We start from the raw sequence: 56,959 nt of genomic DNA, 5'->3' as shown, positions 1-56,959 counted from the left end.
CGTCACTCCATCCGAATCATCAACAATATCAAACTTCACGATCTTTACTTGATTCTTAAAACGGCTGCCCACTTGGGGGGAAAGAGCGTTATCTAGTCCAAGATTCGCCTGCAAGGCATGCTGAAAAGTATCATAAGCAAGCGTGGGATCGATAATTAGACGACCTCGTGTGAGTTCAATTTCATCTAGTTCCTGCGCGGCATCGTGAACAGCGATATTGTTTGCGTCTTTTAGCATGCTGCGCAGCATGTCCCACTCCTGGTTCTGAATCTGAAAGAACCAGGAGTAGATAAAGATCAGTAGGACAAATGCCAGCTTAATAATATAATCCATAAATTAGGATCATCCCTTAATCAATCGAGATATTCACTCATAATTGACCCATGCCCATAATATCGGGTCGGCTGCGAAACCGTGGAAAAGTTATACGGAAACAAATTTATCCGCGGCGCAGTTACGTACACATCAATTCGTTGTTTGCGTTCCTGAATGGTATCCGTACTGCTCGTAATTTCTATGGAACCCTCCGAGAACCCGATTGCTTTCAGATTAGAAATCACTTCGTTCCGCATAGACGCTGTGACCATCCCCTCCGTTGCAGCCTTTTGTATAATGTAGGACGTATTAGCTTTGACCTGTAAATCTAGCAGATAATCAATATAGGTGAAGATGGGCTGCAGGATAATAAACAGGACAAGCCACATGAATAATGCCCGGAGGACGGTCTCCTTCAATAGAAACGCCTCCTTCTAATATTGCTCTACTTGCTTAGTATGTGTGATGATATCGTCCTGACTGCTGCCAATGATATGCGTAGCTACTGTGATAAACATCCCTGCGATTACAAAACCAATGGCCAGAAACATTGCAATGGAGATAGAGTCTTTTTTCATAGTCGAGTTAAACCGAAGTGTGGGTCAAGACCTGAGCAACTGCAGTTTGGCTGGAATCCATCGGCTGAATTAAAGTTACACCCGGGATATCTGGTTTGTTATCATCCGTAGCATCAATTACCTCTCGCACCACAGGAATCAAAACGGCAATTACGATGGCCACACATAAAAATCCGATAGCAATAAACAAACCTGTAGAAATAGCGTCCTTTTTCATTGTTAAAATCTCCCTTTTATTTTATATTTTTTAAATAATATTGAATATACAATTTTTCACTGGAACATGCCGACCCCATTAAAATTCCCTTTGATCAGTAAAATGTACTGCATCGCCATCGCGACGATCATCAAAAAAGTAGCAATCGATGGGATAACATTAATGATCGTAGATAGATCACCGATAAAAGACCACTTTTTCAAGTACTGATCGCTAGAGATTTTGGAGATAATCTTACCTTGTTCACGCAAATAATTTGCCGCTTCTGTGTCGTCGTCCATACCCTCAGTAGCCAGCAAAATGGACCGGATGTCATTAATAAAACTATGGTTATCCGGAAACTTGGCACAAAACCATTCAATCGCCCCCTCTACACCCTCATCTACTGCTCGTTCTGACAACTCGTACAAGTCCTGACGTATATATTGAAAATGTCCAGCCGTACTCCCGCAAAAAGTGCCAAATTGCGCATATCCGCGCTTCCGTAGACGATTATTCTCGTATAGACGGATGAAAGAGATCAGCTCACCGTCTTTTTTAATAACCGTTTTTTGATGAAGCCATGCAAGCACCCAGCCAAACGGAAGATAGCGCATCGGACTGCTGATTACGAGAATAAGTAGAGCAATTAGAGGGTCATAGATAGAAAAAGAATTAGAACGAATGAAATCACTGACAACTTGAGTTATTAAATAAATCAGCGCTGCCGAGTAACGGAAAAGCGTAATTTTACGGGCAGAAATCGATAAACCAGAATCATTCAATAATTGCTGAAGTCTATCCCCCTGCACCCGTTCCCCAAGCTCATTCCACCGTAGTCCTAATCGGACAAGATATCTTTCCTGTTTACTACTACTGCTTACAAAGACAAGTAATGCGACATATACAATCCCGATTACAGTAATTAATAGTAACAATCTGTCCATAGCTCATCACCTTAGTGGTAGTCCAGTTTAGGTCTGGCGAGAATAGTGCTGATCACAAAAGAAATAAAAAGACCGGAGACGATCACCATCAAAAAAGAAAGCCCTACCGTAGTCTCAAACTGCAATTGGAAATAGACATCAGGCTTCAGCATGTACATAAAGGTTCCGATCGTAGATACCAGCACCAAAAGATTCCCATATAAGCCAAGGCTGATCGCATCTCTACTTCCCGCTTTTACAGTCAAAATCGTTTCCCTCTGTTGCTCCATAGAACGGTTTAACAGCATCAGCGAGCTTTTTAAATAACGACTTCCTTCCTTCTCGGCATAGAGCAGATCCGATATAAATTCAAGGGCGAAGGTAGTGCCAATCGCATTGGAAAATCTCCCGGCTTCCTCAACAAGCTCCTTCTCGTTACTGTAATTAGAAAATGCAGCTCCTAGCAGCTTCAAAGGACCCTTTAGCACATTCTTATCCGTAAGAAAATCCGCTGTCCGATCTAGAATGGAATCTACCGACAAATGAGTGAATTTGGTGGAGATCTTGACCACATCGAGTAAATCATAGCTTCCATGCACCTTCCTCTGCGCGTAGATGTATCTCATACGAAAATAAGGAATCGTCGCAGAAATCACAGCCATAAAAAGTGGAAATCTCCAAGCCCCCTGGATCGAATGTCCTTCATTAAAGGTGATCCCCTGCAGAAAAGGATTGTTAAAACTCAAACGCCCAGGAAGCTCACTTATCGTCAGTAGTCCTGATAGAAAAACTGCGATAAATACTATTGCTGTACGCATGACAAAACGCATAACGCTAATTCCCGGCTCATATTTTCGATGTACGAAATATAAAAGATTATCAAGATGACGATAGAGCCACAACCTTTTTTTAACCGAGCTAACTCTTTTGCCAAAAATACTCATTTTATGTTTGATACGAAAATCGACTTTTTGACCTACCTGCCGTAAATGCCGTTCGATAAGCGGTTTAATGAGCAGCCACATTCCCCAAACAATCAACAAATGAAGGACAAAACGAAGAATATACAATAATAAATCCACGGTTTCACCTCCTCACTCGTTAAGAACGATCTTAGATTTCAAGCTTTCCTTGATAGGCTGATCCATTGGTTTTACTGCTGCAAGTCGTCCCAGCTCTTTCTGGAGCAACTGTGTCGCCTGCGCATCCTTCTTAGTCATCTTCAGCATCAGGCTCTTCGTCAGCTTGTCATTATAGGACCAACACATTTTCTGAGGTTCCCAGCGCATCAGATCATTCGCAAATACGGAGTTCTTTTCATCTTCGTAAAAGACTTCTGATATTCGCGCCAGCCGCTTTTTCCCGTTCGGAACACTTTCCAAAATAAAGACCAGCTCGCATGATTTCAGTGCAGAGATCAAATGCCCCTTAAGACTCCCACCAATTCTTGTCGACACGGCAAATGCGCCTTGATAAGGGATATCCTCCGAATCTACGGTGTGAAAAGTTCCGGTGATGCCGTCATACCCTTTCTCCCCACTCCACAAATAAAATTCCCATTCGTTATACCGCATCTCCGTCATATACAAAATGTTTGGATCATGCCGCAGAGACTCTACCCCTACCTCCATCAATTCCTCGTTCGCAGCCTGTATCGGAATAATTCGGTGCCCCTTAATCTGGTAAGGTAAAATCGACTCCGGATGCTTCTCGATCATCACCACGCCCATACAGGATGAGGATCCGAGCAGTTGCTCGCCGACTATCGTATTTGCAAAGGTTGTTTTTCCCGAGCCTACAGCACCCGCAATAATGGTGTTACGAAAGGTGGATGATAACGCCCGAATCAACTCGACCGCCTCCGCAGGAATACATTCCGTACCCGCCTGATCTTCCAAACTCAGAAATTCTACAACCTGTCGTCGCAGCGATATTGTAGTGAAGCCATCCCATACTCTCGGGGATACCCAAATGGCAAGCCGAATAAATCGACCAGGCCAGAGCGGGTCATCCATTTTAAACTCCACTGAAGGGTTGTCCTTATTCAGCTTTTTGTTGGGATCACTTTTTAATAAGGAGCGCTTTAACTGTTCGACCCGATCTAGTGAAGGCATCTCATATGGATAAGATACAAACTCACCTTTATGGTTATAAAAGATTTGCTTTCCGATCATCTGTAGCCCGGTTGACTCATTGTATGCACGATCAGTAAACCAACGATACGCCGGACCAAAGCCCTTCCACTCGTGATAGAGCGCTTCTGCCGCCGTTCGGTATGCTTCTGGAACCTTGCCCGTAAAGGGTGTCTTCCGTAAGTACTTCTCAATCTCATTCATAAAAAAGCTAACCGCCTGCGGATCGCCAATTAGCGCCTTCGCATTTAACTCGAAGTAAGCATCATCCTCACGCTCCAGCCCTTCGTTCATATCGTTTTTCATTTTTTGCAAAAATGCATAAAAGTCTTCCTTACCCGGTTTGCTCATGCGTAGGATACTTTGTTTTAGAGAGAACAACGGACGATTCGCTTGATTTCCATTCATAGGAATATACCTTTCTTTTTAGCTTCTGGCGCTAGGCTCATGGACACGAGCAGAGAATGTACCTTATCATCCACATGCTGCAGCTCTTTTTTGCCTAGAGGTAAGCTTTCCTGCAAGGGCTGGTAATACGGTAGCTCCAGCAAGATTTCAGTCCCAAAGCGAAGCGCTAGATTTTTAGGCGAAGATATTTCTTCCACATTACTGCGGTTAATAATCAGTTGAAAATCATGTGGACGTAGATCCATATGCCCAGCAAGCTCTAGTAGAGGTTCGAGTCTATATTCATGCTTTGGATGAGTGACGATCATACGCAGTGCCGATTTGTGCATTCCGACATACCACGCAGCGCTTTCTGGAATAGAGCCAAAGTCAGCAATAACCACATCTGCATTTGCCCCAGCTCTAGCCAAAAAATATTCAAACTCATCCTCCTGATAATCTTGTGCGCTCAAGTAATCGTAATTGCCTGGGAGATACGAGTAGCCGTCTTGCTTAATCAATTGTTCAAAATCCTCATCATGAATCATCTTCCCTGTGAGCCTTGATCGAAGCCTATCAAGACTAATGGTAGCTTTGCGGTCATATCCGGGATCATATAAATCAAGTCCAAGGACAATTACACGAAGACCTGCCGCGGCAATCCGCCTTGCGAACAGTTTGGCTACACTAGTGCAGCCAATCCCTGGACCTGAACCAAAAAAACCAACCAGATTACTTCGTTCCTCCCCATCCTCGTCTAGAATAAAACGAATCTTCTCTATCACCACTGACGAGGTAGAACGAGGAGGGATAAAATAGATTCCTAAGCTTTCACACAGCATATGTACAGCTTGGTAACCACTGATTCCCTTTTGCAAATATACATACAGGATCGTTGAGTTCGGATAATCCCGGCGCAGTTCTCTAAGTGACTGAGCTTGAATCTGGTCACTGGTAACCATTAACATATGGCCCTCTGCATGAGATGGATCAGGAAGTACACTTTGTGTGATTACAATAAATCCTGCATTTTTGATATCATTAATGGTTAACTGATCTATGCCTAGACTAAATATTTTCAAGGCTCTTCCCTCCTACTCGACCCTTACGATCCACAGCTTCTTCCCCTGCTCCAAGAATTGTCCAAGCCGCTCACCATCACTTTTCTTCAGCTTCAATTCTGGTGTCGCCACCTTGCCAGTCGAAGTGAAACGATTATTGTTGTTGCCCTTTTCTGAATCCAGCACATCATTATTGTCTTCTGTTCGCACATAATTCACGGTGACTCCAGATATAAACACCTCCTTTGCAGGTTCGCTAATTGGGCTCTGCACGATCAGTTCTTCCTCTTCCTTCTTGTTATTTGGGCTAAGCGATTCACTCCGCCTCTCTCGGTCTCCATCTACAAGATAAATATCTACCTTATCCCGGCTGCGCAGTGAACCATTGATGGCATAGATAGCCTCCTTCGGTATAGGAAAAATCCCTTCATCCTTTAGGGGCTCTAAATCACTAACATCCACTAATGATGCCGTCAAAATACTTCCGTTGGTCAGATTGACATTCGTAATTTTGTGCTCCACTTGTGCGATTTCTGTAATTACACCCGAAGGTATATCCTTGGTCTGAACAGAATCCAGATATAAATCACTTGCTTTCAGCTCATAGTTTTTGGGTAAAAGCTCCCCGCCCTCCACCTTAATTTTGACCACGGTTCGGGATAGTACATAGGGCTTGAAATAGAGATCATAGCCTAGCAGTCCGCCAACTCCAGTAATCAAAATGAGACTTGCGAAGAAATAATTGCGTTTCAACAGTTGCCTGCGCTGTAAAGACAAACCTTCCACCTCCTCAAAAACACAGTTTTGAAAAACGACAAAAAGCACCTTGGCGTAAATAGCCAAGCTGCTGGTAAAATGCTTTTTTTACCTTTGGAGATTTAGAGAGCTATTAGATTATAAGGTTCCGGTGAAAGCGTTAAGGCTTATACCGTAGGCTTTCACCGGAAAATAACTCTTTATTTAAATACCACAGTCTTATTCTGATGGACGAGGATCCGGTCTTCGATATGCCATTTCACCGCACGAGCCAGAACAACCCGCTCAATAGTGCGTCCAATCCGCTTCAGCTCGATGACATCATCACTGTGACTGACCCGCTGTACATCCTGTTCAATAATCGGGCCACCATCAAGCTCTTCTGTAACATAGTGAGCAGTTGCTCCGATAATCTTCACCCCGCGTTGGTACGCTTGGGCGTAAGGATTACCGCCAATAAAGGCTGGCAGGAAGGAGTGGTGAATGTTAATAATCTGGTGGCGATAGTGCTCAATAAACGACGGTGAAATAATCTGCATATACCGAGCCAGAATTATAACATCAATGTCGTCTCCGATGACCTCAAGCTGACGTTTTTCCGCCTCAGCCTTAGTATCTGCTGTAACTGGAATATGGTGAAAAGGAATGCCGAAGGACTCGACATACGATTTCATATCCAAATGGTTGCTAACGACGAGAGCGATATCAGCTTCTAGATCGCCTGCTTGCCACTGCCAGAGCAGCTCCACAAGACAATGGTCTTCTTTAGAGACAAATATGGCTAATCTTTTTTTATGACGGACATTAAAGATTTTCCAGTTCATCTTGAAACGTTCAGCCACCCCACCAAACAAAGAACGTATCTCTTCCAGACGATCTCCTAATTCGGGAAGATCAAACTCAACTCTCATGAAGAACATTCCGCCGTCTGGATCCATCGTATACTGATCTGATTGCACAATATTCGCGCCATGCTGATACAGAAAATGTGATACAGCCGCCACGATTCCCGGTCCGTCAGGACAGGAAATGAGCATACGCGCCCGGTTGGAATATGACTCAACACCTGACGAATTGTTTCTTTTTACGTGTAATTCCATGATCCTCATCCCATCCTCTCATCTACATGTGCAATCTGAAGTCTAACTTATGCGTGAACGAGCACTTACTAGCCTGCTAACCATGCAATCAAGCGATGATTAATTGCTTCCTCGCTCAATTGCGGGAACAGCTCAGCAGCGATGACTTCATCATATAGACGCTCCAGCGGTTCACGTGGATCAGCTTTTTTAGCCTTGGCATCGTTCTTCAGCATCTCCCAGACATTTAGCACATATTGGCGGGAATCGATCTCCTTCTTAGCAAAAAATGCGCGCAGTGTTTCAACATCCTCTATAAACTCCGGTCCAAATCGTTCAGCTACGTTACCACGGAGCAAAGCGATCTCCACCTCATACATCGGACGCTGTTTCTTAGCATCTTTACCAACCCATGGCGTCTCCAGAATGAAAGGTAGCCCTGCCAATTTCTCATGATGGACGATTTTGTTAATCGTCTCAAAGCCGATCCAACCCGAACCAATTGGAGTATGACGGTCTTTACCTGCTCCACATGGATTTTTGCTGTCATTGATATGAATAACCCCAAGACGATTCAAGCCGATAATCTCATCAAACTTGTTTAGAACACCATCCAAGTCATTAACGATATCATAGCCAGCATCATGAATGTGACAAGTATCAAGACATACGGACAAACGCTCGTTATGTTCAACCTTATCAATAATAGAAGCAATCTCTTCGAAGCTGCGCCCGATCTCTGTTCCCTTACCAGCCATAGTTTCTAGAGCGATATGAACATCCGTTTCATTGGTTCCCCCAAGAACCTCATTAAGGCCATCTGCAATCCGCTGGATACCGTACTCAGCATCCTTATCAGTGAATGCGCCTGGATGTAATACGATATGCTTGACCTCAAGCGCATGCGTACGGCGGATTTCCTCTTGTAAGAAATCAACAGCCAACTGATACGTATTCTCTTTATAGGAAGCGAGATTAATAATGTAAGGTGCGTGAACGACAATCTCCTCCACACCGTTTTCTTTCATTGCTTGCTTCCCTTCAACGGGATACATGGCATCAATCGGCTTGCGGCGCGTGTTCTGTGGCGCTCCTGTATATATCATAAATGAGCTGGAACCATACTCATTTGCTTCATTTGCTGCGGTCAAAAGACCCTTGTCCGAGCAAGACACATGTGAACCTATTTTCAGCATACTTCTTCCCTCTTTCCTTCACGAATTATCCCCTATTCTACCGTGATCAGAAAAATAAATCTAGACAAGGTCAATATGCTGGGTTCTGCTTCGCAAAACTTTGGAAATAAGCTATACTTTAATATGAGAGTAAATTATGTGAGAATACTCATTGCCAAAAGGTGGTGTATGCATGTCTATCCAATCAGGACTTGGTTTATTATCCGCAACACCGAGCAATTGGTTCATGAACTCTATCGCTTTCTGGACATTTATGCTGCTGGGTTCCATGTGTATCGGCGGTTTTTTTATGTTCCGAAAATTCCTAAAGGTATTGCCGAAAGCCGATGGAAAATCAAAGCTAGACTGGCAAAATTACTGGGTGGAACGCAGCCGTTCACTCTGGAGTGATGAATCAAAAGCTTTTTTAGACCAGCTTGTCCAACCTGTGCCTAGTCCTTTTCGCGATATCGCCAAACATTCTATTGCTGCCGAGATCGGTAAGATCGCTGTGGAAAGCAATGCGAAAGAGGTTACTCGTGATCACTGTATTAAAGGTTACATAGTCGCCACACCGCGGCGTGACAATCGTTTCCTCGTCAATTTTCTCGAAAAGAATAAAATCGATTACTCTGCTTACCAGCATTTGTTTAAGTGATTGTTAATCAAATGTCGCGTTCAGAACGGAGGCCAACCTTATGAAATATGTGATATGTGGCGGCACCGGTTTTATTGGCAGCGAACTAGCAAAATACTGGCTACTAGCAGGCAATGAAGTCGCAATCGTCGGTCGCAATCTACCTAAGGCTGCACCTTATCATCCTAAGCTGAGTTACCACACATGGGACAGCCTAAACGCTGATTCAACTCCCGTAGAAAATACGGACGCCTTGATCAATCTTGCTGGAGCTTCACTTAGCCAGCGTTGGAGTCCAAGCGGGAAAAAAGCAATTATGCAATCACGGCTTGCAACCGTTTCCTCTGCCGCTAAGCTACTCGACCTTTTGAAACACAAACCTTCTGTAGTTATTCAAGCATCCGCTGTGGCTATTTACGGAACTTCTTTACAAGATATCTTTAGTGAATCTTCGCCATCCCATGTCATGGATTTCCCTTCTGACGTGGTTAAGAAATGGGAAGAAGCTTCAGATGAAGCATACAAGAATATCCGTGTGATCAAGTTGCGTACTGGGGTTGTGCTCGGCAACCAAAGCGGAGCATTCCCCAAGATGAAGCTTCCCTATTTACTCGGCTTTGGTGGTAACATTGGCACTGGAAAGCAGTGGGTCTCCTGGATTCACCTGATGGATATCGTCCGTCTGATCGATTTTTGTATTCAGAATCCCGCAATCTCCGGACCTGTTAATGCGACTGCTCCACATCCGGTTACGAACGAAGAGTTCGGTAGAACGATCGGCAAAGTATACAAACGGCCGCATTGGTTCCCACTACCAGCCATCCTGTTAAAAACAGCAGTAGGTGAATTGTCCGAGATCTTACTCAAAGGACAACGCGTCCTTCCTTCAGCGGCATTAGAGCAGGGCTTTAGCTTTACCTTTCCCACACTTCAAACCGCCTTAGAAGATTTGAAAAGGAAAAAATAGCAAAATCAATATTCTTTGCTTGTACTCTTCATCCCATGTGGAATGTGTAACTTCCTTTTACAATCTTAAATACGGTTCCCTCTGACAGCGGGTACTCTTTATAAGGGATCATGACTTCTCCCTGAAAAATCGTTCCATTTCTGGAGTCGAGATCCTTTAGTACGTATCCGCCTGAACTCCTAGATATCTCTGCATGTACTCTTGAAGCTCCTTCTGATCTTTCCACATACTGAGCTACTTCTGCCGAGCGGCCGATGATGAAGCTAGTTCGGTTTAACGCAATGGTTTCCGTCTCTGCCTCTTCCTCATCGCTTCTTTTGAGATAAGGAACATTTCGAGCTAACATGTCTTTTCGTTTACCTTGCTCAGGTGTTTCCTCCCGTGATAATAAAGCAGTTGGCGCTATAGGCTCTGGTGGTGTTACAAAGCTATGTTCCTCTGTGATTGATTCAGATCGTAATGATGGAATGCTAGATAAAGGATCGGATGGATGCGGATCTACCTTTGGAATCGTTGCTGCGGGACGCGCAGTGGTCACAGGATTCCTACCGAAATTCCACTCCAATTCTCTTCGACTCGGACTCCAGTTTGTATCTTCAGAATCCTCACTCGTATGTTCCTTTTCTTCGTTACTTCCAAACCTTATCATTTCACTCCATACCATCCAGCTTAAGACAGCCAATGTGATCGTTGCGATCCCACAAACGGCTAGCCATAACGGCTTGGGACTATTCAGATATAGGAATTTCCATAGTAGGGCATCTCCTAATAGGAAGCCTAGAATTAGATAGGTTCTTGAGCTTGAGGGTTGTGAATTCGTCAACTTATTATCGTCTGAAAAACTATGCAACCTCTCCTCTTCTTTCATCCTAAGACTAGGACTGGGATAGCCGCTTAACCAAGGCGCTGAGTTCGGTTGCGTATTCAGAACCTTTTCCTCGTTCCGCTCACTTATTTTTTTCTGGGGAGCAGCTACCTCATTCACAGACAGTTCCCTTGCTCTCTCTTGCGTTCGTCTTTCTGGTTCTATCAGACGCACTTCTGTCATCTTAGGTGAGATGGATGCCATTTCTTCGTTACTACTGAATTGTCCTCTACTAGAGTCGCCCTCTGTCAACAGCTCTGAGAGAAGACCCTTTAAGCCCGCTGGTGTAAATTCCTCTTCCCCACAGTATTGCAATACTCTTTGAACACCACTGCCAGTAAGCTCTGTGATAGACGCCATTAGCACCATGATCAGCGACTTGAGGGACTCTCCCAGCCTAGAAGTAGACTCATTCCCCTGAACAGGGATATAGGTGAGGTATACCTTACCACTCTGCAACGAGCCTTCAATAAAAATATAATCTTCATGCAAAGCATATTGATCCGCCCGAAGCATATATAACCTGCCATCTTCCATCCCTTGTGCAATTTGTAGAAGTAAGCCAAAAAATGAGGTCATGCTCAACTTCTCACTTTTGAGCAAATGACTGAGCATTTTTTTGCGCAGAACAGCATATTCCATGGTAACCTTTAAATCGATTTCCCTAAGTAACAACCTTAAATGATGAGGAATTTCGGTGTTCATCAGCATACGAGCTTGAACCATATTAAGCTTACCCACCGGCATCCCTTCTGGTTCGCCAAGCATCATATATATACCGTCCTGCTGCATAAAGTCACGGGTTAATCCGTACAACAAGCATCATCACCTCCTATTTCAAAAATAAAGATAAGCGCATATGGTACCAGGGATTACAGCCAGCATGAAAGGAAATCTCAACAGCTCACTATCTTTATTTCTTACTAGGAATGAACTCTTTAATAATATAAATCCAGAAATTGTGTTAATGATCTTACGCGTACGCCTACTTGTCTCCCGTCTCTTTATAACAATTAGCCAGCCTATTAAAGCTCCGAACAGAACGGAGTACATCACGACCTGCAATGTAAACAGTATTCCTGTCCACGCCCCGATCCCGGCAAAAAGCTTAACATCCCCCGCGCCAACCGCCCCTATCAAATGCATGATCAGAAGTACTGAAAATCCTGCAACAGCACCTACACCAGCCTTCAGCAGTCCATCCCAGCCGTTCATCAGCGCTTGAGCAAGCAGACCGGCAAGCAAGCCTGACGCAGTGATCCAGTTTGGTATTCTCATCGACTTTAGATCCGTAATAAATGCAGCTACCAGAAACGGCAGACATCCCCAGAATGCCCACTCCGCCATGGATTACACTCCTTTCCCTTTCACTCATTTCACTACTGTGAACATAACCTCAATAGATCTACCGTCATCAAGCTGAATTACAAATGGCCACGAGCCCGGTGTGGTATTTACACCAATTTTCCACTCCCACTCGATATATCCGTCCGCATCCGCTTGTTTCCAGCCTAAATATTTAGCAGTGCTTCCCCCGCTTTTATAAAAAACGGATAAGCTAGCGGAAGCATTCGGCGGAATCTTGGCACGAACTTTACCTTGCTTATTGGCTACAGCTGGATTTGGTTTTCCCAAAATTGTAATGAAATCCTCTGGTTTACCAGTGCCGTCATTGCCCTTATTTGTACCCTCTCCTGTATCCCCGATCCAAAGACGTTCAACAGCACTTGCTTCAAGTACAATGTGTTGGTTTAGAAAAGGAACCTTCATCGGCAGCTCATAGCTAACAACCAATCCAAAGTAAGGTCGGGTACCCTTCTTTAACTCAGGCACGATAATGTTGGATACATGAATTCGATCATAATCCAGTAAGTCCGATGACAGATACGGCTTCAATAAGGGTTTAATCGCTAGATCCAGTACACTCTCAGAGGTCTCAGCCTGTAGCTTCTGCAGAGGTCCCTCGCCCTTATCTAAAGCCGACATGACCCACTCATTCAGCGGTTTAGGTAATGACATTGCATAACTACTGCCCCAATCTGTAAGTGACAAGCGAGGAATCGTCCAATTCGATTCAGCTTGATTGCCAGCGGATAGATCCGTGGCACCTTTCACTGGATCAGCACCAGTTTCACTTGTTGCCCCCCATTTCTGTACCGCCAAAGCTGCCGGGTACATATGCGTTGAAATAGATTTCACAGTATCGGATGCTGTGCTTTGCAAGGCTGTCGAATACAAGGTCATCTGTACGATAGAAATTAGGAACAGAACAAACAGTAGGAAGATCGGAAGAACCATTGCCGCTTCTACTACCATGCTGCCTTCTTCCTTCGTCTTCCCCCTAATCCAGTACCCATCCCCCATATCCTTACCAACCTCCTGCTAGTATGAAAAATCAGCCTGTACTGCTCTCATATATGTACTGCCTTGCACTTCTCCAGAATACCCAGCGCTATAATCCAATAGCTTCACAACACCCGGCAGAAACCATAGCCGCATTCCGAGCTTAATATTCGATGAGACATACGTACTTCTTTCATCTGGATTTATTCCTGTGTTCAGTCGAATGAGAGCCAGCATCCGAGATAACTGAACATTCCCGCCTCCATGCATCATCATGAACAGACGCAAATGATCGCGATATGTCAGCTGGGCTGGTAAGTATTTGGACAGTGGTATGGAATCTTTCTCACAGAGTAACAACATGTCCTGAATAGCTTGCTGGATGCCATACAACAATGCTGCGGCCAGAACGGCCAATGGATTTCCTAAGCTTGCCTTCTCAATAAAACCTTCCATCGTTCGAATAGACAGCCGCATGGCAAATATTTCAGCATATGCTGCGGCTACATTTCCTGCGGGATTATGAAATCCATAAAGAATGTATTCCAGCTCCTGCGCTTGAGGATTAAGCTGGTCCGTCAGTTCGGTTGTGTTCTCAACAGAACCTGGTGCTAAGGTAGCTAACTTTGAAACATCAAAATGCTGAAAATAGAGAGCAGAATACTCTGTTTGGAAAAGTCTATCTCTAGCTCCTGCCATAATGCTACTAATCGCCGTATAGATTCCATCCATATTCTCCATCGCCGAACTCCCAGCAGCATACGGGTTAGAGCTGACATCAGATTTAACAAGTGGATCTGATACTAATTCCTTATTAAAAGCAATATTCTCCTCGTAATATTGACGAAGTGTTTGATAGCTTTTCAGAGAATCTGTCACTCCGTTACCCATCATTCGAATCTTATCAAGCAATGCTTTCGCTTCACCCAGCTTCGATTTTGCTTCTCTCTCCAATTGCTTACGCTCTTTATCTGAGCTACGGTGTTGTTCGATTACAGCCAAATCACTAGCGATAATACTTCCCTTCTCACCGTAATTCTGTAGATAGTTATTCACCACACGTGCAGCTTCAAGAACAGAAGATATCATTCGGTAGGAGTCACCGTTGTCACTCAAAGCTTCATACAGCACACCTGACATTCCTGCTACGATCGGTTCAATGGCCTCGTAAGCTCTTTGCTGCGTGGATATACTATTCTCCATCTGACTTAAATCAGTTGAGGAGAGAATCAGTGCATCTTCCTGCTCACGCAGCTTTTTAAGCGGGTCTGAGCTTATCTCTCCTGAGCTTCCCGGAATATCCCAGTCATTAGCAGGATCATTTGATAGATCCACCCCCTCCATTCGTGACTGTTCCAATACATTCCTCATCTCGTCATTCAATTGCTGTGCCTTCTTTAATGCTTCTTTCGATTCTTCCATTAATCTTTCATGATCTTCACGAAAAGCTGTTAATAAGGCAGGAAGCCTCGATAACATCTCAGTAGTTCGGCTCCGGTAGAGAGACAATTGATAAGTGTACTTTGCAGGCTTTTTACTATCACGATAAAGATCATCGTAGTATTTCCCAAGGTAGTCGCTATACTGTGCAGGAATATCCGCGGCGGATTGCATACTTCCGAGCGAACTGGCTGTAATGAACTCTCCCGGCGGATTCATGATCCATTGAAGCAACCTTCTTCCCCTCTCAGCAGCCTGGCTTCTCCGCTCTAACATAAGATCCAAAGCCTCTTCTCGCTCGTCATATAACGGCTGTAGCTTACTGAGTAATTCAGTAGCCCGTGAAGCCTCTGCCATTACTCCTGACATTGGCTTGAATTTACCTGCCAGATCCAAAGCAAAATCCACCGGAGCCTTATACTTCATTTCTTCCAGTATTTGTCGACGAACAACATCATAGCTACCCAGCGGCCTGCTCCATTCCAAAGATGAGGATTCCAGTACGAAGGGTACGAGATTGAACGCATCACTCCGACCACTTTTATGCATATTATCATTGAGTACTTTAGACAGCAGCATATCTCCGTCACTCTCTCCAAAGGCGAATAAACCATACTTTTCTCGCAGCTCAACATCGTAGGATGACATTACAGAGCGAACGCTAGCCCTCGCTAGACGTTCCTCCTGAACATTGAAGGCAGCAATCCGCGCATAATCAATCAGCACAGCGGTAAATAGAAAGACGAAAGCCAGTACCATGATTAAAAAAATTGAGACCGAACCTTCCGTTTTACCCTTACTCTGCCTCTGTCTCTTTCGACTCTTACCGCTAACAAGGCAACTGGTAAAGATGGTCCTCATCAAAACCTCCCTCCTTATCCCTCTTCAATAGATACAAGATCCACTTGCAAGGAAATATTCACTTATCCTGAAGCTTAGTCATCATTGCGGATGCATCCTTCTTCTCCATGTGGACTCCAGACCCACTAGTACTCTCTGAGCCTCCCTTGAACTTAGCCCCGAAGTAACGCATCAAGTCGACCGTACGAATAAACTCAACAGGCTCAGCGATGATAGATTGAGCTTTTACATTTGGCTTTGCCTCATCAGACAAAACTTCATCAAGTACAGGTAAGTTCAGTAGACGATTTAGCTCAGCGCTTACTTTCCGTCCGGTAAGCGTGTATGCGTAGTTCATATTTCCCGGCATATTATTCGGAATCATAGCGGATGAATGTCTGAGCTTAAGCACAGGTAGATCACTTTCATCTGACATTTCACCAGGTAACTCTATTGTCGCGCCATCACTTCCAGCTTCTCCGCCGAATAATGAGGCTAGCAACGCATCGTCTCCAATTCTCCAATAAAGGGAGTCATACTCACCTGCAGCATAGGAGCCAGAAACCTCTTTATGGCTGTTGTCCCAATTGTAAGCTGCACGCTCAGTAGCCCCTGAGGCCACTTGCAGGAGCATGGACTTCTGGTAGCTATACAAACAGAAGAATAGAAGAAGCATTGTAATACACATGACCATCGGCAGTAGAAGTGAAGCTTCAATAGTAAAGCTACCTCGATCGTCCTTGAGCTTGTTCACTCGAATACTTCCTGGCTCTTTTCTCCCGCAGTTTTAATCAAAGCCTCCACTACCTCCTGAATCTTGTCCTTAAACAAAAGAACGACCGCAATCAACACAGCAATAATCAGAATCATTTCCAGTGTCCCCAGGCCTTCCTCGTCCTTCCAAAAACTCTTCACACTACCCAACATTGTCGTCATCATTAGTTTCACCCTCCTACATTTTTAACATCATGAATGCTGGCGTTCCCACCAGTACAATTACTATTAAAAAGATAACCACCATCGGAAAGACTAGTTTGGAGGAAGCTTGCTCCCCTCGCGTTCGGCTGATAGCTTTCCGTTTATCCCACAGCATCCGCGATAGGTCGCGCAGCGATAACACAAAATCCGCTCCACCTCTGCGGTAATTCAGAAGAACCGTCGTCGTGAACAACGATACCTCCTGCACTGCGCATCTCTTGCTAAAATTCTCGAATGCCTGCTGAAATGAATATCCTCCTTCCCATTCACTGGTCATGATCCTAAGCTCCTTATAAAGTGGGTGATTGACATCACCTCGGTGGCTCTCCACACAGCGGATAATCGCCCGCTGCACGGTCTCACCTGCTCCTACCAGCAGTACAATACTGTTCAGGAGTTCTGGTAGCTCGAGCATAATATTTTGCTCTCTCACCCTCACCTTTTTATGTAAATCGCTGACCATAGCAGCCGGTAGAGCCACCGCCAAGAAAGAACCCAAAATTACACCTGTCTGATCGCCGCTGAACCCTGTGATCAAACTTCCGCCCACAAGCAGCAGCCAACTATAACTAAGCATCTCACCCATGAACAGCAGGGTCCGCTCCGCGCTGTAACGCATCCCGTAACTTCGCTGCAGGGAACGCTGAATCCTGAACATCAACGATGGAAAACGGCTGGCGATGCCGCTTTTCTCAATGAGCAACAGCAGCGGTTCACCCAGCTTTCGAAGACGTAATCCTTCCATAGGAAGTCCTCTTAATCCGGCATATCTTTTTCCGCATTGAATTCGTAACAGAACCCAGACAACCAGTAAAATAATAGTGACTATAGCACATAACCATCGCATGATTTCATCCCCTTCACAGCGGAATGTCCATTATTTTAGTAGTCCAGAGATAACATAAAAACAAAGCTACTAGTGCAAGTGTCGATATGGCTATACCCGCTCCTGTGTACATGGGCTGCATATAGTCTCCAGCAGTCAAACTCATAAAGATCACCATGATCAGTGGGGATATTAACAGCGCTTTCGCTTCGAATTTCTTCTGTGAAATGCTTACAGCAATATCTTGCTGAATATCCAGCTTCTCCCCAATAATTGTAGATGTACGGCGCACTACTTCTACAAGATCACCACCTGTACGTTTACATACAGAAAACACGTCAGCGAACCGCTCGATATCCTCCATTCCTGCTCTTTCACTGAAATCCCGAAGCGCTTCCTCCACTGGCTGACCGTATTCCATGCGCGTACAGATGATATTTAGCTCCGAGATCATATCGCCGCCCCCCTCCGGGTCGAGCATACGTAAATCCTGGACCGCTTCCCGGAAAGCATTCTCGACCGAGCGCCCTGCTGAGAGCGAGGAAGACAATGAAAATAACGTCTGTTTAAACTGTAAATTAAGCATACTCCGGCGTCTTTCCAGCAAATAATTACGCAGCATACGAGGTGCATACAGACCACCTGGCATAAGTAGTAACGACAGTATCCAATGATGATAAAAAAGATATCCCACTCCAAACAGCAACAAACTACCTACTGCGATAGCCAGAATTTTCTGTACCAAGGTCAACTCGTATACCGTATAATCCGGCAATAATGAATAGCCTCTGGAATCAGCTTCCTTAGGTTTTTCAGCAGCAAACTTAATCTTAAGCACTACCTCTTCCCCCTTTTAGAATTCAGAATCCATGCTGTGATAACGGGTAGGAGGTTACACCAGCCATTCTAAGCTTTGCTGTATGCATAAGTGGGTTTCCACAAGAAACTAGCTCCCCTTGTACCCATCCCTCTCGCTCACCGGACTCTTGAAATTCATATAGAGGGTTTAAGACCACTTCTCCATCTTTTAGGCCCGCAACCTCACTAATTTCCATTACTCGCCTAGAACGATCACGGAGCCTGGACAAGTGTACGAAAATATCAATCGCCGATGAGATTTGCTGACGAACAACCGTTACCGGCAGATCCGCAGCACTTAACACCATCGTCTCCAGACGACTGACCATATCTTGCGCGCTGTTACTATGCCCTGTGGACAAGCTTCCATCGTGTCCAGTGTTCATCCCCTGTAACATATCGAGGCATTCCGCCCCCCGTACCTCACCTACAACAATTCGATTAGGTCTCATCCGCAGCGAAGAACGAATCAAATCTCGAATAGAAATCTCCCCTCTACCTTCCGTATTCGCGTTCCTTGTCTCCAAAGATACAAGATTAGGTACAGTTACAATCTGTAGCTCAGCAGAATCCTCTATCGTAATGACCCTCTCCTGTGAAGGGATAAACTGAGATAACGCGTTTAGAAAGGTGGTCTTCCCCGAGCCAGTTCCCCCGCTTATAAAAATGTTGTATTTAGCAGCAACTAAGATTTGCAGAAGCTCTGCTGCTTCCAGACTTAAGGCTTCACGACTCACCAATTCATGCATCGTCATCGGCGTCTCTGGGAACTTACGTATGGTCATCGCTGGTCCTTTCAGCGAGACTGGTGGAAGTACAATATTCACACGGGATCCATCCTTCAGCCGAGCATCAACGATAGGAGAGGAGTCATTCACTACCCTGTTAACACCAGATACTACCGTTTGGATAATGTCCTCCAGCCTGCTACTGGACTCAAATTCCAAAGGAAGACGACGAATCTGACCCTCCTCTTCTATAAAAATCTCAGTATGACTGTTGATCATAATTTCCGTAATCGCCGGATTATCCACTAATGGCTGAAGCACATCCAATCCTCGGAAGGAGTCAAATAGTCTCTTAACTAACTCATGCTTCTCATGTGCTGTTAAGTAACGGAGACTTTCACTTTCTAAAATCGTTCGTTCGATATAACCGGTGAGTTCACGGTTTCCCACTGCAGAAGTTACATCAAGCCCTGCACGAATCTCACTACGCAGCGCCCTGAACATCTCCTCATTCATGCAAGTTCTTCCCGGTAAAAACTAATGGGAGTGCCGGCTCTACAATCCGCTTACACAACTGCAAGATTTCCCGCTGAAATTGCGCAGAGTTCAAAAAGAGCTCCTCACGGTGTTGCAGCGTCCATGATGGGATAAAGGGGCATACGCCTTCAATGGTAATTCCTTCAAGAGGCACCCACTCTTCCAAACGATCCACCGCAAAATTCACTACAAATTTACTCTTCTCTATCACATGGGGTGACATGCCAGAGTTAGGAGTGGTGCAATGCGATAGCCATCTCATAGTCTTATACATGCTTACATCATCATTTTTCAGGACCCATAGTAGAATCCCACTTCTCTGTAGCACAGCTTTCGCACGTTCTTCCTCGATGCTGCCGGTGTCCACAATAACAACGTCAAAGTTTCTCTCCGCAACCAGCCGCTCTAACAAATCCAGCGTATCTTGCAAAGTCATCTGTAGCATTTCCTTCACATTAATAACTGGCCTGAAAGCAGCCGTTCGGAGGTGATCATATCTAATGAAGTATTGTCCTAATTCGATCTTATCCGCTTCTTCCTTGTCTCGACTGGCCTTTATTTCATATAGCAGTCGCTCTAGTCCAGGCGTATGACCTGCAGGGATTCGGAGAAATAACCCACTGCTGTCTACACTTTCAAGGTTCAGATAAAATACCGAAAGACCCATTTCTCCAAGCTGCTTAGCCATATTCAGTGCTATCGTGGTTTTGCCGATGTTACCGCTAGAAGAGACAACACCCAGTAACAGCGTTTCATCTAGCACAGAAGATCCTCTGCCTCTTTGGACTTCACATAACTGAAGAAATGCTCCCAGGAGAGAAGGCAACGCCTGATATTTTGCAATCATCACTCCCCCAGCCAGACTCTTAGCACTCTTGCCAAGATAACCTGCATCCTCACTCAAAACTGCCCATGGAACCGTGTTTCTTCCCTCTACTAGCCAAGTCTCGATGAAAGAAGAGTCCCCCACAACAGCATCCGGAATGTCCTCTCCCCTCATAAATTCGATAAAAGCATCCATTCGGCTAAAAGCCGTAATACGCAGCATTTCTCCGTACTCGCTATGATGCAGATAGTGCAGTAATGGTTCGATATATTGACTTTCACGCACTGCGAGCACAATCCTTGCCGCCATGAAACCACGCTCCTTTCGATCAGAAGAAACTCCATTATTTTCTTAAAAAAGACAGCAAAAAAAGCACCGACAATAACCGTGGATACGGTAATTGAACGGTGCTTCCGTTACTATTCCTTTAATTTACAGCTATAGTAGCATATATAGAAGAAGGCAGCAATAAGTTTTTTCACACACTAGCTGGATACTATACTCTCATCTTATCTTCGCGCCAGTTCTTAATGGCAGACCGAATATCGGCAGGACTGAGCTTCTCCTTCACCGCCCGCTGACACAGTGCTGGAAACTCATCGTCACCCGCATAGCGTAGCGCTATAATTTGGGCTAATTCAAGCTCTGGATTCAAAGCTTCGCCTGTCAGACGGAAATAGCGAAACTGCTCTTCCACTCTCACCACGCGGTCCTGATTTTTTGTCGCATATATACGAATTCTTGTAATCGCAAATAGTAGGCATAAGGACAAGCCGAATAACAGCAATGGCACCGTTAAAGCACCATCATCACGTATCTCTTGAACAGCATAAATCGCCGACCACACAAACAAAATTAGCGCAAGCGGCATCGTTACAAAATGATAAGGCCAATCAAAACGCATAAATCCTTTAGGCTTCCCCTTATTCATAATTCATCTCCTGTCTCTCCGGGAATAGCCACAATAAAGGGCTTGTTACCCTCCCAGGTCAGCGACTCCCCTGAAACTTTAGTCGTTCCATCCACATTAACAATTCCGCAAATAATCTGACTTCCCCATACACTCGTATAATAATAGGCATAGGATGGTGCTAAAACAGGCGCTTTACCATATTCCTTCGCAATGGGATGTCCGAATATCGCAGTAAAATCTTTTTTATCAGCCTCTTTCGAATGGTCCAAATCTGCTTCCCATACGACTGTTCTAATGTTGTCTTTAATCTCATAATACGATACAAAATGCCCATAGATTATGAAATATCCATCAGATCTGCCTTCAGGAAAATAATACGAAATAGACAACGCTTCATTATCACCCGTTAATTGAGACGGTTCTCTTTCATCAACCGGGAATTGTAAAGCAGCAATGCGGGAAATTACCAAGTCGTTACTATTATAATTCTGCACAAGCTTTGCATTTGCACGTTCCTGAACCCAGACAGTATTCGTAGCAGCGTCTACAGTTACTCTAGCTCCAAGAGCTTCCGCAATAAATCTCAGCGGTACCGTAATTCTTCCATCCATGATTCTAGCAGGTGCATTCAGTTGTACAGATTCCGAGTTCTTCCACGCCGTTCGAGAACCTACGGTGAGCTTAATCTTCATGGAGTCTCTAACGATCGTTACTTGCTTTGTACGGGCTTCCCACTGAATAGAAGTATTCTTGAAGCTCTCAAAAGCCTTCAGCGGAACCATCGTCTGTCCGGAGACGATTTGCACACCGTAATTCACACTCGAATTATTCACCATAACCTTGAGTTTAGCATCTGCTAATACCGTCCCCATCGTACCTAAAGAAACTAGCATAACTAGTAATAGATAAAAGCCTACCTTTCGCGCCATCCCTTCACCTCTCGCTACAACGTTTCCGAATACACCAATTTATGGTTACATTATAACATCTATCCAGATTCTGGGCTTACAAAAATCTTTGTTTAATCTCCGGTGTTGGGAGTAGACACTGCTCATTACGCCCGAACCAACGGTAACGATTCCTTGCTACATACCGGTAAAGGACATTACGTAATGGGCGCGGCACTAAGATGAACACATACGCTACAGGCCAAGGTAATCTCAATCGACGTACAATTCTCAGTACAGCAGCGGACTCAGTATAATATACACCGTTCTCCAGCAATACAACTGTGTTCAATTGCCCAGGTTGAAGTCCAGCCTCACTCATTAGCTTAGCGGCAATTTCACTTTGTAAAGGTGCGAATAGAAATTTAGCCTTGGGATCACGCGGGATGATGAAACGAATCAACCCCTGGCAAAGATGACACACCCCATCGATCAGCACAATGGATTTATTTTGCATAATATTCAGCTCCTCGTTCATAGCTCCCCCTCCCTGATAAAGATAAGTGTATCGCATATTTTGGGTAAACAAAAACGCGGGAAATAAATCCCGCGCCAACATGTACCGTTCTTTAATTATTCAGCAATTGCCTTTTCAATCCATTGATCGCCGATCATTTGTCCTTCGAAATCAGCAGTGAATGCTTCCATGCATTTGCAAATGAAATCTTTGCGGCAAATTGGACATGGAGTTTTAAGCAGGCGGCTGATGTTCGTCATTTTCCATTCCGGAACCCGATTATAAAACGCGCGGCACTCCGTTCCATCAGCAAGCTTGATAATGAACTCGTACAATCCTTCCTTATCGTTGCTGCTGGCTTTGGTCACATTCGTAATATTCGGTCTGTAAGACATCTTCATCACCCATTATTTAAATTTTTGGTTGTAAATTGCACACGCAACATATTCTCAGATACTTAGACATATTAAAGAATTTTAAGGGTGATGTCAACCAAAGACGGCTAACACGGAGGCTATTTATCACTCTTTTATGATCAACGTCTCTATTCAGTCATTATTTCCATAAAATATATACAGATACATTTAATTTATGATCATTCATTTCCCTGTGATTTGATAAACCGAATGGGCGTTAATGATTCATGGAACTTTCTTATTTGGCTCCCCATCATAAATGTTGTACAATTAAATTGCGATAAATCAAAATTCGAGATTACAAAGGAGGTTGCATCCATGAGTATTTATGATTTTGAAGTCAACACTCTTCGGGGTGCAGAAGAATCATTGTCCAAGTACAAAGGTAAAGTACTCCTTGTTGTGAATACAGCTAGCAAATGTGGGTTTACGCCTCAGTATAAAGGGCTTCAGGAAGTGTACGAGAAATTTAAGGATCGTGGATTCGAAGTGCTTGGTTTCCCAAGTAATCAGTTTGCTGGCCAAGAGCCTGGCGAAAGTGATGAAATTGCAGAATACTGCGAGATTAATTATGGAGTAACTTTCCCAATGTTCGAGAAGATTGATGTAAAAGGTGACGAAGCACATCCATTATTCAAATACTTATCTAAGGAAGCTCCTGGTGTTCTAGGCTCAAAAAGCGTGAAATGGAACTTCACCAAGTTCCTGGTTGATCAAGAAGGCCGTGTCCTTAAGCGTTTTGCTCCTAAAACTACTCCTCAGCAGATCGAATCCTATATCACCAAGCTTCTGAAATAATCCATTCAAGAAGAATTTATGAAAAAGGATACTCACCACATCACTCAGTCACTAGCTGGTATGCGGTCAGTATCCTTTTTGTCTTTAATCATGATATCGTGATAAATCCCCCTCCTAACCCCTTTGGAATAATTTATAATATTGATGAAGAAAATTACTGGGAGGGTCAAACAATGGTTGAACTGCGTGATTTGCCAGAACTACATGTTATCGGTTGGACAAATGTTAATGCCTCTGGAGAGCCTTATCCAAATCTTTGGGAATTTGTTTTTGGCGAGTTAGATATTGATGCTAAATTCGACTCCATACCCTCAAAAGTTCAAGACAGCGGTTGTTATTTGGGTCTATTTCAAAATCGTACATCCGTACCACAATTGTGGGAACAAGCTGCTTGGGATCATGAGTTCCTCCTTGCTGTCGAAGTGAAGCAGCTCAACTTCATTCCTGAAGGGCTTGTGCAAAAGACCTTTCCTGCATCAACCTATGCCATATTTACGGCAAATGGGGTGCCTCACTCGGCTTTTCAGAACACTTGGAATCATATACATAATGAATGGCTGCCGCATTCCGAATACAATTTCAATCCTGATGGTGTCTTCTTCATCCAATATACGGAAAAATCAGGACCGGATGATGAGCGATTCGAAGCCCATTTATGCGTCCCTATTGCGAAAAAGTAGGGCTTTCCGAATGCTCGTTAAGCACAAAAAAGAAGCCTTGCATCGCAAGGCTTCTTTCGTCATTCTGTATGCGGTAGAGAGGACTCGAACCTCCACGGGTATACACCCACTACCCCCTCAAGATAGCGTGTCTGCCATTCCACCACTACCGCGCGGTGTGATAAAACATAAAACTTTGTTTGAGGTCAACATTCATTATTATAAATGTACTTCCCCAAAATGTAAAGGCGTTGATTCAAGAATTTTCGTCGACCCATTTTTGCTTACGATATTCAGTGAATGCTAGGTATTCTTTAATGAATTCCTTTTCCTCTGGAAGCAATTCATCCGTTCGACCTTCATTCAACTTCACTTCCCCGAAATCATAGTCCTCACTGCTCTCTTTCAATATTTCAGATGTATTTCTACCTAAAATAAGCCAATCCAGACTTACATGAAAAAAAGCGCCGATCTCAATCAATTTGTGTGTTCCCGGAGTAGACTTGCCCCGCTTCCAATCTCCCATATTACCCGTGCTTATATTTAACTGCTCGCAGAATGATTTCTTGGTGAGACCTTTTTGCTTAATCAAGTACTCTATCCGTTCGTATATGGTCTGCATCAGTAAACCGCCCTTCACAAAAAAATAAAAAAGACTTATTTAAGTAATTATCTATTGCAAAATAACGCAAAAAAGTATATAATTAGTGCTACTATGTATTATCCGATTATATCATATGGCTAGAGTGACGATAAGAGGCGACTCCGGTGAAAAGTAACTGATGTAATGCCGTCTGACCCCCTTTATTAGCATGTCATCCCGAAGGATCTCTAGGAGGGAGCGGTGACTTTTGTCAAAGTGCTTATCATCTTCCATTATCCATTCACTTGAACGCCTCCCCCACAATGCAGTGGTCATCAACAGCCAAGGAGTTATCCAGTTCACCAACAGTAAGTGGAAGGTGTTTAGTTATGAATATGGTCTTTCCACTCACAACAAATGGATTGGAGCTTATTATTCGGAACTTATGCAAGATGTGATTGCCGATTCCGATCAATGGACCAAGCTTGATGAATCGATGAAATATATACTCCGCAGAGAGCGTCAGGTTTATACTTCTGAGTTCTCCATACAAACTGCTAATAAGGGGAACCGAATCTTCCGTTTAGAGATCTATCCTCTTCTCTCAGATCATTACTTAGAAGCTGCTTTTATAATTTCTCTATATGATTTGGGCGTATTTATCGAAGGAACTCAGATGTCAGGGATCACAAGCATCTGTTCGACATGTCAGCCAACACAAGAGTTAATCCCCATCTGCGCTTCCTGCAAATCCATTCGAAATTCTAAGGATGAATGGATTAACATTGAACATTTTTTAAAACATCAGCTTTCTCTGCAATTCACTCATGATATCTGCCCAGACTGTATCAGACAGCTCTATCCCCAATATGCAAGAGCCTTTAAGAACTAATCAGCTTGTCTAATCTTATAAAAAAAAGTAAGAAAACCTCTGCGAAGCAAAGGATTTCTTACTTTTTATTTGTATGCGGTAGAGAGGACTCGAACCTCCACGGGTATACACCCACTACCCCCTCAAGATAGCGTGTCTGCCATTCCACCACTACCGCATAATATGACCCGTATGGGATTCGAACCCATGTTACCTCCGTGAAAGGGAGGTGTCTTAACCCCTTGACCAACGGGCCTTAGCAAGGTTGTCTTAACGTGACAACAAAAATTATGATACCAGAAATTTAAGGACATGGCAAGCACTTTTTTTCATACCACTTTAACCTATGTTAAATACTCTGTACTCATCCAAATAATCCGTTTCAGTCCATAGCATTCTTTGATACCATAAAGTTGAATATATCGAAATCAATAGTTTAAGTGTTATTGCTTTATCGTTAGCAGATGTCCGCACCAAATTGATAGTTTCTTCACTCATTACCAACCAGCTATTTTTTATATATGTAATCGATAAATCCTTGCCGTATCCATTCACCTTCAAACTTTCTTTCCAATACTCGATCTTCTTTATATATTAATTGCATGTCCTCAAACATAGAATCTGCTTCATGATAATCATAATAAGAGTGTATTACCAAATCGTCGTCTTCCATTTGCTCATACTGATGTTCTCCCAAATCAACGCCGTCGCCGACTCGAAAATCCTTAAGAGTTAAAAAATTAACAAATAATAATCCACCAGGTTTTAGCACCCGTTTCAATTCATTTATTGCTTCTTTTACATCCTGTTTTCTCATATGAAAAATAGAGTTATACGAATACACAAAACTCATCGACTCATCGCTTATTGCCAACTGTCTCATGTCACCCTGGTGTATGTTTAAATTCTGCCCTCTTTCTGCTGCGAACTGATTAGCTCTGTTCATTTGTTCAACATTCATCTCTATTCCGTATGTACTATATCCATAATTCGCGAACAAACTTAATGGAGGTGTACCCCCTCCTGCCCCACAATCTAATATGGTTTTTTCCATGCCACTTTCATTACATAATGCCAAAAATCTGTACAATGGTATTTGTTTGAAAAGTTCCATAGTTAGTTCCGCTCCTTTGAGTATTGATATTCACGATCTTCCCTATTATCATTCGTAGTGTTACTTCATTTCCTGTATTAAAGACGCGTCCCAGCCTTATATAGCTTGTATTTTTAGACGAGTCGTGTGTTGTCTGAGTAGATTATACTCCGAACAACCATAAGATGTGAGCTCTGCAGCGTGAAGGTATGCTATATGTAGGATTGGACTTCATTGAAAAAACCTCAAAATCCTGGACACCAAATTGCTACATCATCACCTGGCATTGCGATCACATCCCAATGCTCTGATGTATTTGAAATGCTCCAGACTCCTAACTGCCAACTCTCATAAGGGTCATGGTGCCCATAAACAAAAAGCACTTCTCCGGATTCGAATTGAATAAATAGGTGTGGAATGCTCTCACCTAATCTGACATCTGTAATCCGTTTTAATCTTAATACACAAAGTCTTTTTGCTTCTTCGATCCAATCCAATTTGGGTAGTTCATCTTCATGACATGGTATTCTTTCTGGGAAAGATCTATAAATTTCAAATCGACTTTCAATGTTTAAATATATTTGTCCTTCAATTCTATTACTGTTGGTTTCAGATTCAGATATTAAAATTTGCGTACCATAGAACTTTAATCCTTCTACCTGAGAACCCAGACAAAGGTATTTCAATGTCTCTTCTGCTTCTTGTTTATGTGACTTGTCCATATTATCTCTCTTTTCTTTATCTACCTGTCCTTCATACATCGTTTGTATATTCCTGACGTTCAAGACGGCCTAATGAGCGCAGCACTGGATCGCCAGACTGAGCCGATTAACAATGTCATCTGAATTCGCCTCCTAGATAATCTCCTTGACGGCCAAAGAGTGTACGCACGACGCAAGAATTTTTTACGCCGATAATACCTACCTCAAATCACCTTACTCATGGTTAAGATCCTTCTTGTAGTAAAAGTGCTTACTCCCAAGTGGGGCATCTTCGATAGTTGCAATTACTTTGTATCCATATTTCTTATAAAATTCGGGCGCTTGAAAACTGAATGTATCTAATTTGATAAAAGTACATTTCTTTGCTCTAGCAACTTGCTCTGCTTCTTCCAATAATCTTTTCCCGTATCCTTGACTACGGTAGTTATCATCTACCCATAGAATACCGATCTCCATCCAGTTCCAACATATCGCACTGTTAAGACCAGCAATAATATCTCCGTTATCATCCTTCAAGCATAAATTTATCTCCTCATAAATGCCGTTTGGTACTTGGTTAGAGTTGAATTCAATAAGTTTTTTTCGAACGTATTCTGTTTCTTCATTTGTGCTATAAAGTATCTTAGGATTATTCGACATAAGTTCCTCCTGATGTTTTTTTCTATACACTGCATCATTTCGACTAACCTTTCTGAGTAGTTAACCTTCTATTCTATTTTCCGAACTATTTAATTGTACTTTCAGGAGACTCATATGTCTTATTAGTGATCCAGACCTTATAGATAATTGATCCATCTAGATATTCCTCGTCGCAATGAACATCATGTCTATGCCCATGAATTGTGTTTGATCTTACTAGTTCAAATAATAATGCATATGCTAATTTTGAGTCTTTTGTTTTATAACCATCAAAAAAGTAACCTATTTCATTATAAGCGCCACTAGAAACCCATTCTTGCGCCTCTCGAATCGTCTCAAACTGTATTTCTTCAACAAACCAGGATATTGAATTTCCAGAATTTCGATCAGTCCGATTCATCTATTAATCAATCCCTTCTGGTTTTAAGACTATATGAATAATTCACTCCTCTGAAAAATCTCCTTGGCGACCGAGGATCGTATACTGCTAGACTGAGGAGCTATGCCTAGACGAAATTATGGTGTTAACCGAATGATTATACTTCCTTGAATAAATTATCAAAATACTCTCTATGATAATTCACTATCCAATCATGATATTTAAAATAAAGAGGTCTTAATTGATCTTTAGAACTGGCATGAATGATACACCCTCTATCATCATACATATAAAAAATAATATCCTTATCTTTACTAATAAAATATACATTTTGACCTATTGAAGGTTCTCTCCCTTGCTCATAGTGACTAATACCTTCAAGTATTTCTATGTATGGAAAAGTAGAGACTAGCCCCGCAGATACTTTAACCTGATATTCAAGTTTAATTCCTAATCTTTTTCCCTCATCATCCTCATGTTCATCAACTTCTAAAAATGTTCTCTCTTCAATTATCTGTCCATTCATTAGCTTGTAAATATACTTAGGTGTTGTATTTCCAAACATAGGATCATTTTGGTTACCCCAATCTTTGATAAGGACATAAATAAAATCATTTTGATTAAATGTTTCTTCAAATATTGTTACCACTCTTTTGTTTACTTGTTTAATTCTTCGTTTTGATCCATTTCGAAATGGTTCAGCCAACTCAAATCTAATATGTATATCACTCTCGAAATCCGGAAAATTATTATCAATATATTCAAAAATTTCTTTTATCATTTGGCCCCCGGTATTTCTTCTCTATTCTCATTGCAACAGTTGCAAACGACAAAAAAATCATTGTTATATGATGTCAGATACCTCTGCGAATCTACTACATATTATGCTTCCTTGCAATTCCCCACTTCATAAATATATTTATATCGCTTATCGCATCAATTATTATCCCTCTATGTTTTTCGTTATATCTTAATTCTTTTAAAATGATTGGTTTTACTAATCTTTTATCTAATCGACCTTTAGTTCTTGCTATATGCGCTAAACCAAAAATAGAATTAGCTCTTACTCTTGCATCCTCATGCTGAGCCAGTATAATACATATGTTTTGAGCATACTTCCAGTCACGATGATAAAGACCAACTGAAATTGGCAAGTAAATTAGTTCTCCTAATTCTTGTCTATATAATATCTCTCTGATTTCATGATCGGTATATTCTTCTATATGTTTATAAATACGTTTCATATATTACCCCTAGATAAACGAATTTATTGAATCATAAACCATTTTCGTACTCAAGACGTTCATGCGGTTTGAGTACCGTAGGTCGGGGGTTCTGCCATTTGTTTAGCGAGAAGTATCGCCTGAATTACTGCTTAGGTTATTCTTCTGAGAGATCAAGGAAGCGTAGTGACCGCTTTGGTAATGCAATATTAATTGAGGTTATATACCTTTTTTTCTTTTATCTTCATCTCTTGCAGTATGTCCTTATATTTTTCAAGATCGAATCGAAATTCTAATTCATTGGATATCATTAAACTTTTGAGTTCTTCTAATCCCTGTATTAATTCTTCAGTAAAATCAATTATGTTACTCCACGAAAAAACAAATCTATTAGTACTCTTAATTGCTATATCCTCAAATGGAGATTGTTGAGTTGTCCAAATCATCGTCTCATCATCGTGTACAACATCTACATAATACCCTCCACAGCCGAAAATACCACAAGTACAAATAAACATGGGATATTCCCCAGGATTAAGTAATGATTCGAAAAAAACATCTTCTACAAACACTTCATATTTATCTAGCTTATAGCCGTTTATATGTAAAGAAATATCCCATTTAATAATGGGCAATAGTACCCTTTTGCGTTTAGATATATTCTTATATTCTTTCCTGCTGCTTATCTCAATCTCAATGGAAAATAAATCTCGTTTATTATTCTCGTCATTAATTAAAGAAGACTTCATAATCCACCCCATCCGAATACTTGGATACATTGTTATACGCTGTTGAGGGCTTCTTCAAGATAACTCACAGTTTTTTTGAAAGCTCTATTAGGGCATTTTTTGCAGTATCACTTACATTTTTATCATGGTGATTTTCATACATAATAAAGATTGGGATGTATTGTTTATTATAAGTATTACTTAATGCATATATAGCATCTGCAAGAAATTCAAAATCCATTTCTTCTATATGGTCGGCTAAATAATCCAACTTGCTTTTTGAGTAGTCATTTAATAATTGAAAAATATCTTGTTTGATTTCTTTACTATGATCAAAGAGTAGGTGTTTCTCTAGGAGCAAGATAATATCATCAAAATAAGGCAAATCATAACCGAAATATGGATCCAAATACCTGTCCAAACAAAATAATAGACTTCTCTTTTCAGAAACATCTTTACTATTCAAGAAATCGTTGATAGCGGTTACTCCAGTAATTATGATATCTCGATGTTTCTGAGTATAAGTTACATAACTAACTTCTCGTTCGTCCAACAAAACACACCTCTATTCATACTCCCTCAAAAAAATATCCAAAGACATTCCCATGATTATTCCCAACTGTAAATAACGCTTCCATCCCTTGCCTCAGCTATTGTATTCCTTCTTTAAATTCCAATCCGTAATTCAATTACGGGATACTACTCCCAATCTTTCAGCTCACATTTTCAACTTGAAATGGTGTATATGTTTTACGTTGATTTCTTATACCGTTTCCGCATTTAAGACATTCAAGCTTTAAAGACCGTAGGACGGGTAATATGTTTTACATCTACCTTCTCCGAAAATCACAAAATAATTTCATTGAATCCCCGCAATCCCAAAAGTCTCATTTATAACTTTTTCGTACACATCCCATTTAAAATAAAAAGGCCCAACATCAATAGCTTTATTGCTGGGTTCCAGTTTGAAATTTCTCCATATGATAAGACCCTCTTCTTTCTCAATAAAAACTGATATGAACCACAATCTTCATCTCCACACCAAGGGCAGACTAATATGGGGTATCTGTAGTACAAATATTCGTGCGTTTGGTTTAATAAAAAATAGTTAATTATTTTTCTTTGATGCTCTTCATTGCCCCACCCGAGGGACGGAACCATGTCGTGCCTTTTCAGCATTTGATAAAGAGACCTGCCATCAATTATTATGTCAGCAAATTCGGTGTTTTTATTTCCTTCTTGATCCGATTCAAAGCTATCAAATCTACTTGAAGGCTTAGTTTGTAATTGATTTATAACTTTCTTGTTTCCTCCGTTAAATTTCTTTCTGAATGCTGCGTTAACTGATGTAATCGACTTCGTGAGACTGATTCAGTAAACATTCGCCTTTCTCACTCTATTCACCTTCCAAAATATAGAATATAATCACTTATAATTCAGATTAAAAAAAGACAAATCACTCATTAAAGTGATCTGCCTCTCGCCACCTCCTCAATTCCATATAAATCGTATTTAGCCACCGAAAAATAATTTCTAGAGTAAAGGGCTGAATAAATTCAGCCCCTCCTCATCAAACCGTACGTGAGGTTTTCCCTCATACGGCTTTCCGATGTTCATCATTCATGGGCGTGCGGATTACAATAGCGTTTTAAGTCCATGTTGTAAGGCGATATATTTAACCTCAGATAATGAACCTATCCATCTTTTGCGTTGTCTCTTCTTTGCATACCACCGTGTTAACCGCCCCAAAATATACCAGTCTAGTTTTGCTAACTTCTTTTGGCTATAGTTCGTGTAGTAATAATTTCTCCATCCTTGAATCTTGGGATTGAGCCATTCTACATGTTCCTCGAACGATCTTGAACGCATGCTCGGCGGTGCCAATCTTTCTTTGACCACCTCACGAATACGTTCCTCTGCCTTCTGTGTTAGCCACTGCTGCGTGGTGTAGTACACCTTACCTTGGGATGTTTCTGCTTTGGTTTTCCGGTGGTGCATGCCTAAGAAATCGAATCCTTCGTTTCCTGTCCACAATCCTACAATGCGAGTTTTGGTCGGGTGTAGGGTCAACTCCAGACGTTCCATAATCGTACGTATAAGCTTATACGCATGTTCTGCGTCCTTTTTGGTTTTGCAAACCACTACAAAGTCGTCTGCATACCTCGTGAGTTCTCCTATTCCTTTTCCGTGTTTCTCCCAGAGTTGGTCGAAGTAATTTAGATAGATATTCGCAAGGAGCGGTGAAATCACTCCTCCTTGCGGTGTCCCTAAATCCGAACGTCTTACCGTTCCTTCTTCCAAAACTCCTGCACTCAGCCACTTTCGTATTATTTTAAGTATCCACCTGTCATTGATACGCATCTGTACCAATTTCATTAGCTTCTCTTGATTAATATTGTCGAAGTAGCCTTGGATATCGACGTCGACTACCCAATTTCCTTTACGGTTGCAGGCTTTTCGGATTCTATCCAACGCACCTTTAGCACTTCGTTTCGGACGAAATCCGAAGGATACTTCCTCAAAGTCTGCTTCAAAGATGGGCTCAATCACGAGTTTGGTTGCCATCTGTATGACTCGATCGCGTACGGTGGGTATACCCAGTGGCCTTTGCTTCCCGTCTTTCTTCGGGATATAGTGTCTCCGTACAGGTTGTGGATGGTAGTTGCCTTCTTTGAGCTCTCGCTCACATGCCTTGAGAAACGGTGTTTCTCCTTGTTCCTCAATATCTGCTAGCGTCACCGCATCTATTCCTGCGGCACCCTTATTGGCTTTCACTCGTTTCCACGCTTCACACAGTACATCCCACCGATAAATCTTGTCATACAACGCATGGAATTTACGCTTTTTGTTCTCCTTGGCCGCATGACCTAGCTTTTCTTGGAGTTGTTGAACTTTTTCCTTTGGTGTCGTTAGCCCTTTGGCATTCACTCACTCGTACCTCCTCCAAAAGTATAAACAAAGCAGGGCTCCTTCCCTCCCTAAGGTTATGTTGTCCTTAGGTTCTTCGGTACTATGAGCCCCTCGGACTCCCTTCCTGCAGACCATTCACTTCACCTTTTAGGCTTATAGAATGTCTCTTTACGGGTTCCTAAAAAAAAAAAAAAAAAAAAAAAAAATCCGTGCAGGGGAGGGTCTCCCCAGTTCACTGCATTATCTTTCAGCCCATGCCGTTCCCTATACGCCGGAGGATTCTTCACTGTTGACCCAAGTTCTTTACAGCTTCCTTGGCCTTCGTCTATATGCGCGAGACTCGGCAGCCTCTCTTCCCCTTTGCAGGGCCTTTTTGACGACGCGGCAGGATTCACTTCATGTTGCGGCCTGGGTTGTTGCTCGCCCGGTCTCTGACCGGTACTTTTGTCGATGCGCTTTTACACACAGATTTCGCCATGCGTAAGCATCCTAGCTACAAAGGTGGCTTGGCCCCTCCTTTGATTGGACTTTCACCAACTAGATAATGCGTGCCTCTGGGCACGCCACACAACAAAAAAAGAGCCCCCATAATGGAAGCTCTTCTTATGTAATTCGGAACGGAGAGAGTGGGATTCGAACCCACGCACCGCTTACGCAGTCTAACCCCTTAGCAGAGGGTCCCCTTATAGCCACTTGGGTATCTCTCCATAAAAATGGCTCCCCGAACAGGACTCGAACCTGTGACAACTCGATTAACAGTCGAGTGCTCTACCAACTGAGCTATCAGGGAACATTAGAAGTAAATTAGAAGTGAACATGAATTAATTTATCATGATTTCAAGGTCTAGTCAAGCGGGTAAAATAATTTTTGTGATCGTTTTCAAATTTATGCTCTTACTCTGCCTCTAGCTAGATTTAAGAGGGGATTACTCCCTCTCTTAGTCTATACGTAACACCATTCCCCGTCTTCCGGAAGCTGTACTCGATCCTGTAGCTCCTCCTTCTCCAAGTGAACTTTTAGCTTATCCCGGGTAACAAGGCAATGGTTGATGGCGTCCATGTGTACAGCGATCACCTTAGTAGAAGGAGCATATTCGCATAAGTCTACGACATCCTGCTCATTCATTGTGATATGACCTCCGGTTAAAAACTGCGCTCCACCAGCATTAACGATCGTCACCTCAGGTTTAAATGCATCGAGTGTAATCTTCACCTCATCACACCAAATCGTGTCTCCTGCCACATACACAACTGGTTCGTTTTCCGCCTGAAAGACAAACCCGGATACCTTCCCCATAAGCTTGCCAATCTCTCCAGTTCCATGCTGTCCACCGGTACGTGTTATAGTTACTCCATTAAACGTCAGAGAATCGCTAATTTCCGAAATGTGCTCAAACCCCTGCTTCGATAATTTATCCCCATCTCCTTCCTGACATAGTAGCGGTAGATCATGCGGCAGCAAGGAAATAGCAGCGGCATCCCAGTGATCCGGATGAAGATGCGTGACCAATATTACATTAGGACTCAGCCATTGTTCTACTGCTCCCGGCAAAGTAACTAGCGGATTGCGGCGGTCATTTTCAGTATTAATAATAGGCGGATTAGCCCCTTGCTCACTCAACATAGGATCAATTAAAAATGTAGTTCCACCATACTCCAGCCATAGAGTCGCGTTGCGAATATGCTGTATTTTCATCGTAAGCCCTTCTTTCTTTCAGATATCTTCTGCTACAATTAATTATAGAAGGACCTTGAAACAGAATACATTGAGATCGGAAAGAGATTGGACTGTTCTACTTTCACTCAGAAAGGATTTTAGATTATGATGAGTTCTTATTCCATAGATGATGTAGATTTTCGCATCTTGCAACTTCTAATTGAAGATTCCACGATCAGTCACAGAGACATTGGGCAGCAAGTGTATATGACAGGTCAAGCTGTGGGTGCGCGTATTCGCAAAATGCAGGACACCGGAGTGATTGAAGGCTACACCGTCCGCTGGAATCCAGATAAAGTCGGTGAGGTGATCCATGCCTTTATAACAGTTTTTCTGGGTTCGAATACGGTCCATCCAGCCTTTCAGACATTCGCAAAGCAGCATGACAGTGTAAAAGAAATGCATCGGGTTAGTGGAGAAGGTTGCTATTGGATACGGGTTCGTGCAGTAAGCCAAGAGGATTTGAATATCTTTCTCGATGAGCTGCTAAAGTTCGGAAATTACAGAGTCAATCTGTCTATGGGGAAGATTAAATAAGGTGAAAAAGTCAAAGCCGCCGTAAAGGAAAATTCCTTTGCGGCGGCTTTTTGTTCTAGCTTCTTTGCGAAAGTTAATTTAATAATCCGGCTGCTTTAAGCAATCTAGCTAGAATCACCGCTGCCTCTGCACGGATAGTATCATTGCCAGGCGCAAAGTTGCCTGCGGATTGGCCTTTCATGATTCCTTTTGCTGTTAAGACATTCACAGCCTCTTTAGCCCAAGAAGAAATAGAAGATGAATCTGTGAATGCAATTGTCGCAGGGTTAGCTCCAGATTCTCCAGCTCCTAAGTTCAACAGCTTCAATGCTCTGGCATCCGCTGCATACCATGATAAATCGGACACATCACTGAAGGCCGTCGTTGTGTTCCCAGCGACTAGACCCAACGAACGAATCAGCATAGCTGCGAATTCGGCACGACTGACCGATTTCTGAGGTGCAAAAATATCTGTGGATTGTCCGGTCAAGATCAGTCGACTGGCAAGCATTTCGATCTCATTCTTTGCCCAGTGTGAAGAAATATCCCCAAAGGTCACAGGGTGTAGTGCAGCGACGAATACACCGCTAGCACTACTGCTCTTGACTGTAACCTTAGTCATCCCACCTACAAGCTCGAACAATGCAGGTACATAACGGAAGGAACCCGTCTGCTCATCGTAAATAAGGAAACTCCCGTCTTTGCAACCAGTGCTCCCTCCATCATAAATGTACGATCTACATACGTAGTGCCGAACCCATTAGCAGGTACAGTGGTTTTACCATCTATGACCTTTAAGGTGACACTTGCCGGAGTTCCTTGTACAGTAAAGCCTTGCTACTTAGCCTTGGCAAGCAGTTGTTCCAATCCTTTTCCGCTTAGCGGACTTAGTTGGAACTCTAGAGTGCCCGCTGACATTTGTGCTGCTTTCAACACGCTCTCCACCAGTCCTAACAGGAAGCGATATCTCATATCGCCACTGGCAATGACAAGCACCGCATTCGGGCTAAGTGCTGCCGCATTGCGTAAAGCTTCTACGCTAAAGCGAGCTATACCATCTCCGTTAGCTGAAATCTCGATAAGAGCTTGCCCAGCAGTAGCCTTAGCTCTTAGCTGCGCATCATTATTAGCTGCTGATGTAGGTGTAGCGACATATTTTTCCACTTATTCTTGATGAGTACCGTCCCTGATGGAATTAGCCCTGCGCCTGTTCCTCCAACCCCTTCTGCTCCCACGGAACCGCTACCGATTCCCATCACAGGCAAGCTTGAGAAAATCAGCAACATCGCGAGCAGACCCGCCATCGCGGACCTGAATCGTTTCATAAATGTGCCCCCTCTACCTAATATGGACTTCTCTTCCATCTTAATTTGGCAACGCTTACAAAATGATGTGTGATTTTATCCAGAAAAAGGTGTATTTGTACGGATCTCCCGAAAGGTCTGAGAGCTACTGAAAATTGACAAACCGGCTAAACCCTAAGATAGTTAATTTAGTTAGAAGCAAGAGTTCATTAAATGGAGGTACATATGAAATTCAAAATGGATTCACCAAAAATAACAGATCCAGACGCTCTACTCCCTGAACAAATATACTCACTGCAATCCAAAGATGAATTCAGTCGTTGCAGCATAAGCGATACGGTTATTGATAATCAAGAGGCTAATAAGGTCAGCTTTGATCAAGTGATTTTTAAAAATATTACGATTACTGAGTCGTCCTTAACTGGAATTGAGCTGATGGATGTGATTTTTGAGAGATGCGATCTATCCAATGTGGATTTTACAAATGCCATTATTCATCGAACCGAATTCAGAAACTGCAAGCTCATCGGTACGGACTTTACAAGAGGCAGATTCCAAAATGTTCGTGTAGTAGATTGTATCGGGGATTTCGCAACGTTTCGATTGGCTAATCTGAAGCAGGTCGCTTTTGAGAATAGTTCATTGATGAGTTCCGATTACTACCAATCGAATTTCCAGAAGGTCAGCTTTAGCGAGTGTAATATTGATCAAGCCACCTTGTCAGGATCAAAGCTAAACGGGATTGATCTTAGTGACTGTGAATTCAGTGGCTTAATCGTGGATATACAAGATTTGGAGGGATGCATCATTTCGCCTCAGCAAGCTGTTTCCTTTGTGGGATTGATGGGTTTGGTTATAAAATAACGGCCTTGTCCACTTACTGAACTTCCAGCGCCAGCAGTTTCAACTTGCCTGAACATTTGCCGCAGCGATAGCGCTTCGGGTCAACCTTTCGCTTACGCGGATACTCCATGGCACATGCTGTGCATACGAGCTTGTACCGAAAAGGTAGCGACTTCCGAGCCTTCGCACCCGGCAATGTCTGACAGTAGCGGCTCCCGCCGACCTGTGCCAGCAGTCTTTTGAAATCAGTGTCACGATGCATATACCCTTGCTTCGCCAAATGCAGATGATAATGACAGAGCTCGTGTTTTATTATCTTCTCCGTCTCTTCTCTACCGAACATGGCAAGCTGATGGGGATTAATCTCTATATTATGGCTCTTGGTAAAATATCGGCCGCCTGTTGAAGATAATCGGCTGTTAAAGCTCGCCTTGTGCCTAAAGGGTACGCCAAAGCTGTCCCGTGATACCTGCTCAATCCACAGCTGCAGCTCTTCGTTGCTCATCGTTTCCATAGCGTTCTATCACAAGTCCTTTCCACGGGAATTAAGATCTCTACTTGAATTGTAACTTGTGCATAGGCTAAACTGTCAAGAAGGAAGACAAGTACGGAGGGAGAATGACCAATGCCGAAAATGCGGTATGTAATTTTGCAGCAACAGCAAGAATTGCAATTCGTGGAAATGCCCGAGGAATATGCGTACCAACTTAGTGCGCTAAATTTGCGCCTGAATAAAGAAATCGACAAGCTGACGGCCGACAATGTACCAGATCTACCCTTAGCCATCGCCGAGTGCGATTCCCTGGATTTGCTACGTGAGGATTATTCCCTGGAGTCCGGTCTGGACTATATCAATAGATTAGAACAGGCCTTCGCCTCTGTGCAAGAGCAGAAGAACTATCCGCTCATCTCCCTACTGACCGAAATCCGGGCGCTGCAAGCTCAATTAGAGCAGTGGTACGAAGAGGAAGCAGAAAGCGTTCTGTAAATCGTCACCTTTAGGCTCATTTCTCCATATGCTAACTTACGTAAGCAGTTAGAGGAGTGATACCCTTGCCACAGTGGCTCTGCCATCAACTGATGAAAGCCTATTACAAAAAAGACCGCCGTCAGATTAAGCTACTGAACGAGTGCTGGTTCTTTTATCGTAATTCTGCGGAATCACCGGATTCCATCCAGAGAAATTTATAGGATTCGTTGAAATTCAAAAATCCATCCCGCTACTTTATGGGGATGGATTTTTGTATAGAATTAGTTGCAATCCCAATAAGAACATTGGGATTACATATCTGACCAAGAAGAAAAGTGCTCCGAATAAAATGATGATATAAGCTGCGTATTTAATAAAGGTAGATGCGACAACACTGGAATCCGATTTCCGTTGTAGCTCCGTATGCTCCACTTCAACACTTCTATCTTTATAGCCCGGTTCCATCATCAGTCTCTCCTTTCGAATATAGGCTGATAGATAGTCTCCATTAACCCGAGGCTTTCGTAATTGAAACAAAAAGCCGCACCACCGCTGACACGGGTATACCGAAACAGTGGAGTGCAGCCTACATTTTTTAATGTAGAGGTTCTAATTAAAAAAAGGCTGAGTCTGAGGGGGAAGTTACGGTTGATTAGAACAGATTAGGGAATTCTCTCTAAACTGACGCAGCTTCCGATGTCCCTCTCCGTATTTTTTAATTCAGAACTTAATGGAATCTGTGAGATAACTGCATTTAATACATTTATTCCGTATGCAAAAGGGCTCATTCTGACTTTAACTGTATTCTATACAATTAAAAAAATAGAAAAACCACCTATATGGAATAAATCAAAAGAATAGGTGTACGAAATACAATTATATCCATTGTCCGTGTTATTTGAGATTTATAATTGCACAAAATACAGTTAAATGCTTTTACACATTGCTTCCGTCGGACTTTTATCTCCCAACAGCCGTAATATCCCCCCACCCGATCATCATCTCTTCAACGATCTCATTTCCAATCTTCACTTTTTTACTTGCAACAGATTCGCCTCCCACTTTGTGGTAGAAATCAATCGCTGGATTACCAACCAGCACCCAAGTCATGAACGAGCTATATTTCTTCTCCATTAAATTCTGTGCAACGCTTCTTATGAGCAACTTCCCTAGACCTTTTCCTTGATATTCCTTAAGCAAATAAAGTGCGTATAGCTCTGCATCATAGAGATCTGGCTCTCTGCGCGCCCCTCCATTTGCGAACCCGATGATCGTCCCAGCCTCATTTTCAGCCACATACATAACCTCGTCTTTATTAGGAGTTTCAAAATTCCGAATCCAGAGCTTTCTTCTAGCTTCCACTGTGATTTTATCAAGAAACTCATCCGATATTAGCCCTTTATACGTGGTTTTCCAACTCTCAGCGTGGACGTAAGCGATCCCGTCTATATCACTAGATGTTGCTTCTCTGATCTTCATTTTATTTCCCCCTTTGGATTACGATAAACGTTTCAGTCAGTCCAATATTGACATTACTATGAATAATAACCACTTAAAGATTCTCTAAAGACATCTATAGGTTGATTATAATCAATAGGCTTGTGTATGAAGGTATTCAACCACTTATTCCTCTCATACAAGCTGTCGAAATCACGGTCAACCGTATTGTAGAATGTTATTTCATTCATTGTTCCAAGAACACTTTTATTGTTTGTACGAGATATAGTTATTTCTCCTGCCTCTAATAAATACTGATTAATGAGCTGCTTCTTAAAACCCTCCTGCAACAAATACTCCTTAAGTTCTGTTCTGAACTTTTCTACCAATTTATCAGCTTGTCCACTTCTTATTCCATCCAACACTATACATAATCGACTTTCATCATGAACAAATAAAATGTATTTTTTTCTGAGCTGCATAATATTCACATGCCAACTAAAAAATGTGGCGACGTCTTCCACTTCTACTGGAGCTACTTTCAGATCTTTTAATAATTTTTGAGTATATCTTAGTACTAACATAACTATCACGCTCCTCACCTTTTCTCCTTAACCCTTACTAGGTCATAAAGCCCCTCTAATTTCCGCTTAACCTTGCAGTGCCTTGCGCACGCTTAATATATATTTTGCCTGATCTAGCGGATTCACACCCCGGCGGGTGCGCTCAGCGGATATGTCTGGTGGAGATTCTTCATAGCCGGCAAAAAAAGAAGTGAACGTGCTACGCCCCTTCGTATAGGAGCTTAAGCTCACGGGATAATCGAGCGACGTTGCCAGCGGCAAACGCCCTTCGATGATCATCCGTTCGCCTTGCAGCACTGGCGGTTCGAACGTGCCGCGCATCTGAACAAGGTCGTTCATTACCCGACCACCATTCTCCTCAGGGACCACGATGCGAACCTGAAGAATTGGCTCCAGCAGCTTAGTACCTACCCGCGCGAGTCCATCCATAATCCCCATAGGAGTCGCTACGGCAAAATCCAGCGGATGGGTATGCCACACATGGTGCTGGCCTTCAATCAAAGTTACTTTCAGATCGGTAACCTCCCAGCCGTACAAACCCTGCTGCAACGCTTCCGGCACACGGCGTGCGGTCTCGCTCTGATATTGCGGCAGCAAATCAGAACTCCGAACTACCGAATCGTAGACTAACCCACTACCTGGAGGACCTGGCTCAATAAGAAACCGCAGAATCGCCCAGCATGGCTTCGGCATCGTATAAGCAATAAAGCCCTCTCCCGTACTGGCAGGAGTTTCTTTATAAATGACAGAAGGCTGACCAAAGGTAACCTTGAGACCATACCGTTCCTCTAGAACACTGTTCAGAATCTCAAGCTGGATAGGTCCCATCACTTTGATATGCAGCTCCCGCTCATCCTGCAGCCACTGGGCATCCAAGAGCGGATCTTCATCCGCCAGCTCCTGCAATGCTCCGATAACCTTATGGTCATCCATATCGGTTCCCCAGAATACACGCACCGTTAGCAGCGGCACAGCAAGCTTCGCTTCCTCTGGAATCGCACCCGGATGACCGAGCACATCACCGATTCGCACCCCTGAAAGACCGTAGATTACAGCGATATCTCCCGCTTCAAGCGCTCCGACATCCTCAGTACGACCACCTTCGACCTTGCGGATCTGGGTCACTTTTCCCTGAATATCTTGCGTGTAGTTCATCACCGTATCGCGGTTACGGATTGTCCCTTCATAAAGACGGACAAACGCCATCCGCCCCATGCTTTTATCACGCTGAATGTTGTATACAATGCCGGATACCGGGCCCTCAACGTTTCCACCGGCTCGCGGGAAATACTCAACCATCGCGTCCAGCAATGCAGTAATGCCAAGACCCTTGGCGGCGACGCCATAGACCATTGGGAAGAAGCGTCCTGAAGCGGAAGCTTTCTTCATATATTTTTTCCATGCTGCAAGATCAATAGGACTGCCTGACATATACGTCTCCAGCAGATCTTCATCCCGTTCAGCTAACGCTTCCAACAATTCGGTCTGTGCAGCAGGACCGGCTTCGCTCCCCCACAAATCTCTTGCCCCTATGTACTCCTGCTCTTTGACCATCGGTTGTTGAACTGGAATAATATCACTAGATAAATAATTACGCGCCTGCGCCAGCACAGCTTCAGGGTCAGCACCTACACGGTCCATTTTGTTCATAAAAATCAGCGTGGGAATTCCGAGCTTCCGAAGCGCGTTCCAGATCATCTCACTTTGGGCTTGGACTCCTTCTACCGCCGACAAAATAAGCACCGCACAATCCATCACACGCAAAGAGCGTTCCACCTCTGACAGGAAATCTACGTGCCCCGGTGTATCGACGAGATTGATCTGCACGCCTTTCCAAGTCAAAGAAGCCAATGCCGCCCGTACCGATATCCCCCGTTGCCGCTCCACATCCATAGAATCCGTCAATGCTGTCCCACTGTCTACACTGCCGAGCGCTCGAATGCGACCACTTTCATATAAAACATGCTCCGTTGTCGTCGTCTTCCCGGCATCTACATGGGCGAATATCCCCACATTAATCCGTTCCAACCCCTGCTGCTGAATCATCTATAGTTCCCCTATCATGAGCTAGATTTAATGGTACACATCCTTATGTTCAATAGTAATATATCCCTCCCTGTTGTTCCACTCTTCCACATCAAAATGGTTCGTTTCAGATCCGCCGGGTATGTAATTACTATTAGGAAATCCAATCACCGAGGAGGAAGTTCATCATCAAAGATAAACGTTTGTAGGATAAAGTTGCAGTGGTTACTGGCGCAGTCTCAGGCATCGGAAAAGCTTCAGCCATACGGTTTGCCCAGCACGGAGCTAAGGTATATATGCTTGACCGCACCCCTGAGGAATCCTATGAGACTAAACTTGAGATTGAATCCATTGGAGGCTCAGCTACAGTAATTAAATGCGATGTTTCCAATCCAGATCTTGTCGAAGAAAGTATTCGTAAGGTTGGGGATGAGGTACAGAAGATTGATATTATTTTTGCTAATGCCGGAATTAATGGTACTTGGTCTCCTATCGAAACACTTGATATTGAAGAACATCGGCGCTTCTGCGTACTCATCTTCCAAGGCTGGGTAAGTCGCTTTTATAAAAATGGCTGCACTAGAACTAGCGCAATACGGCATCCGTGTGAATGCGGTCTGTCCTGGATCGATCGACACTAAAATTGGGGATAATAAACCTGAGCAGGTTGCCATCCTAGTATTATTTCTCGCCTCGAATGAATCCTTTCATGTGACGGGAACTGAGATTTATGTAGATGGTGCCGAGTCACTCCTGCGCGGATAACGTTTTACTTGAATCTTTACTATATTTTTAATTCCATGCAACATTTTGGTCTAATCTACCATCTAAGACTATGGAGGTGACGCATAATGAAAAAAACAATTTTCATCAATAATGCCAAAAAAATGACGATAACCTGCTGCATTCTGGCAGCAAGCCTGTCATTTGGAGCATCCGCTTTCGCTTTTTCGGATTTGAAAGGCGATCCTGCGGAAGCAAAAATAAACTCCCTGCATAAAGAGGGGATTATAAATGGAGTAGACAAAGATAAGTTCGCCCCTAAATCTAAAGTGAGCTTTGCGCAAGGGATACAATTCATCGTCGGTGGTCTGAATCTGACTCCGAATCCAGGAGCGGGTAGTAGCTCTTCCAAAGCTAGTGATTATTTTGATAAAGTGAGCGACAAATCCTGGTATGCTTCAGCATTCGTGATTGCTAAGCAGAATGGTCTCTCACTCGATCGGACAATCGACCCTAACGGAACCATTACACGTGCTCAGTTCGCCCATTTATTGACTCAGGCGCTACAGAGTAAAGGTAATTTCCCTGTTACACTGATGTATGTAAATATTTCAGATGGCGATAAACTCTCTACAGAGGTCATGAACAGTCTCCAGATCCTTCTGAATACGCATATTGCGACGCTGGATAAGAACGGTAAATTCCGGCCAAATGATGCAATCACCCGCTCAGAAGCAGCCGCTATGACCTATGATGCAGCTGCTTTTGCCAAACGCGTAATTGTGTCTAATGGCAGTCCCACTACTCCAACCTACGAGACTGAGGTTACACTAACCAAAGCAGGGGAAGGGGTAAACAAAGCTACACTAACCGTCAATAACCTACCGAATCCTGGTTATGGACTTGTAGTAGAACGTATTGAATTCGGTAAAGACAAGACAGCTGTAATTTATTTTAGTATGACTGCTCCTGAGCCAGGTAAGATGTATGCACAGGTGATCACAAAAGCATCAGTTGTCACTTATCTGCCAGAGGGATATAACGCGATCGCTAAACCTGTATCCGGATCTGCATCTTATTCTTCTAGCGCCATGTAATAAAAGCTATATAGAGACTCGCTTTAAACAGCTAAACAAACAGGCCATGTTCCCTAGGGGAGCGTGGCCTGTTGTCTTACTCTCAGGGTGTCCATTGATCATGAATAATGCCTACTAGTGCATGGTCCTCTCCGATCTTCTCGAAAACTAAACGTAAGCTGCGCCAGTCCATCCCCTCCACCGAAGGATCGATGCCATCAATATGATATTCAACGAAATCATATTGATCCTTAGGATACACTTCGTTTAAGTTATTAAGGGTCGTTCCTTGCCCAAGCCCCTTATTCACTGCAATCTCGGCAGTCTGAATGAAGTCCGCATCATAAACAAACTGTTTGTAGTAATCTGCGAATGTCATCTCAATTAAATCACCAGAGCCGGCGAACGATCGCCAGACCCGTTCCGTGGAATCTTTCATTAATCCTTCCACCTCAGATTTGGTAAACATAATATCATTCTTCGTATCTACATAAGCGTAGGGAGAGAATCGGAGTCCTTTCTCAGAATGTACCCATGCGGCCAATTGGTTCATATCCTTGTCCCTAAGGGATTTCATCACTGTAGACGCCGCTTCCGTTACTGATGGTGGAAGTCCTTCCTGATCCTGAGGCTGATCGGTACTCGATGGTTCCTGCGTCTCCTGTGACTGCTCCGTTCGGGTTGGTTCTTGTGTCGTCTGCGATGGCTCCGTTGAGGTCAATGGTTGTTCCGATTGAGACTGTTCTTGTGTCTGCTTTGGATCTGTTCCCGTTTCAGGTGTTACACTGCAGGCCGTAAGCCATAACATGCTCACCATCAGAAGCATTCCTCCAATGTTTCTTGCACTGTGCATAAGATCCCTCCTCACCATTTGAGTTTTCCTTATTTAGACTTATTTGATCAAGCGAAGGTTGCAAGCTTATACTAAAACTATCAAACCAATCTTATGAGAGGACGGGGTTACTATCGATTTATCAGAAAAACTAAAGAGCCTTCCCCTGACTCCTGGCGTGTATCTCATGAAGGATGGCCTCGGCCATATAATATATGTTGGCAAGGCAAAACAGTTGAAACGGAGAGTAAAGTCCTATTTTCACTCGAAGTCTCATTCCCCGAAAGTGAAGCAGCTCGTTCGAAATATTAAAGATTTGGATATTATCCTTACAGATACCGAATTTGAAGCTTTTATGCTGGAGTGCAAATTAATTAAAGAGATCAAGCCCATGTACAATAGAAAAATGAAAAATCCACAAGCCTATACGTATATCGTAATAGAAGCGGATGACAAGATGCGTTCGTTAGAGATAACCTATGATCCTGCTGACCAAAAAGGTAACCATATTTGGGGTCCCTACACAAGTAGAAGTACCGTGGAACGAGCCGTGCAAGGCATCAAAGAAAGCTCGAAAATCCTTTGCAGCAACCCTAGCTTCAAAAATTCCTTATGCTTAAACCATTCGCTTGGCTTATGCATAGGGATGTGTGCAGGTGGAGAAGCCATCGTTCAATATAATACAATCATTGATAGAGTTATAGCCTTACTAAACGGCACGGATTCTAGCATCCTCGAAGATATGGAGCAGAGGATGACGGAAGCCGCGCAGAACTATGACTTCGAAACGGCCGCCAAATATAGGGACTATATTGGAGCCATCAGCTTCCTGATTCACAAAGAGAAGGTCATCGAATTTGCTGAAGAGAATCAGAATATCGCAATCCTTGAGGCTATGAATGAACAGACCCTTAAACTCATTCTACTGAAGGGCAACCGCATCCTGTCGCATACTAAGCTCGAATACGATCAACCCGATATTACCCACCTACAAGCCGTTATTACATCAGCGATTATGGACACTTTCTGCGGTGAACTTAACCAGGCCCCGGCAGCAATTACTCGCCATGAAATTGACGAAGCACAAATTATATACAGCTATTTAAAAAGCAGCTCCTGCAGCTATATCATCGTTCAAGAAGATTGGCTTGCAACCGACAATCATTCCCGTCTAGACACTGCGGTAGACGAGCTGTTGCGGATCTTTTTAAATGCTGCTCCATCCCATTCGTATAATTAATTCACCTCCTGTATAACATGTACTTGATATTTTGAACTTTAGGTATGGGTCGTAACTGCGGTGAATGTTTGGACTTCCGGCTGCTGTTGTCTTCAGATTTCTTGATTTTAACCGCTATTAGCGGTAGAAATCTGAAGACAAAGGTGGATGCTATCGCTCCTACAGTTCCAAAATCCCCCTCCGTCACTTTCACCTTCTGTACACATTCCTACGTACGATTTATCTTCAATTTGAATCCCTCAGATCTCTGGATTAGCCATGCCTAGCAGGTACTTCACTCCTTGAACCTCAAAAAAGGTTCCTTCAACCCCATATACGGAGCGGAAGAAACCTGCTTCGGAACTTACTTATACCTCAACTATATTTACTCAATCCCTCATCCAGAAGATCAACAGCAAACGTTAATTGCTCTTCAGATACAATAAGCGGGGGATGCCATGTGATGCAGTTCCCTCCAGACAACTTAAAAGAAAGACCATTCTCCAAGCAATAATACAGGACTCGCTCAGCTAATTCCTCATCCTTCTCTTTGGTCTCTCTGGACTTCACAAGTTCAATAGAGATCAGTAGTCCTGCGATTCGAATATCTCCGATGCAAGCATGCTTAGCCCACAGCGCGTCCAGCTTCTGTCTTACAAAATCAGACCGGCTGATGCATTGTTCCTGCAGCTTCATATCATCGATATAATCAATGGTGGCACAGATTGCCGCACTTCCTAACGCAGGTTTCTCATGGGTATAGTGACCCAAAGAAATATCCGCCGCACAATCATATTGCGTTTTGGTAAGCACCGCCGCCTGCGGGATCCCCCCTCCACCTAACCCTTTTCCGAGCACGAGGATATCCGGCTCGATCTCAAAATTCTGATGAACGTAGAGCTTTCCGCTTCGCATCAGCGCTGTTGGAATCTCATCCAAAATCAGCAGAATCCCATATTCATCACATATTTTTCTTAATCTTGTGAAGTAGGATATAGGCGGGATATGTGTATCCGTCGCCCGAATAGGCTCAAGTAAGATCGCCCCAATCTCTCCCTCATGCTGAATCATATACTCCAGATAGTCGAGGCAAAAGGTGGCAACTGCTTCATGGGAATGACTTCCCAGCAGGTTGCGGTATCCGTTAAAAGGAATGGCTTTCAGCATCCCTGGCATTTGCGGGCCCATATCCTTTTTAAACACATATTCTCCACCGACAGCGATCGTGTCCAGCCCCGCGCCATGAAAGGACTCCCACATGGAGATGACCTTATGCTTCCCCGTCCGTTTGCGAGCAATCTTAAGGGCCAGACCTACGGCTGCACTCCCGGAAGGTGTGAATAATACTTTATAGTCCTTTGAGGTTGTTTTGTTGATTAAGGCTTCTGCAGCTTTCACCGCAATATCTGCTGTGAATCTTCTCGGAATGAACGGCAGGTCTTCGAGCTGCTTTCTCACTGCTTCAGTGACGTAAGGATTCTTATAGCCAATCTGATGAATACTATTTCCATGAAAATCAAGATATTTGCGTCCATTCACATCCGTGATGTAACATCCCTCAGCATCTACGATGCTGTTCAAGCACGGCGTTGACATCGATTGTCGCATAAATGCACGCTCATCCGCTTCGATCCTATCCACACTCACAGCGCTTAACTGGGTCGTCCACTCTGTCCGCAAGGGGCTAAAGTTGATGTCGCCTTCCCTTTTTAGTTCAAGATTATCTCGCATGAGGTCTGATTCCTTGAGAAATCAGGACATTTATTCGCCCAATCAGCTGAGGCGCTCACTCATCGATTGAATCGTAAAGTCTGCCCTGTTTTGTATAAGGAAATCAGGGAATATCTCCCTATAATTCAACTGATTCGGTAGCAAATATAGATATTACCCCGATTTATGGGGAGAAATTCCCTCTTTCCATTGATTTTATGCAATTATCGACTTTTTTCAGGGAGATTTTCCCTATAATCTTGCTCTCATCTCCTAAACAACATAGTTCGAACTTTGTTCTGAACATAACATCATAGACATCATTTCAGGAATCACTTAAACTAAAAAATCAGAAATATACTATTACATGATGGAGTGAGAATATGCCCATTAATCAAATGTCTGAGTTACACCAGCGAAACAAATTAATTATGTATTTGTTTTGGGGCTGTTTGCTGTTGGGCTCGATTTCGCTTTACAGATTTCCGCAAACTATAATTTCGATTATGTCAGCAGCGCTTCCCCTTGGTTTATTGTGTACGATACTAATTTGGAAACGTGTGGCTACCCCCTATATTATGTACATAACAGCTATTGGCTTTAACATCATTTCATACTTCTACATCGATGCAGGGACTAACATCATAAGCACTTTTATTCTATATTGGGGACTAGGCATCGTATCCCTCTATCACAACTATCGTCCATTACTCCTTAATGGTGTAATGTCTTGGATCTTACTCAACTATTTCCTTATGACAAAACCAATTTATGCTTCAGTAGATGTGTTAAGAATTAATGCACTTCTCATCGCCATGATACTGGTTCTGATCTATCAGAGTCAGATTGGTACGAAAATGTTCAAAAATATGTCTAAGAGCAGCAGCGAAGCTGAACGTGCTAAAGTGGAAATGGAGACCATTCTTACAGGTGTTACTGAATCCGTAGGAGTTCTGAGTCAATCTAGTAACCTAATGCATAACAACGTATTGACAACAGATCGAATTTCCAAAGAAGTCGTAACCGCCTTTCAAGAGATAGCCAGTGGAGTGGAATCACAAGCACAGAGTGTTAGCGATATCTCAAATGCCATGCAGCAGTTAAACGAATCAGCTATGCAGGCAAATGCTGCATCCGTCTCAATGAGCGAAAGAAGCCGTTAAACGGATCAAATCACGCAAGAGGGGCAAGATGAAATCGTTCGTTTAACTGCAACTATGTCAGAAGTTACGGATATCGTAACGAGTACTGTTGGCTTGATGACACAAATGAATGAAGAAAATCAGAAGATTGAATCGATTGTTTCCAGCATCGTGGGGATTGCTGAGCAGACGAATCTGTTGTCGTTGAATGCTTCCATAGAAGCTGCCCATGCGGGAGAACATGGCAAAGGCTTCGCAGTCGTATCCAATGAAATCCGAAAATTGGCACAGAACTCCTACAATGCATCCGCTGACATTACTCAGATTCTGAGAACCATTCAAAACAATATTGCGCAGGTTGGCGATATGGTTTCTAACGGTTTGCTTGTTGTAGAATCAGGAAGAAATTCCACAGATGATATCGCTCGTTTGTTCGAGGGCATACGGAATAATACACACCAAGTGCTTGAACAAGCGGAAGACTTGAAGGATCGGAGTGACCACATCCGGCACGCTTCTACCCTCGTACTAGGTGAGGTCAATTCAGTGGCTGCAATTACTGAAGAGAATACAGCAGCTATTGAACAGGTCCTTGCGAGCGCTGAGGTCCAGCAACAACATGTTTCTGAAACGGTGGTCAGCATCAGCAATCTAAATGAATTAGCTTCTAAGCTAGACAATTTAACGAGACCATCATAGGTAAAGCTGTTTCAATACCATTCATTCAAACGAAAAAAGCCATCTACTCCTCACCGAAGTAGATGGCTTTCTCTGTTTAAATCATTAACTTTATTTAGCTAAGACTTCCCGCCTCAACACGCGGCGGACGCATGGTCAAGCTGACCCTGCCCTTCTTCAGGTCAACACCCATCACCCAGACGGTGACATTATCTCCTACGGAGACAACGTCCATCGGGTGCTTCACAAAGCTGCCGCTGAGCTGGGAAATATGCACCAGCCCATCGTTCTTGATGCCGATATCGACGAATGCGCCGAAATCGATCACGTTGCGGACGGTTCCCTGCATCTCCATGCCGGGAACCAGATCCTCAATCTTCAGCACGTCGGTGCGGAAGATCGGCAGCGGCAGCTCCTCGCGAGGATCGCGGCCCGGACGCTGCAAGCTTTCTAGGATGTCGCGAAGCGTAGGCACGCCGACATCCAGCTTCACAGCCAGCTCCTCGGCATTTTGTGCCTCCAGCTGTGAAGCCACTTCTTTGCTGCCAAGCTTATTCACATCGAGGCTTAGCGCACGGAACAAGCGATCCACCACCGGATAAGACTCGGGGTGAATGGGCGTGCGATCCAAGGTGTTATCCCCACCAGGAATCCGTAGGAAGCCGATACATTGCTCATAGGACTTCGCACCCAGACGAGGTACCTTCTGCAGCTGCTTCCGAGTCGTGAACTTGCCGTTCTCTTCACGGAATTTAACGATATTCTTAGCAATCGTTCCGTTAACGCCAGCCACGTAAGAGAGCAAGGCTGGAGATGCTGTATTCACATCCACACCCACATGGTTAACCGCCGATTCCACTACGGCCTTAAGACTCTCTTCCAGATGCTTCTGGGAGACGTCATGCTGATACTGCCCCACGCCGATGGCTTTCGGGTCGATCTTCACCAGCTCTGCCAGTGGGTCCTGCACACGGCGTGCGATAGAAGCCGCACTGCGCTCTGCCACATCCAGATCCGGGAACTCCTCCTGCGCCAGCTTGGAAGCAGAATAGACACTCGCACCAGCCTCATTAACGATCAGATAGGCCAGTTCTAGATTACCAATTTCGGCAATCACTTCTGCCGTAAATTGCTCCGTCTCACGAGAGCCTGTACCATTACCGATAACAATAAGCTGAATACCGTACTTGGCGATCAATTCTTTGAACTTAGCAGCGGCTTCGCGCTTTTTGTTATTCGGCGGAGTCGGATAGGTCACGGCTACTTCAAGCAGCTTACCAGTATCGTCTACAACGGCTAGTTTACAGCCAGTACGGTATGCAGGGTCAACACCCAGCACACAGCGTCCCTTGACTGGTGGCTGCAGTAGTAGGCTACGTAGATTACCAGAGAAGATCGAAATCGCTTGATTCTCTCCCCGTTCGGTCATCTCCCCACGAACTTCACGCTCCACGGAAGGAGCAATCAGACGTTTGTAGGCATCCTCAGTCACTGCTTCTAGCAGCTCCTTCACTGGGGATGGGCCTTTAATGATCTTCCGCGCAATGTAAGCATGAATTTTGTCAGTGACAACCTCAATGCCAACCTTCAGTATATTCTCCCGTTCACCGCGGTTAATGGCGAGTATACGGTGAGGTGGCATTTTGTGTACAGGTTCACGGTAGCTATAGTAGTTCTCGTATACGGTTTCCTGCTCTGCATCCTTAGCTTCAGACACAAGGATACCCTGACTTGCCGTATATTGTCGAACCCAAGAGCGGATCGCAGGATCATCTGCAATGTTCTCAGCGATGATATCAAGTGCGCCTTGAAGCGCTTGATCTGCAGTCTCCACTCCTTTTTCAACATCTATATATTTCGCAGCCTCGGTTTGTGGGTCCCCTTGTCTCTGCTGCTCCATAATCCAGTTTGCAAGCGGCTCTAAGCCTTTTTCCTTCGCAACACTAGCACGAGTCTTACGCTTCTGCCGGAAAGGACGATACAAGTCCTCCACTTCCTGAAGCTTGACCGCATTGGTGATTTGTTCATGAAGTTCCTTGGTCAGCTTGCCCTGCTCTTCAATATTGCGGATAACGTCTTTCTTACGTTCGCCCAAATTGCGAAGATAAGCCAGGCGTTCTTCAATATCACGCAGCGCATTCTCGTCCAGCTCACCCGTCATTTCCTTCCGGTATCTGGCGATGAACGGAATCGTATTCCCCTCATCCAGCAGTCCAACCGTTGTACGCACCTGCTTCAGGCTAATGTTCAATTCCTTGGCAATCGCTACAGTAATCAATTCCTGCTCCCGCTGTGCGGCCGCCTCATCCGTAATGACTCCCGTATTGCTGTTATCTACCGTCATTAGTATCCCTCTTCCCGTACACAATCTGCTTATACAATTCTTGTTCTCATAACTAAAATAGTATCACAGATCGGCTCTGTTCCAAAGTCCAGCCTAAAGAGGAGGCAGATTCAATGGTTTACGCGCGTTGTCCCATTCCCCTTTTGCCAGAACTAAGTGACAACACAAAGCATAACGCTAGAACAAACGCCGAAGCCACATATGGGAAGTTAATACTAAGATCAAAAAGATACCCTGCAACGATAGGCCCTGCGATATTTCCAAGACTCGTATAAGCAGAGTTCATCCCTGCTACGAAGCCTTGCTGCGATTCCCCCGCCATTTTGGATAGCTGAGTGCCTACCGCTGGTCGCAGAATATCCATTGCAAAGAATACGATAAAGGTAACCGCAATAATTGCCCAAAAGCCACTTACAAACAGTGTCAGTAGAATAAACAATGCAGCAGTCAAAAGACAAGTGGAGATCACCTTATTCTCCCCGAATTTATTCAGAATCCAGCCAAAGGCGGATACCTGCACCACAGCACCAGCGATCGAACCAAAGGTAATCACAAAAGCAATATCTTTAGGAGTAAAGCCAAATTTATGGTCCACGAACAATCCGAACACCGTTTCATAATTAGCCAGTCCAAAAGCCATGACAAATACAATAATTAACCCAAAAAAGTACGGTTCACGATAAGAACGCATCAATTGCGTGAAGAAGCTCTCCTGATTATTTTTCAATACCTTCGCTTCCATCCGTTTCTCTACAGACAGAGACTCAGGTAAAATCAAAATCGTCACTAGAGCTACAACCCCAGCCGCACCCGCTGCACAGAAAAACGGTACCCGCATTCCAAGCTCAGCAAGATAACCGCCAATCCCTGGACCGATAATAAATCCGGTAGTAATGGCTGCATTAATAAGCCCCATTCCTTTAGCTCTCTCTTCAAAAGAGGTCGTGTCCGCTACATAAGCCATAACTGCCGGCATAATTAATGCAGCTCCAACACCACCGAGCAATCTTGAAACGAACAAGAGCCATGACACGTTCGCCAGACCAAAGAGCAGCTCTGAAAAAGCAAACACAATCAGACCCGCCACAATCACTTTTTTTCGGCCGATTCTGTCGGATAACCTGCCCGCGAATGGCGATACTAATAATTGGGCAAGGGAGAATGAAGCCACTAACAGTCCAACGGTACTTCCGCTGATCCCAAGTTCATTCATGTAAGTAGGCATTATAGGGACTACAAGCCCGATTCCTGTAAAAGCAAGAAAAATATTAAGCATAACAAGAAGCATAGCGCCTCTGTTTCTAAGTAGTAATGACATTGTGTTAACCTCCGTGGTTTCTAAAGCCAAGTTTTCGAAGTAGTATTCCTGTAGAGACCGACCATCCGGTCTAAATAATAGCCAAAAAAATAGTCCTTCCAATTCCGGTGCCTTCAAGAAGCTTCAGCCTTCAATGATTCCTGAATGTAAAGCTTCTTTCACGCCCCACTATATCTTACCCCGTACATATCCCTTGTAATAACAATCGTACTGATTCCCGGTAATACTTTTTGATATCATCCGGAGTCTTTTCATGAATGGAGTATTCGGAAACTCTCCCGATCCCTTCGAGCATGCCATTTACAATAATTACATAATCCTCTAAGTCTCCCTTTATAAAATACCCCGTGTCCATGCCTTCCTTCAGAAGATCGCGACACGCATGCGAGGCAGCCTCATATAAAAGAGCAAGCCGCTTAGTGATATCCTCCGGATGGGCTCTACTTCTTGAGAATTCCTCAAGCGCCCGAATCAACGGATTCTGAAAATCATTTGCATAGTGCTCGGCTAATGCATACAAACGCTCTTCAACACCAACAATTTCCTTCTTCTTATCCTCCCACGCCTGTAGCCACTGCGCCGTATCTTCTTCCACTACATATAGAAAAAGTTCATCCTTACTCGGAAAATGATGATATAAGCTGCCTTTACTGACATTCGAGGCTGCGCAAACTTCATTCATGGTTACAGCTGCATACCCCTTCTGAACAAACAGCTGCGTGGCTTTAAGTACAATTCGTTTTTTTGTTTCTTCTCCATCTGAACGTCCTTTGATTCTAAGCACCTCCTAAACCGACCGTACGGTCTAATATTATCAGATCATTTTAAAAAAGTGAAGACATATCGTTTCTAATTTCCAGTACAAGAAAATGTACATATCAAAAGACGCTCGGATTCGTACCCGAGCGCCTATCTCATGGATTATCTATAACCCTAGGTGATTAAAAATCAATCAGTCCAAGGCTGATTTGCAGCGAATCATCCACCTTCTTCATAGTCTCATCATCAAGGTGGGTGATCTTGTCAGTTAAGCGTTGTTTGTCAATCGTCCTAACCTGCTCCAGCAGTATAACAGAATCTCTGTCAAAGCCATGAGCTGCTGCGTCAATTTCCACATGCGTAGGTAATTTAGCCTTCTGGATTTGGGCCGTGATTGCGGCCACAATTACCGTCGGGCTAAAGCGATTGCCAATATCATTCTGGATTACCAGTACTGGCCTTACTCCGCCTTGCTCAGAACCTACAACCGGCGAAAGATCAGCAAAAAAAACATCGCCACGTTTAACGATCAATGTCTACACCCCGCTTACTAAGCGGCCAAGAGTGCTGTCTGCATCTTCCTCCGCGAGGAACGCCTCGCATGCCATGGTCAAGTTGATCTTAGCCATTTCCATGTAGCCGCGCTGCATGGACTCCCGGATAGAACGTTTCCTCCGTTCGCTCAAATACAGCTTCATGGCCTGCCTAATCAATTCACTCCGGTTGGAATTCTCCAATTGAACAATTCCGTCCACTTCCTGCAAGAGATGATCGGGCAAGCTGATCATGATTCTTTTGGTGTTCTGCAAATTGGCCACCTTCTCTTCCACCCCCACAAACCTTCTGCCCTTGTGTTCCAGTGTTGCAATATACAAGGAATTTTATACAAGGAATATATGCCGCCAGTATATCAAGTATGCTGCATCCCATTATAAACTAGAAATGGTGGTTCGTATAGGCTTTTAGTCATATCTCCTAAAACGATACAATTCCTTCTATTTTCTCCCTTGAATAACATCACTGTCAAGAACTTTAAGATTGTAGCAGAGCATTTACTAATTTAGGAAGTGTGCCTTCACGGATATAAACGCGGGGCACCCGATGAGCCAGCATGCAAATTACCTCGTAGTGAATCGTTCCAAGATGGAGAGCCAACTCGTCTGCCGTGACCATCACGTCAGCTTGACGGCCGATGAGTACAACTTCTTCGCCTGCTTTAATTTGTTCCGCTTCTTCAGCGAAAGATTTGAGTGATACCATACACTGATCCATGCAGATTGTTCCGACGACAGGAACGCGGCGTCCACGTATTAACACCTCCGCTTTGCCAGTTAGCATGCGGGAATATCCATCTGCGTACCCCACAGGTAGCGTTGCGATAATCTCCTCGCTGTCTGTGACGTACCGAGTGCCGTAGCTGACGCCCCAATAAGGAGACAGGCTCTTCACATATACAACCTGCGTCTTCAGCGTCATTACCGGATGTAGTTCTACCAGTTGACGGTTCACCTCAGTGGAGGGATAGAATCCGTACAAGCTGATGCCTACCCGCACCATGTTGCTGGATAAATAAGGTGAATCAATGGCCGTAGCGCTATTGCCCGTATGTATGATCGGGATCTGAATGTTCTGCTCCCGCAGCGTTTCCGCCACGCTCATGAACCGTCGATGCTGTTTCAGTGTATAGCTTTTGTCTTGTTCGTCTGCCTTGGCAAAATGGGTAAACAAACCCTCCAGCTCCGCCTGCGCAACAGACTGCACTTCAGAGATAAATGCAGGTGCGTCCGCTGGTAAAAGACCCAGTCTCCCCATCCCGCTATCAATCTTGATATGCACCTTCAGCCGATGTTCCGGATCTATAGGAAGCTGTCTGATAGCCTCTAATACTTCCGGTGTGAACAGTGTTACAGTTACATGGTTCTCCCAGGCAACGGCTATTCCTTCTGGAGAAGTGTAGCCAAGCACCAGTATAGG

The 56,959-nt window shown here is 43.7% G+C and carries 67 protein-coding genes and 5 tRNA genes (2 of these 72 only partly in view); 15 read left to right on the top strand and 57 right to left on the bottom strand.

The window, feature by feature from the left end; translation table 11 throughout:
* The 11 genes from MHH52_RS06015 to MHH52_RS05965 all read right to left on the bottom strand — a co-directional run.
* Nucleotides 1-333 carry the 5' portion of a hypothetical protein gene (locus MHH52_RS06015; protein WP_340007278.1) on the bottom strand. 165 nt of this gene lie to the left of the window's left edge, so 333 of the gene's 498 nt are visible here — the first part of the coding sequence; the start codon lies at nt 331-333; its stop codon lies off the left edge, out of view.
* Between the two features lie 20 nt (nt 334-353).
* Nucleotides 354-734, bottom strand: a complete 381-nt coding sequence (locus MHH52_RS06010; protein WP_340007276.1) for a hypothetical protein — start codon at nt 732-734, stop codon at nt 354-356.
* A gap of 15 nt (nt 735-749) precedes the next feature.
* On the bottom strand, nt 750-893 hold the full coding sequence (locus MHH52_RS06005; RefSeq protein ID WP_156113062.1) for a hypothetical protein: 144 nt from the start codon (nt 891-893) through the stop codon (nt 750-752).
* 7 nt (nt 894-900) lie between these two features.
* A complete protein-coding gene (locus tag MHH52_RS06000; protein WP_340007274.1) occupies nt 901-1,110 on the bottom strand; it encodes a hypothetical protein in 210 nt (69 codons plus the stop codon).
* 56 nt (nt 1,111-1,166) lie between these two features.
* Nucleotides 1,167-2,036 (bottom strand): hypothetical protein, encoded by an 870-nt coding sequence (locus tag MHH52_RS05995; RefSeq protein WP_340007272.1) that lies wholly within the window; start codon nt 2,034-2,036, stop codon nt 1,167-1,169.
* An 11-nt stretch (nt 2,037-2,047) separates the two neighbouring features.
* Nucleotides 2,048-3,097 carry a hypothetical protein gene (locus MHH52_RS05990; protein WP_340007271.1) on the bottom strand — a complete coding sequence of 350 codons (1,050 nt, stop codon included), beginning with the start codon at nt 3,095-3,097 and terminating at the stop codon, nt 2,048-2,050.
* 12 nt (nt 3,098-3,109) lie between these two features.
* Entirely contained in the window at nt 3,110-4,498 is a 1,389-nt protein-coding gene (locus MHH52_RS05985) for an ATPase, T2SS/T4P/T4SS family (protein WP_340007270.1), read from the bottom strand.
* 53 nt (nt 4,499-4,551) lie between these two features.
* Nucleotides 4,552-5,616, bottom strand: coding sequence for a hypothetical protein (locus tag MHH52_RS05980; RefSeq protein WP_340007267.1), 1,065 nt, complete (start codon nt 5,614-5,616; stop codon nt 4,552-4,554).
* Between the two features lie 12 nt (nt 5,617-5,628).
* Nucleotides 5,629-6,372, bottom strand: coding sequence for an SAF domain-containing protein (locus MHH52_RS05975; RefSeq protein WP_340007266.1), 744 nt, complete (start codon nt 6,370-6,372; stop codon nt 5,629-5,631).
* Nucleotides 6,373-6,551: 179 nt separating this feature from the next.
* Complete coding sequence (purU, locus tag MHH52_RS05970) at nt 6,552-7,451, bottom strand: formyltetrahydrofolate deformylase (RefSeq protein ID WP_283910588.1); 900 nt, start codon at nt 7,449-7,451, stop codon at nt 6,552-6,554.
* A gap of 68 nt (nt 7,452-7,519) precedes the next feature.
* Nucleotides 7,520-8,626 carry a deoxyribonuclease IV gene (locus MHH52_RS05965; protein WP_340007265.1) on the bottom strand — a complete coding sequence of 369 codons (1,107 nt, stop codon included), beginning with the start codon at nt 8,624-8,626 and terminating at the stop codon, nt 7,520-7,522.
* A 172-nt stretch (nt 8,627-8,798) separates the two neighbouring features.
* Here MHH52_RS05965 and MHH52_RS05960 point away from each other — a divergent pair, with 172 nt between their 5' ends.
* Nucleotides 8,799-9,263, top strand: a complete 465-nt coding sequence (locus tag MHH52_RS05960) for a DUF2621 domain-containing protein (protein WP_042124904.1) — start codon at nt 8,799-8,801, stop codon at nt 9,261-9,263.
* Between the two features lie 40 nt (nt 9,264-9,303).
* Nucleotides 9,304-10,209, top strand: coding sequence for a TIGR01777 family oxidoreductase (locus MHH52_RS05955; protein ID WP_340007262.1), 906 nt, complete (start codon nt 9,304-9,306; stop codon nt 10,207-10,209).
* Nucleotides 10,210-10,237: 28 nt separating this feature from the next.
* Here MHH52_RS05955 and MHH52_RS05950 read toward each other — a convergent pair whose 3' ends face one another.
* The 14 genes from MHH52_RS05950 to MHH52_RS05885 form a co-directional block, all read right to left on the bottom strand.
* Nucleotides 10,238-11,893: a DUF6382 domain-containing protein gene (locus MHH52_RS05950; protein ID WP_340007260.1), complete on the bottom strand. Its 1,656-nt coding sequence runs from the start codon at nt 11,891-11,893 to the stop codon at nt 10,238-10,240.
* 18 nt (nt 11,894-11,911) lie between these two features.
* On the bottom strand, nt 11,912-12,421 hold the full coding sequence (locus MHH52_RS05945) for an A24 family peptidase (RefSeq protein ID WP_340007259.1): 510 nt from the start codon (nt 12,419-12,421) through the stop codon (nt 11,912-11,914).
* A gap of 24 nt (nt 12,422-12,445) precedes the next feature.
* Complete coding sequence (locus MHH52_RS05940) at nt 12,446-13,438, bottom strand: TadE family protein (RefSeq protein WP_340007258.1); 993 nt, start codon at nt 13,436-13,438, stop codon at nt 12,446-12,448.
* An 18-nt stretch (nt 13,439-13,456) separates the two neighbouring features.
* A complete protein-coding gene (locus tag MHH52_RS05935; protein ID WP_340007257.1) occupies nt 13,457-15,718 on the bottom strand; it encodes a hypothetical protein in 2,262 nt (753 codons plus the stop codon).
* 58 nt (nt 15,719-15,776) lie between these two features.
* A complete protein-coding gene (locus MHH52_RS05930) occupies nt 15,777-16,451 on the bottom strand; it encodes a TadE family protein (RefSeq protein ID WP_340007256.1) in 675 nt (224 codons plus the stop codon).
* Nucleotides 16,448-16,636, bottom strand: coding sequence for a Flp1 family type IVb pilin (locus tag MHH52_RS05925; RefSeq protein ID WP_149645191.1), 189 nt, complete (start codon nt 16,634-16,636; stop codon nt 16,448-16,450). Before MHH52_RS05925 ends, MHH52_RS05930 begins: the two co-directional genes overlap by 4 nt.
* Nucleotides 16,637-16,649: 13 nt before the next feature.
* On the bottom strand, nt 16,650-17,522 hold the full coding sequence (locus MHH52_RS05920; protein ID WP_340007254.1) for a type II secretion system F family protein: 873 nt from the start codon (nt 17,520-17,522) through the stop codon (nt 16,650-16,652).
* Between the two features lie 13 nt (nt 17,523-17,535).
* On the bottom strand, nt 17,536-18,330 hold the full coding sequence (locus MHH52_RS05915) for a type II secretion system F family protein (RefSeq protein ID WP_340009511.1): 795 nt from the start codon (nt 18,328-18,330) through the stop codon (nt 17,536-17,538).
* 31 nt (nt 18,331-18,361) lie between these two features.
* Complete coding sequence (locus MHH52_RS05910) at nt 18,362-19,603, bottom strand: CpaF family protein (RefSeq protein WP_340007252.1); 1,242 nt, start codon at nt 19,601-19,603, stop codon at nt 18,362-18,364.
* Complete coding sequence (locus MHH52_RS05905; protein ID WP_340007250.1) at nt 19,596-20,759, bottom strand: hypothetical protein; 1,164 nt, start codon at nt 20,757-20,759, stop codon at nt 19,596-19,598. Before MHH52_RS05905 ends, MHH52_RS05910 begins: the two co-directional genes overlap by 8 nt.
* A 187-nt stretch (nt 20,760-20,946) precedes the next feature.
* Nucleotides 20,947-21,381, bottom strand: coding sequence for a DUF6526 family protein (locus MHH52_RS05900; RefSeq protein ID WP_340007248.1), 435 nt, complete (start codon nt 21,379-21,381; stop codon nt 20,947-20,949).
* Complete coding sequence (locus MHH52_RS05895) at nt 21,378-22,292, bottom strand: copper amine oxidase N-terminal domain-containing protein (protein ID WP_340007246.1); 915 nt, start codon at nt 22,290-22,292, stop codon at nt 21,378-21,380. Before MHH52_RS05895 ends, MHH52_RS05900 begins: the two co-directional genes overlap by 4 nt.
* A 76-nt stretch (nt 22,293-22,368) precedes the next feature.
* Nucleotides 22,369-22,788: a thiol-disulfide oxidoreductase DCC family protein gene (locus tag MHH52_RS05890; protein WP_340007244.1), complete on the bottom strand. Its 420-nt coding sequence runs from the start codon at nt 22,786-22,788 to the stop codon at nt 22,369-22,371.
* A 95-nt stretch (nt 22,789-22,883) separates the two neighbouring features.
* The gene (locus MHH52_RS05885; protein WP_149645199.1) at nt 22,884-23,162 is read right to left on the bottom strand and encodes a hypothetical protein; all 279 of its coding nucleotides are present in this window, start codon (nt 23,160-23,162) and stop codon (nt 22,884-22,886) included.
* 339 nt (nt 23,163-23,501) lie between these two features.
* On the opposite strand from MHH52_RS05885, the gene MHH52_RS05880 reads away from it, so the two are divergent.
* Both MHH52_RS05880 and MHH52_RS05875 read left to right on the top strand, forming a co-directional pair.
* Nucleotides 23,502-23,981 carry a glutathione peroxidase gene (locus MHH52_RS05880; protein ID WP_313637473.1) on the top strand — a complete coding sequence of 160 codons (480 nt, stop codon included), beginning with the start codon at nt 23,502-23,504 and terminating at the stop codon, nt 23,979-23,981.
* Nucleotides 23,982-24,154: 173 nt separating this feature from the next.
* On the top strand, nt 24,155-24,661 hold the full coding sequence (locus MHH52_RS05875; protein WP_340007239.1) for a GyrI-like domain-containing protein: 507 nt from the start codon (nt 24,155-24,157) through the stop codon (nt 24,659-24,661).
* 69 nt (nt 24,662-24,730) lie between these two features.
* On the opposite strand, the gene MHH52_RS05870 is transcribed toward MHH52_RS05875, so the two are convergent.
* Nucleotides 24,731-24,813: transfer RNA gene (locus MHH52_RS05870), tRNA-Leu, on the bottom strand.
* A gap of 83 nt (nt 24,814-24,896) precedes the next feature.
* Nucleotides 24,897-25,262: a helix-turn-helix domain-containing protein gene (locus MHH52_RS05865; RefSeq protein WP_313641768.1), complete on the bottom strand. Its 366-nt coding sequence runs from the start codon at nt 25,260-25,262 to the stop codon at nt 24,897-24,899.
* A 229-nt stretch (nt 25,263-25,491) separates the two neighbouring features.
* On the opposite strand from MHH52_RS05865, the gene MHH52_RS05860 reads away from it, so the two are divergent.
* Complete coding sequence (locus MHH52_RS05860) at nt 25,492-26,115, top strand: hypothetical protein (protein ID WP_340007234.1); 624 nt, start codon at nt 25,492-25,494, stop codon at nt 26,113-26,115.
* A gap of 74 nt (nt 26,116-26,189) precedes the next feature.
* Here MHH52_RS05860 and MHH52_RS05855 read toward each other — a convergent pair.
* From MHH52_RS05855 to MHH52_RS05790, 14 genes are all read right to left on the bottom strand, one after another.
* Nucleotides 26,190-26,272, bottom strand: a tRNA-Leu gene (locus MHH52_RS05855).
* A 6-nt stretch (nt 26,273-26,278) separates the two neighbouring features.
* Nucleotides 26,279-26,350 (bottom strand) — tRNA-Glu (locus MHH52_RS05850).
* Nucleotides 26,351-26,602: 252 nt separating this feature from the next.
* On the bottom strand, nt 26,603-27,208 hold the full coding sequence (locus tag MHH52_RS05845; protein ID WP_340007232.1) for a class I SAM-dependent methyltransferase: 606 nt from the start codon (nt 27,206-27,208) through the stop codon (nt 26,603-26,605).
* 224 nt (nt 27,209-27,432) lie between these two features.
* A complete protein-coding gene (locus MHH52_RS05840; protein ID WP_340007229.1) occupies nt 27,433-27,948 on the bottom strand; it encodes a hypothetical protein in 516 nt (171 codons plus the stop codon).
* A gap of 174 nt (nt 27,949-28,122) precedes the next feature.
* Nucleotides 28,123-28,548 (bottom strand): GNAT family N-acetyltransferase, encoded by a 426-nt coding sequence (locus MHH52_RS05835; protein WP_340007226.1) that lies wholly within the window; start codon nt 28,546-28,548, stop codon nt 28,123-28,125.
* A gap of 85 nt (nt 28,549-28,633) precedes the next feature.
* Nucleotides 28,634-28,948, bottom strand: coding sequence for a hypothetical protein (locus tag MHH52_RS05830; protein ID WP_313642078.1), 315 nt, complete (start codon nt 28,946-28,948; stop codon nt 28,634-28,636).
* Nucleotides 28,949-29,084: 136 nt separating this feature from the next.
* Nucleotides 29,085-29,708, bottom strand: a complete 624-nt coding sequence (locus MHH52_RS05825; protein ID WP_340007225.1) for a DUF3885 domain-containing protein — start codon at nt 29,706-29,708, stop codon at nt 29,085-29,087.
* 94 nt (nt 29,709-29,802) lie between these two features.
* Entirely contained in the window at nt 29,803-30,171 is a 369-nt protein-coding gene (locus MHH52_RS05820; RefSeq protein WP_340007224.1) for a hypothetical protein, read from the bottom strand.
* A 188-nt stretch (nt 30,172-30,359) separates the two neighbouring features.
* Entirely contained in the window at nt 30,360-30,929 is a 570-nt protein-coding gene (locus MHH52_RS05815) for a hypothetical protein (protein ID WP_340007223.1), read from the bottom strand.
* A 34-nt stretch (nt 30,930-30,963) separates the two neighbouring features.
* Nucleotides 30,964-31,431, bottom strand: coding sequence for a hypothetical protein (locus tag MHH52_RS05810; protein WP_340007220.1), 468 nt, complete (start codon nt 31,429-31,431; stop codon nt 30,964-30,966).
* Between the two features lie 1,082 nt (nt 31,432-32,513).
* Nucleotides 32,514-33,806, bottom strand: coding sequence for a group II intron reverse transcriptase/maturase (gene ltrA / locus MHH52_RS05805; RefSeq protein WP_340007218.1), 1,293 nt, complete (start codon nt 33,804-33,806; stop codon nt 32,514-32,516).
* 600 nt (nt 33,807-34,406) lie between these two features.
* Nucleotides 34,407-34,495, bottom strand: a tRNA-Ser gene (locus MHH52_RS05800).
* 7 nt (nt 34,496-34,502) lie between these two features.
* Nucleotides 34,503-34,578 (bottom strand) — tRNA-Asn (locus MHH52_RS05795).
* A gap of 153 nt (nt 34,579-34,731) precedes the next feature.
* Entirely contained in the window at nt 34,732-35,484 is a 753-nt protein-coding gene (locus MHH52_RS05790) for an MBL fold metallo-hydrolase (protein ID WP_340007216.1), read from the bottom strand.
* A 126-nt stretch (nt 35,485-35,610) separates the two neighbouring features.
* Here MHH52_RS05790 and MHH52_RS05785 point away from each other — a divergent pair, with 126 nt between their 5' ends.
* Nucleotides 35,611-36,042, top strand: a complete 432-nt coding sequence (locus MHH52_RS05785) for an Lrp/AsnC family transcriptional regulator (protein ID WP_340007215.1) — start codon at nt 35,611-35,613, stop codon at nt 36,040-36,042.
* Between the two features lie 73 nt (nt 36,043-36,115).
* Here the strand turns inward: MHH52_RS05785 and MHH52_RS05780 are convergent, their stop codons facing one another.
* The 3 genes from MHH52_RS05780 to MHH52_RS05770 form a co-directional block, all read right to left on the bottom strand.
* On the bottom strand, nt 36,116-36,643 hold the full coding sequence (locus MHH52_RS05780) for an S-layer homology domain-containing protein (RefSeq protein ID WP_340007214.1): 528 nt from the start codon (nt 36,641-36,643) through the stop codon (nt 36,116-36,118).
* Nucleotides 36,644-36,858: 215 nt separating this feature from the next.
* Nucleotides 36,859-37,185: a hypothetical protein gene (locus MHH52_RS05775; RefSeq protein ID WP_340007212.1), complete on the bottom strand. Its 327-nt coding sequence runs from the start codon at nt 37,183-37,185 to the stop codon at nt 36,859-36,861.
* Entirely contained in the window at nt 37,131-37,346 is a 216-nt protein-coding gene (locus tag MHH52_RS05770) for a hypothetical protein (RefSeq protein WP_340007210.1), read from the bottom strand. The genes MHH52_RS05775 and MHH52_RS05770 overlap by 55 nt, the downstream gene beginning before the upstream one ends.
* A gap of 204 nt (nt 37,347-37,550) precedes the next feature.
* Here MHH52_RS05770 and MHH52_RS05765 point away from each other — a divergent pair, with 204 nt between their 5' ends.
* Nucleotides 37,551-38,189 carry a pentapeptide repeat-containing protein gene (locus MHH52_RS05765; RefSeq protein ID WP_340007207.1) on the top strand — a complete coding sequence of 213 codons (639 nt, stop codon included), beginning with the start codon at nt 37,551-37,553 and terminating at the stop codon, nt 38,187-38,189.
* Nucleotides 38,190-38,202: 13 nt separating this feature from the next.
* Here MHH52_RS05765 and MHH52_RS05760 read toward each other — a convergent pair whose 3' ends face one another.
* Nucleotides 38,203-38,673, bottom strand: a complete 471-nt coding sequence (locus MHH52_RS05760) for a SprT family protein (protein WP_340009509.1) — start codon at nt 38,671-38,673, stop codon at nt 38,203-38,205.
* Between the two features lie 120 nt (nt 38,674-38,793).
* Between MHH52_RS05760 and MHH52_RS05755 the strand changes: the two genes are divergently transcribed.
* The gene (locus MHH52_RS05755) at nt 38,794-39,156 is read left to right on the top strand and encodes a hydrolase/acyltransferase (protein ID WP_313642023.1); all 363 of its coding nucleotides are present in this window, start codon (nt 38,794-38,796) and stop codon (nt 39,154-39,156) included.
* Between the two features lie 65 nt (nt 39,157-39,221).
* Nucleotides 39,222-39,359, top strand: a complete 138-nt coding sequence (gene cmpA / locus MHH52_RS05750; RefSeq protein ID WP_094874036.1) for a cortex morphogenetic protein CmpA — start codon at nt 39,222-39,224, stop codon at nt 39,357-39,359.
* A 34-nt stretch (nt 39,360-39,393) separates the two neighbouring features.
* Here cmpA and MHH52_RS05745 read toward each other — a convergent pair whose 3' ends face one another.
* The 4 genes from MHH52_RS05745 to MHH52_RS05730 form a co-directional block, all read right to left on the bottom strand.
* Nucleotides 39,394-39,606, bottom strand: a complete 213-nt coding sequence (locus MHH52_RS05745; protein WP_340007204.1) for a hypothetical protein — start codon at nt 39,604-39,606, stop codon at nt 39,394-39,396.
* Between the two features lie 492 nt (nt 39,607-40,098).
* The gene (locus MHH52_RS05740) at nt 40,099-40,617 is read right to left on the bottom strand and encodes a GNAT family N-acetyltransferase (RefSeq protein ID WP_340007202.1); all 519 of its coding nucleotides are present in this window, start codon (nt 40,615-40,617) and stop codon (nt 40,099-40,101) included.
* A 56-nt stretch (nt 40,618-40,673) separates the two neighbouring features.
* The gene (locus MHH52_RS05735; protein WP_340007201.1) at nt 40,674-41,159 is read right to left on the bottom strand and encodes a hypothetical protein; all 486 of its coding nucleotides are present in this window, start codon (nt 41,157-41,159) and stop codon (nt 40,674-40,676) included.
* Nucleotides 41,160-41,225: 66 nt separating this feature from the next.
* Nucleotides 41,226-43,205 (bottom strand): translation factor GTPase family protein, encoded by a 1,980-nt coding sequence (locus MHH52_RS05730; RefSeq protein ID WP_340007200.1) that lies wholly within the window; start codon nt 43,203-43,205, stop codon nt 41,226-41,228.
* Between the two features lie 200 nt (nt 43,206-43,405).
* Here MHH52_RS05730 and MHH52_RS05725 point away from each other — a divergent pair, with 200 nt between their 5' ends.
* The 3 genes from MHH52_RS05725 to MHH52_RS05715 all read left to right on the top strand — a co-directional run bounded on the left by MHH52_RS05725 (nt 43,406) and on the right by MHH52_RS05715 (nt 45,004).
* Nucleotides 43,406-43,825 carry an SDR family oxidoreductase gene (locus MHH52_RS05725; protein WP_340007198.1) on the top strand — a complete coding sequence of 140 codons (420 nt, stop codon included), beginning with the start codon at nt 43,406-43,408 and terminating at the stop codon, nt 43,823-43,825.
* Nucleotides 43,755-43,949: a hypothetical protein gene (locus MHH52_RS05720; protein WP_340007196.1), complete on the top strand. Its 195-nt coding sequence runs from the start codon at nt 43,755-43,757 to the stop codon at nt 43,947-43,949. Before MHH52_RS05725 ends, MHH52_RS05720 begins: the two co-directional genes overlap by 71 nt.
* 86 nt (nt 43,950-44,035) lie before the next feature.
* Nucleotides 44,036-45,004: an S-layer homology domain-containing protein gene (locus tag MHH52_RS05715; protein WP_340007194.1), complete on the top strand. Its 969-nt coding sequence runs from the start codon at nt 44,036-44,038 to the stop codon at nt 45,002-45,004.
* 82 nt (nt 45,005-45,086) lie between these two features.
* Here the strand turns inward: MHH52_RS05715 and MHH52_RS05710 are convergent, their stop codons facing one another.
* Nucleotides 45,087-45,836 carry a hypothetical protein gene (locus tag MHH52_RS05710; RefSeq protein ID WP_340007191.1) on the bottom strand — a complete coding sequence of 250 codons (750 nt, stop codon included), beginning with the start codon at nt 45,834-45,836 and terminating at the stop codon, nt 45,087-45,089.
* Between the two features lie 166 nt (nt 45,837-46,002).
* Between MHH52_RS05710 and MHH52_RS05705 the strand changes: the two genes are divergently transcribed.
* Complete coding sequence (locus tag MHH52_RS05705; protein ID WP_340009508.1) at nt 46,003-47,055, top strand: UvrB/UvrC motif-containing protein; 1,053 nt, start codon at nt 46,003-46,005, stop codon at nt 47,053-47,055.
* 354 nt (nt 47,056-47,409) lie between these two features.
* Here MHH52_RS05705 and MHH52_RS05700 read toward each other — a convergent pair whose 3' ends face one another.
* Entirely contained in the window at nt 47,410-48,765 is a 1,356-nt protein-coding gene (locus tag MHH52_RS05700; RefSeq protein ID WP_340007189.1) for an aspartate aminotransferase family protein, read from the bottom strand.
* A 485-nt stretch (nt 48,766-49,250) separates the two neighbouring features.
* Between MHH52_RS05700 and MHH52_RS05695 the strand changes: the two genes are divergently transcribed.
* Together MHH52_RS05695 and MHH52_RS05690 are read left to right on the top strand one after the other, a co-directional pair.
* Nucleotides 49,251-49,907, top strand: a complete 657-nt coding sequence (locus MHH52_RS05695; protein ID WP_340007188.1) for a hypothetical protein — start codon at nt 49,251-49,253, stop codon at nt 49,905-49,907.
* Nucleotides 49,908-49,961: 54 nt separating this feature from the next.
* Nucleotides 49,962-50,585, top strand: a complete 624-nt coding sequence (locus tag MHH52_RS05690) for a methyl-accepting chemotaxis protein (protein ID WP_313640816.1) — start codon at nt 49,962-49,964, stop codon at nt 50,583-50,585.
* A gap of 94 nt (nt 50,586-50,679) precedes the next feature.
* Here MHH52_RS05690 and MHH52_RS05685 read toward each other — a convergent pair whose 3' ends face one another.
* From MHH52_RS05685 to alr, 6 genes are all read right to left on the bottom strand, one after another.
* Nucleotides 50,680-52,908, bottom strand: a complete 2,229-nt coding sequence (locus MHH52_RS05685) for a Tex family protein (RefSeq protein ID WP_340007187.1) — start codon at nt 52,906-52,908, stop codon at nt 50,680-50,682.
* A gap of 118 nt (nt 52,909-53,026) precedes the next feature.
* Nucleotides 53,027-54,226 (bottom strand): MFS transporter, encoded by a 1,200-nt coding sequence (locus MHH52_RS05680; RefSeq protein ID WP_340007186.1) that lies wholly within the window; start codon nt 54,224-54,226, stop codon nt 53,027-53,029.
* Nucleotides 54,227-54,401: 175 nt separating this feature from the next.
* A complete protein-coding gene (locus MHH52_RS05675; protein WP_340007184.1) occupies nt 54,402-55,010 on the bottom strand; it encodes a TetR/AcrR family transcriptional regulator in 609 nt (202 codons plus the stop codon).
* A gap of 157 nt (nt 55,011-55,167) precedes the next feature.
* Complete coding sequence (locus MHH52_RS05670) at nt 55,168-55,518, bottom strand: type II toxin-antitoxin system PemK/MazF family toxin (protein WP_042124727.1); 351 nt, start codon at nt 55,516-55,518, stop codon at nt 55,168-55,170.
* A gap of 3 nt (nt 55,519-55,521) precedes the next feature.
* On the bottom strand, nt 55,522-55,803 hold the full coding sequence (locus MHH52_RS05665; protein ID WP_025698676.1) for a CopG family ribbon-helix-helix protein: 282 nt from the start codon (nt 55,801-55,803) through the stop codon (nt 55,522-55,524).
* Nucleotides 55,804-56,017: 214 nt separating this feature from the next.
* Nucleotides 56,018-56,959: the 3' portion of an alanine racemase gene (alr, locus tag MHH52_RS05660; protein ID WP_313640820.1), read on the bottom strand. 240 nt of this gene lie beyond the right edge of the window; only the last 942 of its 1,182 coding nucleotides appear in the window; its start codon lies off the right edge, out of view; it ends in the stop codon at nt 56,018-56,020.

The organism is Paenibacillus sp. FSL K6-0276 (assembly GCF_037977235.1).
GTDB lineage: Bacteria > Bacillota > Bacilli > Paenibacillales > Paenibacillaceae > Paenibacillus_AQ.
The sequence above is the reverse complement of the archived record's forward strand: the minus strand, read 5'-3'. Positions and strand labels throughout refer to the sequence as shown.

Bases quoted from the DNA above. Each gene is read 5' to 3' on its own strand.
- MHH52_RS05890 (WP_340007244.1), bottom strand. From the start codon at position 22,788: ATGAACGAGGAGCTGAATATTATGCAAAATAAATCCATTGTGCTGATC.
- MHH52_RS05770 (WP_340007210.1), bottom strand. From the start codon at position 37,346: ATGAAACGATTCAGGTCCGCGATGGCGGGTCTGCTCGCGATGTTGCTG.
- MHH52_RS05730 (WP_340007200.1), bottom strand. From the start codon at position 43,205: ATGATTCAGCAGCAGGGGTTGGAACGGATTAATGTGGGGATATTCGCC.
- MHH52_RS05935 (WP_340007257.1), bottom strand. From the start codon at position 15,718: ATGAGGACCATCTTTACCAGTTGCCTTGTTAGCGGTAAGAGTCGAAAG.
- MHH52_RS05925 (WP_149645191.1), bottom strand. From the start codon at position 16,636: ATGATGACGACAATGTTGGGTAGTGTGAAGAGTTTTTGGAAGGACGAG.
- MHH52_RS05945 (WP_340007259.1), bottom strand. From the start codon at position 12,421: ATGGCGGAGTGGGCATTCTGGGGATGTCTGCCGTTTCTGGTAGCTGCA.
- MHH52_RS05900 (WP_340007248.1), bottom strand. From the start codon at position 21,381: ATGAATAAGGGGAAGCCTAAAGGATTTATGCGTTTTGATTGGCCTTAT.
- MHH52_RS06005 (WP_156113062.1), bottom strand. From the start codon at position 893: ATGAAAAAAGACTCTATCTCCATTGCAATGTTTCTGGCCATTGGTTTT.
- MHH52_RS05785 (WP_340007215.1), top strand. From the start codon at position 35,611: ATGATGAGTTCTTATTCCATAGATGATGTAGATTTTCGCATCTTGCAA.
- MHH52_RS05745 (WP_340007204.1), bottom strand. From the start codon at position 39,606: ATGATGGAACCGGGCTATAAAGATAGAAGTGTTGAAGTGGAGCATACG.
- MHH52_RS05965 (WP_340007265.1), bottom strand. From the start codon at position 8,626: ATGCTGAAAATAGGTTCACATGTGTCTTGCTCGGACAAGGGTCTTTTG.
- MHH52_RS05715 (WP_340007194.1), top strand. From the start codon at position 44,036: ATGAAAAAAACAATTTTCATCAATAATGCCAAAAAAATGACGATAACC.
- MHH52_RS05995 (WP_340007272.1), bottom strand. From the start codon at position 2,036: ATGGACAGATTGTTACTATTAATTACTGTAATCGGGATTGTATATGTC.
- MHH52_RS05885 (WP_149645199.1), bottom strand. From the start codon at position 23,162: ATGTCTTACAGACCGAATATTACGAATGTGACCAAAGCCAGCAGCAAC.
- MHH52_RS05790 (WP_340007216.1), bottom strand. From the start codon at position 35,484: ATGAAAATACAGCATATTCGCAACGCGACTCTATGGCTGGAGTATGGT.
- MHH52_RS05690 (WP_313640816.1), top strand. From the start codon at position 49,962: ATGTCAGAAGTTACGGATATCGTAACGAGTACTGTTGGCTTGATGACA.
- MHH52_RS05830 (WP_313642078.1), bottom strand. From the start codon at position 28,948: ATGAATCGGACTGATCGAAATTCTGGAAATTCAATATCCTGGTTTGTT.
- MHH52_RS05735 (WP_340007201.1), bottom strand. From the start codon at position 41,159: ATGTTAGTACTAAGATATACTCAAAAATTATTAAAAGATCTGAAAGTA.
- MHH52_RS05985 (WP_340007270.1), bottom strand. From the start codon at position 4,498: ATGAGCAAACCGGGTAAGGAAGACTTTTATGCATTTTTGCAAAAAATG.
- MHH52_RS05710 (WP_340007191.1), bottom strand. From the start codon at position 45,836: ATGCACAGTGCAAGAAACATTGGAGGAATGCTTCTGATGGTGAGCATG.
- MHH52_RS05780 (WP_340007214.1), bottom strand. From the start codon at position 36,643: ATGACTAAGGTTACAGTCAAGAGCAGTAGTGCTAGCGGTGTATTCGTC.
- MHH52_RS05865 (WP_313641768.1), bottom strand. From the start codon at position 25,262: ATGCAGACCATATACGAACGGATAGAGTACTTGATTAAGCAAAAAGGT.
- MHH52_RS05910 (WP_340007252.1), bottom strand. From the start codon at position 19,603: ATGAATGAGGAGATGTTCAGGGCGCTGCGTAGTGAGATTCGTGCAGGG.
- MHH52_RS05840 (WP_340007229.1), bottom strand. From the start codon at position 27,948: ATGTATGAAGGACAGGTAGATAAAGAAAAGAGAGATAATATGGACAAG.
- MHH52_RS05820 (WP_340007224.1), bottom strand. From the start codon at position 30,171: ATGAAACGTATTTATAAACATATAGAAGAATATACCGATCATGAAATC.
- MHH52_RS05705 (WP_340009508.1), top strand. From the start codon at position 46,003: ATGAAGGATGGCCTCGGCCATATAATATATGTTGGCAAGGCAAAACAG.
- MHH52_RS05895 (WP_340007246.1), bottom strand. From the start codon at position 22,292: ATGGCGCGAAAGGTAGGCTTTTATCTATTACTAGTTATGCTAGTTTCT.
- MHH52_RS05825 (WP_340007225.1), bottom strand. From the start codon at position 29,708: ATGATAAAAGAAATTTTTGAATATATTGATAATAATTTTCCGGATTTC.
- MHH52_RS05845 (WP_340007232.1), bottom strand. From the start codon at position 27,208: ATGGAACTTTTCAAACAAATACCATTGTACAGATTTTTGGCATTATGT.
- MHH52_RS05685 (WP_340007187.1), bottom strand. From the start codon at position 52,908: ATGACGGTAGATAACAGCAATACGGGAGTCATTACGGATGAGGCGGCC.
- MHH52_RS05880 (WP_313637473.1), top strand. From the start codon at position 23,502: ATGAGTATTTATGATTTTGAAGTCAACACTCTTCGGGGTGCAGAAGAA.
- MHH52_RS05960 (WP_042124904.1), top strand. From the start codon at position 8,799: ATGTCTATCCAATCAGGACTTGGTTTATTATCCGCAACACCGAGCAAT.
- MHH52_RS05905 (WP_340007250.1), bottom strand. From the start codon at position 20,759: ATGGCGGCAAGGATTGTGCTCGCAGTGCGTGAAAGTCAATATATCGAA.
- MHH52_RS05700 (WP_340007189.1), bottom strand. From the start codon at position 48,765: ATGCGAGATAATCTTGAACTAAAAAGGGAAGGCGACATCAACTTTAGC.
- MHH52_RS05755 (WP_313642023.1), top strand. From the start codon at position 38,794: ATGCCGAAAATGCGGTATGTAATTTTGCAGCAACAGCAAGAATTGCAA.
- MHH52_RS05720 (WP_340007196.1), top strand. From the start codon at position 43,755: ATGGCTGCACTAGAACTAGCGCAATACGGCATCCGTGTGAATGCGGTC.
- MHH52_RS05760 (WP_340009509.1), bottom strand. From the start codon at position 38,673: ATGAGCAACGAAGAGCTGCAGCTGTGGATTGAGCAGGTATCACGGGAC.
- MHH52_RS05835 (WP_340007226.1), bottom strand. From the start codon at position 28,548: ATGTCGAATAATCCTAAGATACTTTATAGCACAAATGAAGAAACAGAA.
- MHH52_RS05955 (WP_340007262.1), top strand. From the start codon at position 9,304: ATGAAATATGTGATATGTGGCGGCACCGGTTTTATTGGCAGCGAACTA.
- MHH52_RS05815 (WP_340007223.1), bottom strand. From the start codon at position 30,929: ATGTATCCAAGTATTCGGATGGGGTGGATTATGAAGTCTTCTTTAATT.
- MHH52_RS05765 (WP_340007207.1), top strand. From the start codon at position 37,551: ATGAAATTCAAAATGGATTCACCAAAAATAACAGATCCAGACGCTCTA.
- MHH52_RS05940 (WP_340007258.1), bottom strand. From the start codon at position 13,438: ATGGGGGATGGGTACTGGATTAGGGGGAAGACGAAGGAAGAAGGCAGC.
- MHH52_RS05740 (WP_340007202.1), bottom strand. From the start codon at position 40,617: ATGAAGATCAGAGAAGCAACATCTAGTGATATAGACGGGATCGCTTAC.
- MHH52_RS05920 (WP_340007254.1), bottom strand. From the start codon at position 17,522: ATGCGATGGTTATGTGCTATAGTCACTATTATTTTACTGGTTGTCTGG.
- MHH52_RS05680 (WP_340007186.1), bottom strand. From the start codon at position 54,226: ATGTCATTACTACTTAGAAACAGAGGCGCTATGCTTCTTGTTATGCTT.
- MHH52_RS06000 (WP_340007274.1), bottom strand. From the start codon at position 1,110: ATGAAAAAGGACGCTATTTCTACAGGTTTGTTTATTGCTATCGGATTT.
- MHH52_RS05695 (WP_340007188.1), top strand. From the start codon at position 49,251: ATGTCAGCAGCGCTTCCCCTTGGTTTATTGTGTACGATACTAATTTGG.
- MHH52_RS05875 (WP_340007239.1), top strand. From the start codon at position 24,155: ATGGTTGAACTGCGTGATTTGCCAGAACTACATGTTATCGGTTGGACA.
- purU (WP_283910588.1), bottom strand. From the start codon at position 7,451: ATGGAATTACACGTAAAAAGAAACAATTCGTCAGGTGTTGAGTCATAT.